Annotated in this window: 51 protein-coding genes, 1 tRNA gene and 1 riboswitch (1 of these 53 running past the window's edge); of the genes, 33 read left to right on the forward strand and 19 right to left on the reverse strand. The window is 64.2% G+C overall.

The annotated features are described in order from the left end of the window. A protein-coding gene (locus tag AWB78_RS05105) for an AAA family ATPase (protein WP_062602865.1) crosses the window boundary here: on the forward strand, positions 1 to 288 show its final stretch. It extends 1761 nt beyond the left edge of the window; only the last 288 of its 2049 coding nucleotides appear in the window; the start codon falls outside the window, past its left edge; it ends in the stop codon at positions 286 to 288. Positions 289 to 326: 38 nt separating this feature from the next. Further along, positions 327 to 740, forward strand: a complete 414-nt coding sequence (gene arfB, locus AWB78_RS05110; protein WP_062602866.1) for an alternative ribosome rescue aminoacyl-tRNA hydrolase ArfB — start codon at positions 327 to 329, stop codon at positions 738 to 740. Between the two features lie 30 nt (positions 741 to 770). On the opposite strand, the gene AWB78_RS05115 is transcribed toward arfB, so the two are convergent. The 7 genes from AWB78_RS05115 to thiC form a co-directional block, all read right to left on the reverse strand. After that, on the reverse strand, positions 771 to 1298 hold the full coding sequence (locus AWB78_RS05115; RefSeq protein WP_062602867.1) for a hypothetical protein: 528 nt from the start codon (positions 1296 to 1298) through the stop codon (positions 771 to 773). Positions 1299 to 1415: 117 nt separating this feature from the next. Continuing rightward, complete coding sequence (locus AWB78_RS05120; RefSeq protein ID WP_062602868.1) at positions 1416 to 2348, reverse strand: DMT family transporter; 933 nt, start codon at positions 2346 to 2348, stop codon at positions 1416 to 1418. 122 nt (positions 2349 to 2470) lie between these two features. Continuing rightward, positions 2471 to 4072, reverse strand: a complete 1602-nt coding sequence (locus AWB78_RS05125) for an L-lactate permease (protein ID WP_062602870.1) — start codon at positions 4070 to 4072, stop codon at positions 2471 to 2473. Positions 4073 to 4340: 268 nt separating this feature from the next. Continuing rightward, complete coding sequence (locus AWB78_RS49275; protein ID WP_269768916.1) at positions 4341 to 4469, reverse strand: hypothetical protein; 129 nt, start codon at positions 4467 to 4469, stop codon at positions 4341 to 4343. A 278-nt stretch (positions 4470 to 4747) separates the two neighbouring features. Beyond that, positions 4748 to 5260 (reverse strand): hypothetical protein, encoded by a 513-nt coding sequence (locus AWB78_RS05130; RefSeq protein WP_062602871.1) that lies wholly within the window; start codon positions 5258 to 5260, stop codon positions 4748 to 4750. A gap of 210 nt (positions 5261 to 5470) precedes the next feature. After that, positions 5471 to 5650: a YMGG-like glycine zipper-containing protein gene (locus AWB78_RS05135; RefSeq protein WP_374729448.1), complete on the reverse strand. Its 180-nt coding sequence runs from the start codon at positions 5648 to 5650 to the stop codon at positions 5471 to 5473. 294 nt (positions 5651 to 5944) lie between these two features. Next, the gene (thiC, locus tag AWB78_RS05140) at positions 5945 to 7876 is read right to left on the reverse strand and encodes a phosphomethylpyrimidine synthase ThiC (protein WP_062602875.1); all 1932 of its coding nucleotides are present in this window, start codon (positions 7874 to 7876) and stop codon (positions 5945 to 5947) included. A 155-nt stretch (positions 7877 to 8031) separates the two neighbouring features. Beyond that, a riboswitch (TPP riboswitch) is annotated at positions 8032 to 8173 on the reverse strand. A 245-nt stretch (positions 8174 to 8418) separates the two neighbouring features. Between thiC and AWB78_RS05145 the strand changes: the two genes are divergently transcribed. From AWB78_RS05145 to AWB78_RS05170, 7 genes are all read left to right on the forward strand, one after another. After that, positions 8419 to 9360, forward strand: coding sequence for an EamA family transporter (locus AWB78_RS05145; protein WP_062602876.1), 942 nt, complete (start codon positions 8419 to 8421; stop codon positions 9358 to 9360). 343 nt (positions 9361 to 9703) lie between these two features. Further along, positions 9704 to 10486: a DUF4397 domain-containing protein gene (locus AWB78_RS05150; protein ID WP_062602877.1), complete on the forward strand. Its 783-nt coding sequence runs from the start codon at positions 9704 to 9706 to the stop codon at positions 10484 to 10486. 1391 nt (positions 10487 to 11877) lie between these two features. Continuing rightward, entirely contained in the window at positions 11878 to 12441 is a 564-nt protein-coding gene (locus AWB78_RS05155) for a lipid-binding SYLF domain-containing protein (protein WP_063958934.1), read from the forward strand. A gap of 27 nt (positions 12442 to 12468) precedes the next feature. Beyond that, positions 12469 to 12798 carry a hypothetical protein gene (locus AWB78_RS48180; RefSeq protein ID WP_074173381.1) on the forward strand — a complete coding sequence of 110 codons (330 nt, stop codon included), beginning with the start codon at positions 12469 to 12471 and terminating at the stop codon, positions 12796 to 12798. Between the two features lie 75 nt (positions 12799 to 12873). Then, on the forward strand, positions 12874 to 13461 hold the full coding sequence (locus AWB78_RS05160) for a hypothetical protein (protein ID WP_062602881.1): 588 nt from the start codon (positions 12874 to 12876) through the stop codon (positions 13459 to 13461). Between the two features lie 124 nt (positions 13462 to 13585). Continuing rightward, positions 13586 to 14707, forward strand: a complete 1122-nt coding sequence (locus AWB78_RS05165; protein WP_062602984.1) for an AI-2E family transporter — start codon at positions 13586 to 13588, stop codon at positions 14705 to 14707. A 49-nt stretch (positions 14708 to 14756) separates the two neighbouring features. Further along, complete coding sequence (locus tag AWB78_RS05170) at positions 14757 to 16046, forward strand: LssY C-terminal domain-containing protein (protein ID WP_062602883.1); 1290 nt, start codon at positions 14757 to 14759, stop codon at positions 16044 to 16046. Positions 16047 to 16065: 19 nt separating this feature from the next. Here AWB78_RS05170 and AWB78_RS48185 read toward each other — a convergent pair whose 3' ends face one another. Continuing rightward, on the reverse strand, positions 16066 to 16239 hold the full coding sequence (locus AWB78_RS48185) for a hypothetical protein (protein WP_232477609.1): 174 nt from the start codon (positions 16237 to 16239) through the stop codon (positions 16066 to 16068). Here AWB78_RS48185 and AWB78_RS05175 point away from each other — a divergent pair. Together AWB78_RS05175 and AWB78_RS48190 are read left to right on the forward strand one after the other, a co-directional pair. Beyond that, positions 16238 to 17287: an LssY C-terminal domain-containing protein gene (locus AWB78_RS05175; RefSeq protein ID WP_232477610.1), complete on the forward strand. Its 1050-nt coding sequence runs from the start codon at positions 16238 to 16240 to the stop codon at positions 17285 to 17287. The genes AWB78_RS48185 and AWB78_RS05175 overlap by 2 nt on opposite strands. Before the next feature lie 73 nt (positions 17288 to 17360). Next, positions 17361 to 18422 (forward strand): hypothetical protein, encoded by a 1062-nt coding sequence (locus AWB78_RS48190; protein ID WP_062602889.1) that lies wholly within the window; start codon positions 17361 to 17363, stop codon positions 18420 to 18422. 153 nt (positions 18423 to 18575) lie between these two features. Here AWB78_RS48190 and AWB78_RS05185 read toward each other — a convergent pair whose 3' ends face one another. Together AWB78_RS05185 and AWB78_RS05190 are read right to left on the reverse strand one after the other, a co-directional pair. After that, positions 18576 to 18710 carry an entericidin A/B family lipoprotein gene (locus tag AWB78_RS05185; RefSeq protein ID WP_050334179.1) on the reverse strand — a complete coding sequence of 45 codons (135 nt, stop codon included), beginning with the start codon at positions 18708 to 18710 and terminating at the stop codon, positions 18576 to 18578. Positions 18711 to 18885: 175 nt separating this feature from the next. Further along, on the reverse strand, positions 18886 to 20391 hold the full coding sequence (locus tag AWB78_RS05190) for a sensor histidine kinase (RefSeq protein WP_062602890.1): 1506 nt from the start codon (positions 20389 to 20391) through the stop codon (positions 18886 to 18888). A gap of 149 nt (positions 20392 to 20540) precedes the next feature. Between AWB78_RS05190 and AWB78_RS43240 the strand changes: the two genes are divergently transcribed. From AWB78_RS43240 to AWB78_RS05205, 5 genes are all read left to right on the forward strand, one after another. Then, positions 20541 to 20717, forward strand: a complete 177-nt coding sequence (locus AWB78_RS43240) for a DUF1328 domain-containing protein (RefSeq protein WP_074173382.1) — start codon at positions 20541 to 20543, stop codon at positions 20715 to 20717. Positions 20718 to 20773: 56 nt separating this feature from the next. After that, positions 20774 to 20935, forward strand: coding sequence for a DUF1328 family protein (locus tag AWB78_RS43130; RefSeq protein ID WP_008350559.1), 162 nt, complete (start codon positions 20774 to 20776; stop codon positions 20933 to 20935). Positions 20936 to 21130: 195 nt separating this feature from the next. Next, positions 21131 to 21706, forward strand: a complete 576-nt coding sequence (locus AWB78_RS05195; RefSeq protein WP_062602892.1) for a ferritin-like domain-containing protein — start codon at positions 21131 to 21133, stop codon at positions 21704 to 21706. Between the two features lie 95 nt (positions 21707 to 21801). Next, positions 21802 to 22434 (forward strand): response regulator, encoded by a 633-nt coding sequence (locus AWB78_RS05200; RefSeq protein WP_041730251.1) that lies wholly within the window; start codon positions 21802 to 21804, stop codon positions 22432 to 22434. A 62-nt stretch (positions 22435 to 22496) separates the two neighbouring features. Next, entirely contained in the window at positions 22497 to 22937 is a 441-nt protein-coding gene (locus tag AWB78_RS05205; protein WP_062602893.1) for a response regulator, read from the forward strand. 21 nt (positions 22938 to 22958) lie between these two features. On the opposite strand, the gene AWB78_RS05210 is transcribed toward AWB78_RS05205, so the two are convergent. The 3 genes from AWB78_RS05210 to AWB78_RS05220 form a co-directional block, all read right to left on the reverse strand. Beyond that, on the reverse strand, positions 22959 to 24155 hold the full coding sequence (locus tag AWB78_RS05210; protein ID WP_062602895.1) for an MFS transporter: 1197 nt from the start codon (positions 24153 to 24155) through the stop codon (positions 22959 to 22961). A 62-nt stretch (positions 24156 to 24217) separates the two neighbouring features. Beyond that, positions 24218 to 25021, reverse strand: coding sequence for a phosphodiesterase (locus tag AWB78_RS05215; protein WP_062602897.1), 804 nt, complete (start codon positions 25019 to 25021; stop codon positions 24218 to 24220). 36 nt (positions 25022 to 25057) lie between these two features. Beyond that, complete coding sequence (locus AWB78_RS05220; protein WP_062602899.1) at positions 25058 to 25411, reverse strand: hypothetical protein; 354 nt, start codon at positions 25409 to 25411, stop codon at positions 25058 to 25060. Between the two features lie 211 nt (positions 25412 to 25622). Between AWB78_RS05220 and AWB78_RS05225 the strand changes: the two genes are divergently transcribed. Together AWB78_RS05225 and AWB78_RS05230 are read left to right on the forward strand one after the other, a co-directional pair. After that, the gene (locus AWB78_RS05225) at positions 25623 to 25919 is read left to right on the forward strand and encodes a hypothetical protein (protein ID WP_062602901.1); all 297 of its coding nucleotides are present in this window, start codon (positions 25623 to 25625) and stop codon (positions 25917 to 25919) included. A 109-nt stretch (positions 25920 to 26028) separates the two neighbouring features. Then, the gene (locus AWB78_RS05230; RefSeq protein ID WP_062602902.1) at positions 26029 to 26241 is read left to right on the forward strand and encodes a hypothetical protein; all 213 of its coding nucleotides are present in this window, start codon (positions 26029 to 26031) and stop codon (positions 26239 to 26241) included. Between the two features lie 67 nt (positions 26242 to 26308). Here AWB78_RS05230 and AWB78_RS05235 read toward each other — a convergent pair. Beyond that, positions 26309 to 26393: transfer RNA gene (locus AWB78_RS05235), tRNA-Leu, on the reverse strand. Positions 26394 to 26587: 194 nt separating this feature from the next. Between AWB78_RS05235 and AWB78_RS05240 the strand changes: the two genes are divergently transcribed. After that, entirely contained in the window at positions 26588 to 27040 is a 453-nt protein-coding gene (locus AWB78_RS05240) for a metallophosphoesterase family protein (protein ID WP_062602904.1), read from the forward strand. 53 nt (positions 27041 to 27093) lie between these two features. On the opposite strand, the gene proP is transcribed toward AWB78_RS05240, so the two are convergent. The 3 genes from proP to argA all read right to left on the reverse strand — a co-directional run bounded on the left by proP (position 27094) and on the right by argA (position 30958). Beyond that, positions 27094 to 28569: a glycine betaine/L-proline transporter ProP gene (gene proP / locus AWB78_RS05245; RefSeq protein ID WP_062602906.1), complete on the reverse strand. Its 1476-nt coding sequence runs from the start codon at positions 28567 to 28569 to the stop codon at positions 27094 to 27096. Between the two features lie 675 nt (positions 28570 to 29244). After that, positions 29245 to 29517, reverse strand: coding sequence for an oxidative damage protection protein (locus AWB78_RS05250; protein ID WP_008350541.1), 273 nt, complete (start codon positions 29515 to 29517; stop codon positions 29245 to 29247). Positions 29518 to 29575: 58 nt separating this feature from the next. Continuing rightward, on the reverse strand, positions 29576 to 30958 hold the full coding sequence (argA, locus tag AWB78_RS05255; protein WP_062602908.1) for an amino-acid N-acetyltransferase: 1383 nt from the start codon (positions 30956 to 30958) through the stop codon (positions 29576 to 29578). A 22-nt stretch (positions 30959 to 30980) separates the two neighbouring features. On the opposite strand from argA, the gene hrpA reads away from it, so the two are divergent. The 6 genes from hrpA to AWB78_RS05285 all read left to right on the forward strand — a co-directional run bounded on the left by hrpA (position 30981) and on the right by AWB78_RS05285 (position 40603). Then, a complete protein-coding gene (hrpA, locus tag AWB78_RS05260; protein WP_062602910.1) occupies positions 30981 to 35876 on the forward strand; it encodes an ATP-dependent RNA helicase HrpA in 4896 nt (1631 codons plus the stop codon). A 152-nt stretch (positions 35877 to 36028) separates the two neighbouring features. Further along, the gene (locus AWB78_RS05265; protein ID WP_062602912.1) at positions 36029 to 37042 is read left to right on the forward strand and encodes a YVTN family beta-propeller repeat protein; all 1014 of its coding nucleotides are present in this window, start codon (positions 36029 to 36031) and stop codon (positions 37040 to 37042) included. Between the two features lie 87 nt (positions 37043 to 37129). Then, on the forward strand, positions 37130 to 38149 hold the full coding sequence (locus tag AWB78_RS05270) for a sterol desaturase family protein (protein WP_062602914.1): 1020 nt from the start codon (positions 37130 to 37132) through the stop codon (positions 38147 to 38149). Positions 38150 to 38225: 76 nt separating this feature from the next. Then, on the forward strand, positions 38226 to 39062 hold the full coding sequence (locus AWB78_RS05275) for an EI24 domain-containing protein (RefSeq protein WP_062602916.1): 837 nt from the start codon (positions 38226 to 38228) through the stop codon (positions 39060 to 39062). A 30-nt stretch (positions 39063 to 39092) separates the two neighbouring features. Then, entirely contained in the window at positions 39093 to 39911 is an 819-nt protein-coding gene (locus AWB78_RS05280; RefSeq protein ID WP_062602918.1) for a competence/damage-inducible protein A, read from the forward strand. Beyond that, positions 39908 to 40603, forward strand: a complete 696-nt coding sequence (locus AWB78_RS05285; protein ID WP_062602919.1) for a copper homeostasis protein CutC — start codon at positions 39908 to 39910, stop codon at positions 40601 to 40603. The genes AWB78_RS05280 and AWB78_RS05285 overlap by 4 nt, the downstream gene beginning before the upstream one ends. Positions 40604 to 40607: 4 nt before the next feature. On the opposite strand, the gene AWB78_RS05290 is transcribed toward AWB78_RS05285, so the two are convergent. Continuing rightward, positions 40608 to 41072 carry a rhodanese-like domain-containing protein gene (locus AWB78_RS05290; protein WP_062602922.1) on the reverse strand — a complete coding sequence of 155 codons (465 nt, stop codon included), beginning with the start codon at positions 41070 to 41072 and terminating at the stop codon, positions 40608 to 40610. A gap of 362 nt (positions 41073 to 41434) precedes the next feature. Between AWB78_RS05290 and glnA the strand changes: the two genes are divergently transcribed. The 3 genes from glnA to ntrC all read left to right on the forward strand — a co-directional run bounded on the left by glnA (position 41435) and on the right by ntrC (position 45757). Beyond that, a complete protein-coding gene (glnA, locus tag AWB78_RS05295) occupies positions 41435 to 42850 on the forward strand; it encodes a type I glutamate--ammonia ligase (RefSeq protein WP_062602924.1) in 1416 nt (471 codons plus the stop codon). A 176-nt stretch (positions 42851 to 43026) separates the two neighbouring features. Further along, the gene (gene glnL, locus AWB78_RS05300; RefSeq protein ID WP_062602986.1) at positions 43027 to 44169 is read left to right on the forward strand and encodes a nitrogen regulation protein NR(II); all 1143 of its coding nucleotides are present in this window, start codon (positions 43027 to 43029) and stop codon (positions 44167 to 44169) included. Between the two features lie 100 nt (positions 44170 to 44269). Continuing rightward, on the forward strand, positions 44270 to 45757 hold the full coding sequence (gene ntrC / locus AWB78_RS05305) for a nitrogen regulation protein NR(I) (protein ID WP_062602926.1): 1488 nt from the start codon (positions 44270 to 44272) through the stop codon (positions 45755 to 45757). 18 nt (positions 45758 to 45775) lie between these two features. Here ntrC and xth read toward each other — a convergent pair whose 3' ends face one another. Continuing rightward, positions 45776 to 46558, reverse strand: a complete 783-nt coding sequence (gene xth, locus AWB78_RS05310) for an exodeoxyribonuclease III (protein ID WP_062602928.1) — start codon at positions 46556 to 46558, stop codon at positions 45776 to 45778. Positions 46559 to 46755: 197 nt separating this feature from the next. Between xth and AWB78_RS47550 the strand changes: the two genes are divergently transcribed. The 5 genes from AWB78_RS47550 to kdpC all read left to right on the forward strand — a co-directional run bounded on the left by AWB78_RS47550 (position 46756) and on the right by kdpC (position 51505). Next, a complete protein-coding gene (locus tag AWB78_RS47550; protein WP_198399210.1) occupies positions 46756 to 46863 on the forward strand; it encodes a potassium ABC transporter ATPase in 108 nt (35 codons plus the stop codon). Continuing rightward, a complete protein-coding gene (kdpF, locus tag AWB78_RS05315; RefSeq protein ID WP_062602930.1) occupies positions 46860 to 46955 on the forward strand; it encodes a K(+)-transporting ATPase subunit F in 96 nt (31 codons plus the stop codon). The genes AWB78_RS47550 and kdpF overlap by 4 nt, the downstream gene beginning before the upstream one ends. Further along, on the forward strand, positions 46952 to 48736 hold the full coding sequence (gene kdpA / locus AWB78_RS05320; RefSeq protein ID WP_062602932.1) for a potassium-transporting ATPase subunit KdpA: 1785 nt from the start codon (positions 46952 to 46954) through the stop codon (positions 48734 to 48736). The genes kdpF and kdpA overlap by 4 nt, the downstream gene beginning before the upstream one ends. 86 nt (positions 48737 to 48822) lie before the next feature. After that, positions 48823 to 50880 carry a potassium-transporting ATPase subunit KdpB gene (gene kdpB, locus AWB78_RS05325; RefSeq protein WP_062602988.1) on the forward strand — a complete coding sequence of 686 codons (2058 nt, stop codon included), beginning with the start codon at positions 48823 to 48825 and terminating at the stop codon, positions 50878 to 50880. 31 nt (positions 50881 to 50911) lie between these two features. Continuing rightward, positions 50912 to 51505, forward strand: a complete 594-nt coding sequence (kdpC, locus tag AWB78_RS05330) for a potassium-transporting ATPase subunit KdpC (protein ID WP_062602990.1) — start codon at positions 50912 to 50914, stop codon at positions 51503 to 51505. Positions 51506 to 51623: the final 118 nt, after the last annotated feature.

Genomic DNA, 51623 nt, shown 5'->3' on the forward strand with positions numbered 1-51623 from the left:
ATGGCCGATGGCTCGCTGCGCTACGTGTCGCCCGCCGCGCTGCCGCCGCACGACACCGCGTTCGCGCTGACCGTGCACAAGTCGCAGGGCTCGGAGTTCGAGCACGCGGCGCTGGTGCTGCCCGGCGCGTTCGTGCGCGTGCTCTCGCGCGAACTCGTCTACACGGCGATCACGCGGGCGAAGCGCAGGGTCGAAGTGATCGGTTCGGCGGCGATTTTCGCGCAGGCCGTCAGGGAGCCGACGCGGCGCGATTCCGGGCTCGCCGCGAGAATGCGCCGTCTGGCATGAACCGGGCTTGCGCAGTCAAATAAAGAAGGAGACGACCGATGACGATAACCGATAGCCTCGCCGTGCCGCCGAACGAAATCGAGCTGACGGCCGTTCGCGCGCAAGGCGCGGGCGGTCAGAACGTCAACAAGGTGTCGAGCGCGATCCATCTGCGCTTCGACATCCGCGCGTCGTCGCTGCCGGAGCACATCAAGGCGCGCCTGCTCGCGCTGGCGGACAGCCGCGTCACGCGCGAAGGCGTGATCGTCATCAAGGCGCAGGAGCATCGCACGCAGGACATGAACCGCGCCGCCGCGCTCGCGCGGCTCGACGAGCTGATCCACAGCGTCTCCGTGACGCGGCGCAAGCGCATCGCGACGAAGCCGACGCGCGCGTCGCAGTTGCGCCGTGTCGAAGGCAAGGTGAAACGCGGCGCCATCAAGGCGGGAAGAGGGCCGGTGCGCGGCGAATAGCCGTTCGTCGAAACCGGACTGTGAGAAGCGTCAGCCTTTCTGCCACTTCGGCGGCACGTCGACGCGCGGACCGAAGAAATACGACTTCAGCACGTCGCGCCCGATCACGCGGCCGAGTTCGGCGAACGCGCAGTAGTTGCCGATCATCAGGAAAAGAAGGATCTGGATGGCCCAGAATTGCGGCCAGTTGCTGTGCGTGAGCAGTTCATGCTGCGCCGCGGCCACGTTGTGCGTCTCTTTCCAGAACTCGGACAGACGTTCGAGATAGTGAAGAATGCCGGCCACGATCGTGTAGATGAGTGTTTTCCATCCCGCATTCCAGATGAGCGGACGATCCGGATAGCGATTGATGAACGGCAGCATGTTGGCGATCAGCACGGCCTTGCCCAAAATCAGCGACGAGACGATCACCGAGACCGAAGTCGGCAGCGAGATGCCGGTGCCTTTCACCATCAGCGCGCGAATGATGACCACGGCATGCAGCAGGATGAAGAAGAAAACGGTGGGCGGCACCATCTTCATCAACTCGTGCTTGAGCTTGGCGAACGAAACTCCCATATCGACTCCCGGCGCAAAAACGCGAAGGATGACGCGGCCTCGCGAGACGCGCAACGCGCATCCAAACAATTTAACGAATGCGCGCGGCGCCGGCGGTCTTGTCGCAGGAAGTCTAGTTTACGGCGCGAGCTTGCGCCGTCCGAAGAAGGGCACGCGTTTCACCGCGCCCGTCGCGAGCGCCGTGCCCGCGAGCACGATCGCGCAGCCCGTCACCATTGCGGGCGATACGTGTTCGCCCAGAAAGAGCGCGCCCCACAGGATGCCGAAGAGCGGGATGACGAAGGTCACGGTCATCGCGCGCGCCGGGCCGGCAACCGCGACCAGATGGAAATAGATGAAGTACGCAATGCCTGTGCAGGCGATGCCGAGCGCGAGCACCGCGCCCCACGCGTGCGCCGAAACGGGCGCGGCGGGCCACGTGAGGAAGGCGATCGGCGCGAGCGTCAGCGTCGCGCCGATCATGCTGCCGGCGGCGTTGGTCATCGCGTCGACGTCCATCAGATACTTCTTCGCGAAATTGCCCGCGACGCCGTAGAGCGCCGACGCCGCGAGCGCCGCGGCCGCCGCGAGCAGGCCTTGCACGGGCAGCGCGGCGTCGTGTCCCGCGTGATCCGGCGCGATCTGGTTCCACACGAGCACGAGCACGCCCGCGAAGCCGATCGCCATGCCGATCGTGCGCGTGGCCGTCAGGCGATCGCGCAGCCACAAATAGGCGACGAGCGCGCCGAAGAGCGGCGTCGTCGCGTTGATGACGGACGTTGCGCCGGCCGAAAGCGTCAGCTCGGCGTAGGCGAACAGGCAGAACGGCGCGGCCGAATTCAGGATACCGACGACGAGCAGTTGCGGCCAGCGCGCGCGCAGCGTCGCGGCGGTGGCGGCGAGCGAGCGGCGCGCGAGCAGCATCGCGACGAGAAACACGGCGCCGATGCCCACGCGCAAGGCCATCAGCGGCGCGACGCCGAACTCGGCGACGCCTACGCGGATGAAGAGAAACGACGCGCCCCACAGGGCGGCGAGCACGATCAGTTGCAGCAGGTTGGCGGGCGACATGGCGAGCGGATTTCGGGATGCTGATGAAAAGTCCGCGCATGTTAGCACCGCGCGCGTATCGAAAATACGCCTGCCGAACGAAAGCGCAAGAAGCGGGAGAAAGGCGGGAGAAGAGCGGACGATCAATGCGGCGGGATCACCCACGTCAGGACGTTCTGCTGCAGCCACACGAGCACGCCGAGCAGGACCGTGAGGAAGATCGAATGCCAGAACGTGCGCGCGAAGACGAGGCCTTCCTTGCCCTTGAGTTCGGTCGTCGCCACGCCGGTCGAGATGTTCTGCGGCGAGATCATCTTGCCCATCACGCCGCCGGAGGAATTGGTCGCCGCCATCAGCACCGGGTTGAGGTTGAGCTGGTTCGCGGCGACCACCTGCAGATTGCCGAAGAGCGCGTTGCCCGATGTATCGCTGCCGGAGAGGAACACCGCCACCCAGCCGAGGAACGCGGAGACGAGCGGGAAGAACGCGCCGACCGACGCGACGCCGAGACCGAGCGTGTAGTTCATGCCCGAGTAGTTCATCAGGTACGCGAGGCCGACGATCGTCGCGACCGTCAGAATGGCGATGCGCGTCTGCACCCACGTATCGACGATTGCGGCGCCATAGTCGCGCGCGGGCAGCTTCACCATGAGCGCGGTGACGATCGACGCGACCAGGATCGCGGTGCCGGTCGCGAGCGGCTGGAAGTCCCAGATCGCGCCGTAGGGCTGGTTGTACAGCGTGATGTACACGGCCTTGTCGAGGCCCGGCCACGCGACCTTGACGTCGCCGATCATGAAGATCTTGAGCACGGTCCACACGATCACGACCACCGATACGACGATCCACGGCAGCCAGCCCTGGCCGCCGGGAATCGCCGAGTGGGTGTCGCCGAGGCGCTCGACGTTCACCGCGAAGCGCTCGTCCGTGACGGGCTTCCACACGCGCAGGAACGCGATCGTCAGGATCAGCGAGACGAGCGACGAGAGCACGTCGGTCAGCGCATAGCTGATGAAATTCGACGTCACGAACTGCGTGAGCGCGAAGGCGCCGCCCGACACGAGCAGCACCGGCCAGATGCGCATCATGTTGCGAAAGCCCGCATAGATGCCGATCACGTAGAACGGCAGGAAAAACGCGAAGAGCGGCAGTTGGCGTCCGACCATTTTGGCGAGGGCGTCGGTCGGCAGGTGCGTGACGGCGCCGAGCACGGTGATCGGCACGCCGAGCGCGCCGAACGCGACCGGCGCCGTGTTGAAGATCAGCGTGAAGGTGAGCGCTTCCAGCGTCGGGAAGCCGAGCAGGATCAGAAGCGAGCTCGTGATCGCGATCGGCGTGCCGAAGCCCGAGATGCCTTCCAGCAGCGCGCCGAACGAGAAGCCGATCACGACGAGCACGATGCGCCGGTCGTTCGGCAGGTTGTCGACCATCCACAGGCGAAACGCTTCGAAGCGCCCCGAGCGTTGCGCGACGTTGTAGAGCAGGATCGCGGCGAACACGATCCACATCACCGGCCACAACGCGAAGACGGCGCCGGCCGCGACGGAATCGAGCGCGAGCCCGACCGGAAAATGCCAGCCCGCCACTGCGATGATCAGCGCGAGGACCAAGCCTGCGAGCGACGCCTGCCACGCGGGGCGGCGCGCCCAGCCGAGCAGCACGAGCACGAGGACGATCGGCAGCGCGGCGACGATGAAGGACACGAACAGGGAATGGGCGATCGGCGTGAGCAACTGGTGGAACATCGCAGCTCCTTTCGGATGTCATGAGCGGGAGCGGCGATGCATGACGCCGCGGTGCGCGCAGAGTTCGATGTTCGGCAGCCGGCGGCCGCAAACTTAAGCAAACGCATAACGCGCACACTAAGAATAGGGCGCGAACGGCTTGCGTCAAGGCGCGAATGCCCGTTCATTGCGGGCACGCGCGTAGCGAAGGGATGCGACCCGACGCGACGCGACGCGACGCGCCAGGCGTGGCGCGTCGTCGATGGAGATAGGGAAAAAGCCGGCTGCTTCAGCCTTCGGCGACGGCTCCCGGCGTCGTGTCTTCGCGGCCGGCGGGCGGCGTCTGGCGGAAAACCCACACGGTGAGCAGGCCGAGCGAGGCGAGCATCCACAGCAGGAAAAACACGAAGGCCATCATGTCCGAATCCCCCGATACGGAAAGTGCGCGGAAGGTCCGCGCGAAGCTCGCAACCTGGTTGCCGCTGCGAGCGGTAATGGGGGAAGCATGTAGCCAGAATTGTGCCAATCGTCTGGCGAAATGTGCCGAGGCCTTGTCGGAAAAGGAAAGTGTCCGGGCGCACAATTGCGTTTCCGCGAACGAAGGGCCGCACAGCGCAGAAAATGTTGCAGCAGTGTTACGCGACCGCGCTTGAAACCCGTTTTTGTCTCCTCCGATGTAACGCGGCGGCGCCCCTTTCAGTGCCCGTGACCGCCTCCGCCATGCCAACCGCCACCGCCGCCTTGCCAGCTGCTGCCGCCGCCGTGCCATCCGCCGCCGCCATGCCAGTTGCCGCCGTGACCATGCCAGCCGTGTCCCCAGCAGCAGCCGCTGCCGCCCCAGTACCCGAAGCTGAACGAAACCGCCGGATAGCCATAGCCATAACCGTAATACGGGTAGCCGTAATAAGCCGGGTAAGCGCCGTAGGGCGCGTAATACGGATAAGGATACGGATACGTCTGGTAATAGCTGGTGTAAGGCGAGCCGACGGCGTATTCGTACTGGGGCGGAAGCGTTGCGGGCGACGTGGCGACGGGCGCGCCACCCGATGCGGGCACCGTGAATTCCCGTTGTGTGTACGTCGTATCGACGACCGGATAAGGCGGATAGGCCGGATAGCCGTAGGGGTAGTAGCACCCGCTGAGAAGAAGTCCGGCGGCGAGCGCGATGGCGGCCGTTGCGGGTCCAGGGATACTGCGGGCGGAAATCATGATGCTGCTCCTTGCGCTACGGCTGGCCGGACTCTTGGATCGGATGAGGCGAGAGCGGGTCCGTTAAGAGCAGCTTAGTCGAACGGTGGGACGCATTCACCGTGGGTCATGTGACAAAGCATCGATATCGCGGCTTTATGTTACAAATTTGAAACAGTGGGCGGGCGGCGCGGCGAAGCGCGTCGGCTTCGCCGCCCGAAAGCGGGTTCGCTACTTGCCGATCTGATTGCCGATGACGCCGCCCACCGCCGCGCCGCCCAGGGTCGAGAGCGCGCTGCCGCCGATCGCGGCTCCGCCCGCCGCGCCCACGCCGGCGCCGATGGCCGTATCCCGTTGACGCGTGGTCATGTCGCCGCAAGCGGTCAGTCCTCCCAGGAACGCAACGACCATTGCGGCGGCGCCGATCTGTTTGATGTTTTTCATGTCGACTCTCCAATTCGATGATGAGATGAATCGGCTGCGGTTCGACCGCGGCTGCCAAAGGCGCGGTGCGACCGTTTCGGCGTTGACCAACAGGGGCGCCACGTTTTCGCCGGTTCATTCACATCGTCAGCAGAAAGAGTGCCTAAATCGTCCGATAAGCGCGCTCCGCCAGCGCCGACAAGGCTTTGCGCCCGATCGGGACGAAAAAAACGGCCTGCCGCACGCACCGTGCGACAGGCCGTTGTCAGTCAAAGGCAAGCCTTAAGTCGGCTGATAGATTTCCGCGCCTTTCTTCACGAATTCGATCGCTTTCGTCTCCATGCCCTTCGCAAGCGCCTCGTTTTCGCTGACGCCCTGCTTCGCCGCGAAGTCGCGCACGTCCTGCGTGATCTTCATCGAACAGAAGTGCGGGCCGCACATCGAGCAGAAATGGGCGACCTTGGCGGAATCCTTCGGCAGCGTTTCGTCGTGGAATTCGCGCGCCTTGTCCGGATCGAGGCCGAGATTGAACTGGTCTTCCCAGCGGAACTCGAAACGCGCCTTGGAAAGCGCGTTGTCGCGCACCTGCGCGCCCGGATGACCCTTCGCCAGATCGGCCGCGTGCGCCGCGAGCTTGTACGTGATGATGCCGGTCTTGACGTCGTCCTTGTTCGGCAGGCCGAGGTGCTCCTTCGGCGTCACGTAGCAGAGCATCGCGGTGCCGAACCAGCCGATCATCGCAGCGCCGATGCCCGACGTGATGTGGTCGTAACCCGGCGCGATATCGGTCGTCAGCGGCCCGAGCGTGTAGAAGGGCGCTTCGTCGCACCATTCCAGCTGCAGGTCCATGTTCTCCTTGATGAGCTGCATCGGCACGTGGCCAGGGCCTTCGATCATCACCTGCACGTCGTGCTTCCACGCAATCTGCGTGAGTTCGCCGAGCGTCTTCAGCTCGCCGAGCTGCGCTTCGTCGTTGGCGTCGTAGATGGAGCCGGGGCGCAGGCCATCGCCGAGCGAGAACGAGACATCGTATTGCTTCATGATTTCGCAGATGTCTTCGAAGTGCTCGTAGATGAAGCTTTCCTTGTGATGCGCGAGGCACCACTTCGCCATGATCGAGCCGCCGCGCGACACGATGCCCGTCATGCGGTTCGCCGTCAGCGGCACGTATTGCAGGCGCACGCCCGCGTGGATCGTGAAGTAGTCGACGCCTTGCTCCGCCTGCTCGATGAGCGTGTCGCGGAAGATTTCCCACGTCAGGTCTTCGGCCTTGCCGTTGACCTTTTCGAGTGCCTGATAGATCGGCACGGTTCCGATCGGCACCGGCGAATTGCGGATGATCCACTCACGCGTTTCGTGGATGTGCTTGCCGGTGGAGAGATCCATCACCGTGTCGCCGCCCCAGCGGATCGCCCAGGTCATCTTGTCGACTTCCTCGCCGATGGACGACGTCACCGCCGAATTGCCGATGTTCGCGTTGATCTTCACGAGGAAGTTGCGGCCGATGATCATCGGCTCGCTTTCCGGGTGATTGATGTTCGCGGGGATGATCGCACGGCCGCGCGCCACTTCCTCGCGCACGAACTCGGGCGTGATTTCCTTCAGCGCGTCCTTGCCGAACGCCGCCGCGCCGAACGCCTGGCCGGGATGCTGGCGGCCCATCATCGCCGCGAGCTTTTCGCCGTTCGGGCCGCTCTGCTTCAGGCTTTCGAGGTATTCGGCGCGACGCTGGTTCTCGCGGATCGCGATGTACTCCATTTCCGGCGTGATGATGCCTTGCCGCGCGTAGTGCATCTGCGAGACGTTCTTGCCCGCGATCGCGCGGCGCGGCTTGCGATGCAGGCCGGGAAAGCGCAGTTCGGCGGTCTTCGCGTCGGCGGCGCGCTCGCGGCCGAATTCGCTGGACAGACCCGCGAGTTCCTCCGTGTCGCCGCGCTTCTCGATCCACGCGCCGCGCAGCGCCGGAAGGCCCGAGCGGATGTCGATCTTCGCATCCGGGTCCGTGTACGGGCCGGACGTGTCGTAGACATAGACGGGCGGATTCTTCTCGGCGCCGAAGCCGTCGGGCGTATCGGATTGCGTGATTTCGCGCATCGGCACGCGGATGTCGGGCGTCGAGCCTTCGACATAGACCTTGCGCGAATTCGGCAGCGGCGCAATGGCGGCGGCGTCGACAACGGCGTTCTCGGACAGGAACTTCGGGTTGGCATTCATGGGCTGTCTCTCCTGTGTCGACATACAAAGTAGTGGGGACGGTTATATCCGGACCCGACGCGGACGAACGTCGTCGAGCTCGGCTGATTCAGGAGCTAAACAGGGAGGAACGAGAGGAAAGGTACGGGTTCTGAGAAGTGGTCGGATGCTGCAAACCGTGGAACCCGAACGCTTCCCTGCGCTGGCATTATCCAGATCAGGTTCAAAGGGTATTTCTCACCCACGCCACACGAAGCGATCCAGTTCGATGAAGCCGATTGGATCGCGATGTGCAACGCAGGACCCCCGCGTTAGCAGCCGCCACATTACACCGCGGCGTGGTGTCTTGGCAACCATTCGCGAAATCCTTCGATCGTGCATAGGCGCTTACTGCATAATGTCGGGCGCCGCGGCCTTCGGGGTTTTCCCCGAGAGAGTGCGCGGTCCATCCTCGCGCAATCGCACTTCTCCGTTCCGCCATGTCGTTCAGTCTGGTATCTGCCGCAGCGTATTTCCCGGTCCCTCCTGCAGTCGTCCGGCGCGCAGCCGTCGCGGAGTAATGCATGTCCGCTCTTCCGCCGCCGCGTCTGCCGTTCAGCTTTCCCGACCGTTTTCCGTTTCGCGCGCCGCGCTCCTTCAAAGGGCAGGTCGCGCTTGCGCTGGCGGTCGTTTATCTCGTGTGGGGATCGACATATCTCGGCATCCATTTGTCGCTCGAGTCGTTTCCGCCGCTGATGCTCGGCGGCCTGCGCAACCTGTTCGCGGGCATCGGGCTGTTCGCGATCGCCGTGCATCGCAAGGCGGTGTGGCCGAGCGCGCGGGAAGTGCGCAATGCGGCCATCGTCGGCACGCTGCTGGAGGGCCTGTCGAGCGGGATGATGGCTTACGGCATGCGCACGGTCGGAACCGGCACGGCCGCCGTGATGGTGGCGACCGTTCCGCTCTTCGCGACGATCTTCACCGCGCTCGCGGGGCGCAGCGTCGCGAAGGGCGAGTGGTTCGCGGTGGCGCTGGGCCTCGTCGGCATCGTGCTGCTGAATCACGGCGATCCTTCGCCGAGCTCCACCTTCGGCACGCTCGCCATCCTGTGCGCCGCGATCTTCTGGGCGGGCGGCGCGCATCTCGCGACGCGTCTGCCGCAGCCTTCCGATCTGCTGATGTCGACGTCGCTGCAGATCGGGCTCGGCGGCCTGATCGCGACGGGCATCGCGCTGTTGTCGGGCGAGCGGCTCACGCAGGTGAGCGCGGGAGCGGGGCTGTCGTTCGTGTATCTCGTGGTGATCGGTTCGATGGCCGCCTATGTCGCCTATAACTTCCTGATCCGCAACACGAGCACGATCGTCGCGACGAGCTGCCTTTACGTGAATCCGGTCGTCGCGGTGCTGCTCGGCGCGGCCCTGCTCGGCGAAGTCATCACGCAATGGACCGTCATCGCGACGCTCGTCATTCTGCTTTCCGTCGGACTTTCCTTCTGGTTCGACTATCGGCGGCGCGGGCTCGCCTGAGTTCGTCCTTCTTGTAAGAACCGCCTCCGCCTGAAGGCGGCCTGCATCGTTCGATGCAGCGCCGCCGGGCGCGTTTCGCGCGTCCCGAGCAATTCCTCTAACGAATTCCAGAGCCTTGTCACGCAGGGCCCGGCGGCACGCGCGCGGGGTCACCGGAAGATATTGGGGCACGGTCATTGCTGAACGCAGGCACCCGTATCGGTGGCGCGTGAGCGTCGGTCGATCGGGCAAGAAAGAAAAAGAACCAGGGTCGGCGAACGACGCGCGCGCGAAGCGATGCGGACGACAGGTCGTCCGGACCCGGATAACGAGGTGTCGATCCAAAACCAAGGAAGGTGGAATCATGAAGCTCATCCGCACCGCTGCCGCGCTCGCCGCTGTCGCCTCTTTGCTCTCCGCTTGCGGCGGGAGCTCCGATGACGTCGGCAAGGAAATCGGCGTCACTCAGCCGCAGGTCCATTTCATTCACGCGATCCCGAGCGGCCCGAACGTCGACTTCTACGACAACGGCAAGATCCTGCAGCCGAATCTCGCCTACAAGACGGTGACCAACTTCGCGAACATCGACACCGGCCAGCACAACTTCTCCTACGCGGCCATCAACACGACGACGCAGCTCGCCACCGACACGAGCATCAACAACGCGGCGAAGGGGCATGAGTACACGGTGATCGCGCTGCCGGACGCGGGCTTCGTGCCGTCGATCGCGGTGATCGACGATCCGTTCGACAAGGGGTTGCTGTCGGGCAGTGCGCGGGTGCGGGCGTTCAATGCGTCGACGAACGCGCCGAATCTCGACATCTATCTCGTCGCGCCGGGGACGAACATCGCGGGCGTCAGCCCGACCATGGCGGGCGTCGCCTACAAGAACGCGGTGCCCGCGACGACGCAGGATTCGATCTATGTTTCGGGCGGCACGTATCAGCTGATCGCGACGCTGCCGGGCTCGAAGACGCCGGTGTACAGGTCGGCGTCGTTCGATCTCGTCAACAACGCGGACTGGCTCGTGACGACGTTGCCTTCGGGGAATGCGGTTTCGCAACTCGTGCCGGAGAAGATCCGCGTGCTGGTGGCGCAGGGCGGCAATACGCAGCAGCCGGCGCTGGAGTTGCCCGACACGCAGTGAAGGGAGAGCGGCCTATGAAGTGAAATCCGGCCGTTGCTCCGGCCGGATTTTTTTGGCTTCGCGTTTTTTTTCGATCGGCATGGCACCCAGGAGTCCCAGGGCTGGGAGATGATTAAACGTATTAAGGATGTCATAAGATCGAAACTCGAGCTTCCAAAAGCATTCGGCCGTATGCCAGTGGCGGGCCGTCCGTTCAAATCTATAGCCGTGAAGCTTTGGTTACTGACAGCGAAGGGGCGCCCACGATTTCCGAATTAATAAGTACGATGCCTTCGACAGGCGCATTCGCCGGTGGCTGTATCGAGGAGCTCCCGCAAGCAGCCCGAACGACCCCGCCGTCGTGCTGCAATAGCCGGCAGTAGTCCCACACAGGCGCAAGGCGCCATCACCGTAGTGGCCGCCGACAATCAGCCCCGCCTCGACCACGGAAGGAAAGACGAGCACGCCCTTTGCCTTTTGCGACAGCTCACGCGAACCAGGCGCCGTCGAATACAGTTTCGTCAGTGTCGTCGACTTACGCTTCGCCGTATCGGGTTCACCGCTGGTTGAACAACATGCAAGAGTGAAGCCGCACAACGCATCACAGCGGACGCACGAACAAAGCGTCTTTTTGCATGTTGCTCTCCATACTGCCTGCTCGCGCGGTCTTGCCTGGATAGCTTTGAAATGCGCCCGGGCCCTTCATGAAGAGGGTGTATGCACCGACAAGGACATACGCAAGCTAAAGCGCGGAAAGCACCTTGAGTTTCGCGTTCGATGAAAGCACCTATGCATATGCGATTTGCACGATGAATAAGATAACTTTCCCTATCCGCCTATCGATAACTCGAGAGCCGAAGAAGGCAATCACTTCGATGCGTTTCTTCACGGAGAAAACAGAAACGCGCCAACATCGGGTCCGGGTTGCTTAATCCTTTACGGAGTTCATGCCGGCAGGCCGTCACCAAATGGCTCGAGAGCCTTTTCGATTTACGGTCAGCAAAGCCTATAAGAATGACCGTGCATCATAGTGGTTCGTCCGTGCCAATACATCGTGGAAAATCACGCGTTTACTGCCTATATTCCTAACGAAGCCGAACGGCTGCTTGCCGCCCTGCACGAGTCGTGGACTTGTTTGTTTCGACGCCAATGTGCAGGGGCAGATTTCCGAGTAGAAATCCGATCGTCCGCACTCCATGAACGCACAAGCAGCACAGTGACGATCTCACCAAGCACGACAGACCGAGTTCCAGGCCGGTGAAGTAGCGGTTCATCCAGCGATCACATGAGCTGCGCGCGCTATGGCTCCATCGCATGTTCGAGATTGTCTAAGACGGGTTCGCGAACTAGTTGCTTAGAAAATTCCAGTTGAGGATGTATCTCCGGGGCGCAGCTTCGCAAAGGAGCCGATCATGAATCGCCGCATGGTGTTAGTGACATTGACCACTACACTTGTCTCGCCTCGTCTCGCCTTCGCTGCGAGCAAGAAGGAGGAGCAGGCCGAGGTGAAGGCTGCGGCGAGGAGTGCGCTGGATGCGCTATTCAAGGCGCAACCGTCGGCCCGCAAGGCGGTGCAGTCAGCGGCAGGCTACGCCGCGTTCAGCAACTTCGGAATGAAGATTCTGTTGGCTGGCAGCGGCACGGGCAAGGGCATCGCCGTCAATAACAAAACCAAGGCGGTGACCTACATGAAGATGGCTGAAGTTCAGGCTGGCCTGGGCATCGGCGTCAAGAAGTTCCGGCAGGTCTGGGTGTTCGAAAACAGCGGCGCGCTGAACGATTTCATCGCGTCCGGCTGGACCTTCGGCGGACAGGCCACCGCAGCGGCAAAAGCCAGCGAAAAAGGCAGTTCGTACGAAGGGGCGATAGCCGTTGGACCGGGTGTGTGGCTCTATCAGCTTACCGATAAAGGTCTGGCGGTGGAACTCACCGCGAAAGGAACCAAGTACTACAAGGACGATGAGCTGAATGGCTGAACCAAACCAGAGGAGGTTAATACCAACATGAAGTATCCATTAGTCGCATCCGTGCTTGCACTTGCCGCCTGCGCGGCACCCCCAGCGGGAAATGTTCAATCCGTCGGTCAGAGTCAGAATTCGCCGAGTGCGGTAGCGCGATGCATCGCAACGAAGTGGGCGAACGCGTCTGGTCAGACCGTCTATATGCAACACGAAATTGCCGGCGATCGCGCGTTCAACGTGTTCGTACCGGGCCAGCAACCACCGAACGGCGCGGCGGCCCTGGTGCGCCCGGCCACGGGCGGACCAGGTTCATCGGTTAGTTTCCGGGGCGATGGCGGAAGCGCCGCAAGCTCCGTGAGCACCTGCCTGTAAATCGGTTGCCGAAGTCAGTGGCAGGCAGTGCATTTCGCGAACCGCCTACACGCGATCTTTTTCAGGAGCGCGGACATGAACGTCAAGCCTTTGCTCGCTGCCGTTGTCGTCTTGACGATGGCCAGCCCTGCATTGTCTCAGCCCCAGACCTCGGTGGAGGTCACAAAGGGAACCGGTAAAGCTGCGGTGGTCGGAACGACCAAGTTCACGGCCACGATCGTTGCCATTGACCCGGCCACCCGAACCGTTACGCTCAAAGACAAACGAGGAAAGGTCGTGGAGCTGGAGGTCGGGGAAGAAGCGCGCAACTTCGATCAGCTCAAGGTGGGTGACGTGGTCGCCACCGAATACAAGGAAGCGATGTCGCTGAGCCTCTCGAAAACCAGCGGCCCGCGTTCCGCCTCGCAGCGTCAGATAGAACAGCGGGCTGCTCCGGGCGCCAAACCCGGAGGGACGATCGGACGTGAGATCACCATCATGGCCGACGTCGTCAACGTCGATGCGAAAGCGCAGACTGTCACGTTGAAGGGTCCGCAAGGTAACAAGGTCGATGTGATCGTCGAAGACCCCGCGCAACTGAAGAATATCCACAAGGGAGATCAGGTCGAGGTCGTGTACACGGAAGCGCTCGCCATTTCTGTCACGCCCGGCGCGACCCAGTAGAACGAGCTGCCATGCGCCAGGTCCGGCAGTTTCTCGCCGATGCCTGGCATCGCGCTTCCTTTTGCGACGACTCCGGCTCTCATCGTGATGAGGCAAGTATCGGCTACCTGTGAGGAGACGGATGATGCTGCTCACACCGATTACCCAGCGAACGCTATCGCGCGAACTGCTCGACGTCTTGATCCGCGCCGGGCTCATCGCCGTGCTGGCCGTATTCTGCTTTCGCATCGTTGTACCGTTTCTCAGCCTGATGGTCTGGGCGTTGATCCTGGCGGTCACGCTCTATCCGCTGCAGGTGAGGCTCAGACGCCGGCTCTCCAACAAGGACGGGCTCGCCGCAACGTTGATCATCCTCATTGCCTTCGCGATCATTCTCGTGCCGACGTATCTGCTTGGCGTCGCGCTCGCCGACTCCGCGGCGCACATCGTGACCGTATTGAGAGGCGGAACCTTCCGCATTCCGGCGCCGGCGGAATCGGTGGCCGGATGGCCGCTCGTCGGCCAGCGAGTCTATGACTTCTGGCTGCAGGCCTCCAACGACCTGACCGGGTTGTTGCAACGATTTGCGCCGCAGTTCAAGGAGACGGGCCTCGCACTGATCGGGACGATCACCGGCCTCGGTGCTGCGATGCTGATTTTCTTCATCGCATTGATCGTCGCAGGCATTTTCATGGCGTACGGAGAGAAGGGATACCAAAGCGCCGTACAGATTGCATCGCGGATCTCGGGCCCGGAGAACGGTCGACAGATTGCGGACCTGTGTACCGCCACCATTCGAGCGGTGGCTCAGGGCGTGGTCGGGATCGCGTTCATTCAGATGCTGCTGATCGGTATCGGCTTCGTTGTGATGGGCATTCCCGGTGCCGGATTGCTCGCGCTCGCCGTGCTGTTGTTGGGCATCATGCAATTGCCGGCCACGCTGATCACGATCCCGGTCATCATTTTCGTCATTGCCAACGAGGGTGTCAGTACGGCGACGATCGTTTTCTCGGTCTATGTCTTCGTTGCAGGTCTGGCCGATAACGTCCTCAAGCCGTTGATGCTAGGGCGTGGCGTCGCCGTGCCGATGCCTGTCGTGCTGATCGGTGCGCTCGGCGGGATGGTCTCGGGTGGCGTCATTGGCTTGTTCATCGGCCCCGTGATGCTTGCGGTGGGTTATCAACTGTTCTGGCGATGGGTGCGAGAGCAACCGGGACAGCGTGACACAGGGACGGAAAAGCCGCATGCCGCGGGTGTTCGCCGATAACCCGCGTCCTTGCGCTTTTCCCTGGTCATCCGAGGGACGCGCATCAGCGATGAAAGCAATCTTCGCCCGGCCGCTTGCTGCAATTGCATTCGCCTGCACGCTCGCGGCGTGTGCCGCGCCCTCATCGACGACTTCCACACTCGGCTACAAGGAACGCGCCGTCACACGCAGCGAGGATCTGTTGCGAGTGTCGGCGGCGGCGCTTTCGTGGGACGAAAGTACTGCGGTATATGGCGTTGCACTCGCCTCGGAGGGGGTTCAGCCGGTCTGGATCGAGGTCGAGAACAAGAGCGACCACAGCTATTACCTGCTCTCGCCCGGCGTTGACCCGAACTTTTTCCCGGCATCCGAAGTTGCGGAGGCCTTCGTCCAGGCCAACGCACGCGGCGTCCCCGCCGAGCTGGACCGGCGCTTTCGCGAGCTTGCGTTTCGCAACCCGGTGTTGCCCGGACGGACGACCTCCGGTTTCGTGCTGACCAATCTTCAGGAAGGCGTGAAGTTCGTGCAGGTGGACCTGGTTGCCAGCCGGCGGGCGGCGACATTCTCGCTCTTCGTTCCTGTTCCGGGCTTCCAGGCCGACTATAAAACCAGCGAAGTCTTCATGCGCGACATGTACCCGCGCGAAGCGGTCACGAACTACACGGACGACAATGCCTTTCGCGCCGCCATCGAAGCTCTGCCATGCTGTGCGACCAACGAGGACGGCACGAAAAACGGCGACCCGATCAATCTCGTGATAGTGGGCGGGCTGGACGACGCCTTTCCCGCGCTCGTTCGGCGCGGATGGACGCCCACGGAAACAAAATGGTCGGGCGCCATCATGAAGCTGATCACCGCGGCTTTGGCCGGCGAACGATACGTCAATGCGCCGGTGAGCAATCTTTATCTGTTTGGCCGGCCGCAAGACCTGGCATTGCAGAAAGCACGCGACACGATCCACGAACGTAACCACCTGCGGCTCTGGTTGAGCCCGATGCGCTATGACGACAAGCCTGTCTGGGTCGGCCAGATCAGTCGCGATATCGGCGTTCGGCTCACGATTCACTCACCGACGCTCACCACGCACAAGATCGATCCTGATGTCGACGAGGCGCGCAGCGCGCTGAGCGAAGACATGGCTTACTCGCAAAGCCTGAAAAAGCTCGGTCTGGTGAAAGGCAGTGACGCTGCTCCGCAAGGCGCCCCGCGAAAGAACCTCACGTTGGACCCTTACTACACCGATGGTTATCGCGTCGTGCTGTTGTTCGACCGGAAGCCGACATCCCTTTCGGAGATCAGTTTCTTTCCTTGGCATAACCCAGGCGATCGCCAGCAAGACGATTCCGGAGCCGGACGATGAACCGGCGTCGGTGGTTGCGTCATGGGCTCGGTTTCCTTTGCTTCGCTTTGATTTTCGCGGTTGCAAGCTGCGCAACCTGGCAAACGCCGACGAACACCGATGACTCGGACATTCGCGCGCGCGCGGTGACAGAAACGGGACGCGGTGTAAAGGTCAGCGCGGCGGTGCTGAGCGCAGCCGACAGCAAGCGCATGTTCGGCGCCGATCTCAATGCCGCGCATGTACAGCCGGTCTGGATCGAGATCACGAACGGGACGACCCAACCCTTGCGGTTGTTGCGATCGGGAACCGATCCGAAATACTTTTCTCCGCGCGAAGTGGCGTGGTCGATGCATACGCTGCTCGATGGTTCGACGAACGCGCGGATCGATGACCACTTCGACAATCTGGGGTTCAAGAACCCGATTCCGCCCGGCGCCACTCACACGGGGATGCTCTTCACCAACGAGGACCGGGGCACGAAGCTTTGCAACATCGATCTGTTTGCGGACCGCACGCTGATTCCGTTCTCGCTTTTTCTTCCGGTGCCCGACGCCGGAGATCCTCGCTTCGAGGACACCTTCTTCCACTATCCCGAAGCGGAAGTCACCGACTATGACGATCTCTCGTCTCTGAGAGCGGCACTGGAACGGATGCCATGCTGCGCGACGGATGCCAGCGGGGCCGGGCAGGGCGATCCGCTCAACGGCGTGTTCATCGGCAGCCTCGACAACCTCGGCGCGGCCGCCGTCCGTCGCGGCTACCATGGAATCAAGCGCGAATCGGACCTTGCACAGCGACTGTACGGCCGCGCCCCCGACTTCGTCCTGCGCAAGCAGGCGTCCGCCGATGCCCCGTCGACGTGGATACGGGCGTGGCTTGCGCCCATCCGGTTCCGGCACCAGGCCGTCTTCGTGGCGCAGATCGGCCGGCCGGTCGCGGGGCGCTTCGCGCTTAAACGGCAAGCGGGCGTCACGCTTCAGGCAGACGTCGACGAAGCCAGAAATCTGCTGCTTCAGGACTTGACCTATTCGGGCGGACTGGAGAGCGTGGGATTCGTGTACGGCGTCGGGCCGGCGCCCCTGTCGCAGCCACGCACGACGCTCGACGGCGCCCCGTATCACACCGACGGACTGCGCGCGGTGCTGTTCTTCGCGACCCGTCCATTGAGTCTGTCGGACATCCAGTTTGTCGACTGGGTGCCGTATCTGCAGCCTGACAGCGCAGGCAATGTCGAGACGAGAAGCGATGGCCGCAACTAGAAGACGCTCCGAACGGGGAATCGGCTGGCTCGCAAAGGCGGCCTCATTTCGCACTCTGCGCGATGTCGTCACCATGGTCGCGCCGTTATCGATTTGCCTTGCACTCGGCGCCTGCGCGTCGAAGCCGCTGATCCCGTACTCGACCGATACACCGCCGCTTGCTCTGGTGCCGGCGTCATATGCAGGCGTGGAAGACAGACGAGGCCGTTTCCGCGAGATCTATTGCGCGGTGCTGGAAGCAGGCGGATCGCAATTACCCGACTACCGCCCCTGCAGCGATGCGCTGACGCGCGTCGGCACCGAACCGGGCGGCACCGGCAAGCCGATCGATCTCGGACCATCGAGGCGGCACCTCGTCGCGGCGATCGTGGCGGGTATCGGCTACGACTGTTTCAAACAGTGGTTGAACCCGCCCCGCACCGTCGCGAGCCACGTACGCCAGTTCGGCTACGACGCGATGCTCCTGCCGGTCGATGCGCTATCGGGCTCCGCCCGAAACGCTCGCCAGATTCGCGACGCGATCATGGCCATGCCTTCGGAGGCGGGTGCGCCGCGCCTCGTGCTGATGGGCTACTCCAAGGGCGCGCCCGATATCCTGGAAGCGCTCGTCGACTATCCGGAAATCCGCAGCCATGTCGCGGCGATGGTCAGCGTGGCCGGAGCGATTGGTGGCTCGCCACTGGCCAACGACGTCGAGCAATACCACGCCGAGCTGCTCCAGTATTTTCCGGGCGCCGAGTGCACGGAAGGGGACGGCGGCGGCGTGCAAAGCCTGAGACCCGCGTTTCGAAGGGCGTGGCTCGCGCAGCATCCGCTTCCCGATGGACCGCGCTATTACTCGGTCGTCACGTTTCCTTCACTGGCGCGCATCTCGTCGGTCCTCAAGTCGAGCTATGACAAGCTGGCCCTCATCGACCCGCGCAATGACAGTCAGGTCATCTTCTATGACCAGATCGTGCCCGGGAGCGCGTTGCTGGGTTATGTGAACGCGGATCACTGGGCCATCGCCGTGCCCATCGAGCGGTCGCATCCCACGGTGGGCTCGATCTTCGTCACGCAGAACGCCTATCCGCGCGAGGCACTGACGGAGGCGATCCTGCGTTTCGTCGAGGAAGACCTCGATTCACACCGCTGAGTCCCGACGCGAGCGCGCGCGCGTCCGGCGCCCACGAAAAAAATCCCGCCACCCAAAGGTGGCGGGAAGACAGGAACTACAGCAACGCTATGGAACAGCGGAACGGCGAACGCCGCATCGAATGCGGCGTTCGCGTGAGTTCGTTCGCGTGAGTTACTTGTGCTCCTCAGCGGAGTTCGTGATGGCGTGACCGCCCTTCGAGATATCCTGGCCCGCGCCAGAGATCGTGTTGCAACCCGCGAGAGCCGCCGTGCCGGCGATCAGCAGCAAAGCGATAAGTCGAGTCATGTTTATTCCCCCTGGATTTGAAAAGTGCAACAGGAATCGCGTCGGCGCATCGGGTCGCCTTGTCGATGTCTGTCCACACCGGTGTAATCAATCTTAAAAAAGTGGGTCGGCTCTGACTGTAGGCACGCATGCGATTTTGTTGTCGGCAGCGTCCGCATTTCGTGTCGGCGTCGTCCTACGAGGAGGGCGCGGCGATGGACGCATCGGCGCTGCGTTCGCGCGGCATCGACACGCTGATCGCCGTGCCGTGCGGCATCGCGCGCTCGATCTCGAAGCGCCCGCCGCGCGCCGACACCCGCTGGCGCATGCCGACGAGCCCGTGCGTCTGCGTGCGCTTCAGATCCTGCGGCCGGATGCCGATGCCGTCGTCGGTGATCGAGAGCGACACGCTTTCTTCATCGACCGCGAGCGCCACACGGATGCGGCTCGCGCGCGCGTACTTCGCCGCGTTCGTGAGCGTCTCCTGCGCGACGCGAAAGAGCGCGATCTCGATCGCCTCGCCGAGCTTGACGTCCTCGCCCGGCAGATCGAACTCGACGCTCCAGCCGTTGCGTTGCGCGGCTTCGTCGGCGAGCGAGCGCAGCGCCGTCACGAGGCCGAAGTTGGCGAGCACGGTCGGGCGCATGTCCTCGATGATCCGGCGCTTCAGCGCGATGCCCTGATCGAGATTGCCGAGCGCGCGCGCGAGCTTCTCGGCCATTGCGGGCTCGGTGTCCCTGAGCTTGCCGCGCACCCACGCGACATCCATCTTGCTCGCGGTGAGGATCGAGCCGAGTTCGTCGTGCAGCTCGCGCGCGAGTTCTGTCTTTTCGTTCTCGCTCACCGATTGCAAATGCCATGCGAGTGCTTCGAGCTGCCGCGTGCGTGCGAACACGAGTTGATCGAGCTCCTCCTGCTGCGTGATGAGCGCTTTCTGCACGCGCGCCTGCTTGTCGAGCTGAATGCCCAGATTGCGGAACAGCAAAAGGAACAACACGATGTTGAGCGCGCACAACGCGGCGACGCACAGCGTCGAGATGCGCTGATCGGCGCGGCTCGCGTCGAGTGCGTGTTGCGCGCGCTGTTCCTCGTTCAGACGCAAAAGCGCCAGCGCCGCATCGAGTGTCGCGCTGGCGTCGGGCGGCGCGGGGGCGAGCGCGGGCGCGCGGGCATCCGCATCCTGTGACGAACCGTCGAGACGCGCCGTGCCTTGCGCGATTTCACCGTCGGCAGCGGCGCGGACCTGCGCGAAGCTCGCGAGCGCGGTGTCGTCGCCGATGCGCCGGTAATACGCATCGAGCGATGCGAGCGCGCGCCGAACGCGCGCGGCCGTCTCCCGGAAATGCGCCTGATATGCGGCGTCGGGCTGCAGTGCAAAGGCGCGTTCGTCGGCGGTGAGCGTGGCGATATCGGCGGCGAGCGTCGAGAGCTGCGCGGTTGCGCCTTTCGCGTCGAGCGCGGTTTCGTATTCGGACGCGATGCGCATGCGCCCCGATTCCAGAATCACGAGCCCGCCCACCGTGATGACGATCGCGACCGTCATCGCGACCGCCCAGCTATAGCGGCGCATCCATTCGTTGAAGCGGGCCGCGCGGCGCGCGATCCCGGCCGGCGCGGGCTGCGTGGCCGCTTTCGCCGCGGCGGGATCATCGGTCGCGAAGGAAGGCGCGTCGCCCGGAGGAATCGTCGGAACGTGGCTCATGGTGTCGGTGCAACGGCGTTTCACGTCGGGAAGCGGAATTGAAAGCAAGTGTCGGTGGATTCCCACAGCAAAAAAGGAGCCTGCCCGAATGCGCGGCGCAAAGCGCATGGCTAGCATGGATCCGTCATCCACTCATACGGGGAACGATCATGCTGAAGTGGGCGTTGTTTTTCGCGATCGTGGCCGTGATCGCGGGCGTGTTGGGCTTCACCGGCGTCGCCGCCGGGGCTGCCGCCATCGCCAAATTCCTGTTCGTGCTGTTCCTGATCCTGTGCGTCGTGTTCCTGGTGCTCGGCTTCATCGTCACGAAGAAAGCCATCGATTAGCGCCGGTTCCGTCAGCATCGCCGAACCATTCGAATAACCCATTGGAAGGAGGTCACATGCTTCACTACGCTGCAGTCTTCTTCGTCATCGCGCTCATCGCGGCCGTGTTCGGCTTCACCGGCATCGCGGCCGGCGCGGCGGAAATCGCGAAAATCCTTTTCTTCATTTTTCTCGTCGTGTTCGTGGTCACGCTGCTCCTGGGCGTGTTCCGAACGTGATGCCCTGATCCGGCGAAAGCCATGATCCACCGAGCCGCGCGCGGGATTCAAGACCGTTGCGCGGCCTTTTCGATGGACCAGGCATGGTGCATGCATCGGGGTCCCTGATTGGATAGCAGGGCTCTATGCGGGCGGCGCCTGCAAGCGTCTGCTCCAGCGACCGAAATCTCATTCCATTACAGAGGAGCGAATCAAATGTCCAAATCGTCTGCTGTAAAAGCCGCGCCGGGCCAGTCCTCGGACGCCTTCGTCCTCGACGTCGAAAAGATTCGCGCCGACGCGCGCCAGCACATGGACGAAGGCGCGGTGACCACGGGTTACGGTGCCGACCGCGAAACCGTGCTGAAGCTGCTCAACGACTCGCTTGCCACGGAAATCGTCTGCACGCTGCGCTACAAGCGTCACTACTTCATGGCGAAGGGCATTCACTCGGAAGCCGTCGCGCAGGAGTTTCTCGAGCACGCGAACGAGGAGCAGCAGCACGCGGATACGCTTGCCGAGCGCATCGTGCAGCTCGGCGGCGCGCCCAATTTCGCGCCCGACGGCCTCTCGTCGCGCTCGCATTCCGAGTACAACGAAGGCAAGGATCTGATCGACATGATCCGCGAGAACCTGATCGCCGAGCGCATCGCGATCGATACGTATCGCGAGATCATTCGCTATCTCGGCGACAAGGACGTCACGACGCGACGCATCTTCGAGGAGATCCTGGCCGTCGAGGAAGAGCACGCCGACGACATGGCGGATCTGCTGGAAGGCCGCAACGGCTAAGGGCAATGCCGGATGCGCGCGAAAGCGCATCCGGCGCTCTGCATGACATGTCCGATCAACTTCTGGAAGAACGTCCGGCAGCGCGGACGACGCGAATGATTCGAGTCTTGATAGCCGACGACCACGCGATCGTGCGCAGCGGGTTCAGGCAGTTCGTCGCCGACGAGCCCGACATGGAAGTCGCCGCCGAAGCCGCGACCGGCGACGAAGCCATCGCGCGCGTGCGCGAGCAGGCGTTCGACGTGGTGCTGCTCGATATCGCGATGCCGGACAAGAACGGCGTCGATACCTTGCGCGTGATCAAGCAGATCCGGCCGGAGCAGGGCGTGCTGATGCTCTCGGGCTTTCCGGAGAGCCAGTACGCGATCAACCTGCTGAAAGCGGGCGCGAACGGCTATCTGAACAAGGACGCCGCGCCCGATGAAATCGTGCGCGCGATCCGCACGGTGGCGCGCGGGCATCGCTATCTGTCGGAGTTCATCGCCGATGCGCTCGCCGACAAGCTCGACAAGCCCGCCGCCGAGCGCCCGCACGAACTTTTGTCGGAGCGCGAGTTCCAGATCTTCTGCAAGCTCGCGGGCGGCCAGATTCCGACGGAAATCGCGCAGGAGCTGCATCTGTCCGTGAAGACGGTGAGCACGTATCGCGCGCGCGTGCTCGAGAAAATGCGGCTGGCCAATAACGCCGATCTCACCTATTACGCGATCAAGAACGGCCTGATCGAGTAGCGGCGCGCCGCTCGAATTCCGCGCCGCTCGTTCGGGCGCAGCACAGCCGGAGGGCGCCCGCCGTGGGCAATCACATCACCACCGACGACGGAGCAGGGCAAGCGGACGCGCGGCGCGCGCCGCTCGCGGTGCTGCTGATCGAGGACTCCCCGCTCATCCGCCGCAGCCTGACCGAAGCCATCGACGCGCTCGGGCCGTGGCGCGTGACCGCGTTCGCCGACGCGCCGGACGACGCCATCGCGCTGTTGTCGTCGCAGGCGTTCGACGCGGTGATCGTCGATCTGCAGCTCAGGCGCGGCTCGGGCATCGACGTGCTCGCGTGGCTCGAAGCGAGCGGTGCGGCCCGCTCGCGCGGCGCGTTCGTCGCGGTGCTGACCAATCACGCGCTGCCGACGTATCGCGAGCGTTGCCTGCAATACGGCGTGCGCCACTTCTTCGACAAGTCGCTCGAATTCGACCGCGTGCTCGACGCGCTCTGCGACTACGCGCGCGAGCGGGCCTGAGCGCCGTATTGCCTGACAGCCTTAGCGCCGCTCGCGACCGCGCCAGTGGCTGAAGCCGGCGAGGCCCGTCGCCGCGAGGCCCGCGAGACAGACGCCCGTCCAGCCCATCGCGCCCCACGCAAGCGACGCGATCGCCGACCCTGCCGCCCCGCCGATGAAATACGCCACCATGTAGACCGTGTTCACGCGGCTGCGCGCTTCGGGTTTGAGCGCGTAGATGCGCGACTGGTTCGAGATCTGCGCGGCCTGCACGCCGACATCGAGCACGATCACGCCGACGACGAGCCCCGCGATGCTTTTCGCCGAGAGCGCGAAGATGACGAACGACAGCGCCACGAGCCCGATGCACAGCGCGATGACGGCGCGCGGCCCGCGTCTGTCGGCGGATTTGCCCGCGAGCGGCGCCGCGAGCGCGCCTGCCGCGCCGACGATCCCGAACAGCCCGGCTGCCTGCGGCCCCATGTGAAACGGCTCGCCCGCGAGCAGCAGCGTGAGCACCGACCAGAAGATGCTGAACGCGGCGAAGAGCGCGCCGCCGGTCAGCGCCGCCTCGCGCAGCACCGCGTTCTCCACCGCGAGATGCCACATGGAGCCGAGCAGCTTGCCGTAGGGCAGCGTCGACGTGGGCCGGCTCTTCGGCAGCCGTGCGATCACGACGGCCGCGAGCACGATGGTCGCGAGCACCGACGCGCCGAACACCGCGCGCCAGCCGAAATACTCCGCGACGAACCCGGACACCGTGCGCGCGAGCAGGATGCCGAGCAGAAGCCCGCTCATCACGGTCCCGACGGCGTGACCGCGCTCGGCGGCGGGCGCGAGCTCGGCGGAGAACGGCACGGCCTGCTGCGCGATCGTCGCTACGACGCCGATCGCGAGGCTCGCCGCGATCAGGACCGCGAGCGTCGGCGCGCTCGCCGCGGCCACGAGCGATGCGCCGAGCGCCGCCAGTTGCAGCAGGATCAGAAGACGCCGGTCGAAGCGGTCGCCGAGCGGCGCGAGCAGGAGCATGCCGAGCGCGTAGCCGAGCTGCGTCGACGCGGGCACGGCGCCGATCAGCCACGCGCTTTCGGGAAAGCTCGCGCGGAAGTCGCCGAGCAGCGGCTGGTTGAAGTAGATGTTCGCAACGGAGACGCCCGCGATGGTCGCGAGCAGCCACAGCGTGGCGCGCGAATAGTGCGGATGTCGTTCCGGCGGATGCGGTTGAGGCGAAGTGGGCATGGATCGAAGGCGATGACGGCGAGCCGCCGATCATACTGAAGACGCGCGAGCGCTGCTGAACCTCACTCGAAGGGCTGTGGTCCGCCGCCTTGCTCGACGCTCATGCAGTGCGTGACGAGGCCGAGACCGGCGCGCCACAGATGCAGCCCGAATCCGGGCGGCTCCATCACGAAGGCTTCCGGGCCGTCGGGTTTCAGTTGCAGCGCGACCTGATGCGCGGTCGACGGCGCGCACCACACGATCGTGCCGCCGAACCGTGCGCTGATCGCGCGATGCACGTGACCGCACACGATCCGCTCGACGTTCGGATGACGCCGCACGAGGGCGTCGAGCGCGCGGCTGTCGTCGGGGGCGAGGCGGATGTCGTCCATGAAGCCGATGCCGCACGCGAAGGGCGGATGATGCATGCCGATCAGCACGGGCCGCTCGCGGCACGCGTCGAGCTGCGCTTCGAGCCACGCAAGGCGCGTCGCGCACAGGCGGCCCGCGCCCGAGCCGGGGTCGAGCGTGTCGAGCGCGATCACGCGCAGCTCGCCGACATCGAATGCGTAGTGCACGAAGCCGTCGTCGCTCGCGAGCTCGGGGCGGTCGCCGAACACCGCGCGCAGGGCGGCGCGGTCGTCGTGATTGCCGACGAGCAGGCGCCACGGCATCGCGAGCCGGTCGAGCAGCGTGCGCAGATGCCGGTATTCGTCGATGCCGCCCGCATCGACGAGATCGCCCGTGATGAGCGCGGCGTCGGGGCGCGGGTCGAGCGCATTGAGCGCATCGATGGCGCGGGCGAGGAAGGCGGCCGTATCGACGCGGCCGTAGGCGAGCGTGCCCGGCGGCGTGATGTGCAAATCGCTGATCTGGGCGAGCAGCATGCGCGTATCTCTCCTCGTCGCGGGCGGATTGCCGGCTTAATCGTCGGATGCGGCGACCGGCGGCTTCGGCGCGAGCTTCGCGGGCACGAGCCACTGGAAGCCGGTCATCGATGTCTCGCTGAACGTGCATTCCGCGGCCGCGGCCACCGACACCGGTTTGGTGGCCGGCGGCTTCGGCGGATTCTGGATCGTGCCGTGCACGACGACCCGCGAACCATGATAACTCGCGCCGGAACCGGTGATTTTGAGGGGCGCGCTCGCGGCGTCGGGATAATCGGCGCGCGCCTTCTCCTTGCAGGCCTCGACGTTCTTGTAATACGACGTGCAGCCGGCGAGGAACGCGAGCGGAATCGGGAGCAGGGCGAGCAGGTGGCGGGAGCGAAGATTCATCGATGAAATCGGTCGATGCCCGATGCCGCGGGGGGGCGTCGGAGCGGGATGGATTCGGGGCGAAGCTTTATAACACGCGCGCGGCCGTGCATCACTGTAGTGCATTGCGGCAAGGCGCGCGCGGGGCGCGGATGCTTGTTTTATCGCGCACAGCGGTAGCACAATCGGCACTGTCACTCGACGAGCACGTTCCTCACCCATGGAGACCGCCATGCAGAAGGACATTGAAGTAGGCGATTATCTGCTCGCCATGCAGGCCGTGGCGAGGCCGCTCGAGACCGATGCCGACGCCGACGCCGACGCCGACGCGGCCCCGTCCGAGGGCTACGCGATCCGCGTGCGCGTGACGCGGCTCGACCGGAAGCCGGTGCACAGTTCGACGCTCGCCGACGATTCCGGCGAGATGCTGGGCGACCATGGCCCGTTCGAGACCGTCGCGGAGGCCATCGCGCACGGCGAGGCGTGGGGACGCCATTACGTCGCGCGCGTGCTGGGGCATTCGGTGTAGCGGAGGCGTCCGCGAAAGAGGGGAGCGTTCCCCGCGACAGGCGGGTGCCGGGCGAAACGGCGCGTCGCTAGACTCTGGCTCATCGACCGGACCATCGCCGGAGGTTGCCATGACGCCCGTCGCCCTTTACATCACGCCCCATTACATCGCTTCGGTGCGCAGAGGCAAGGCGCGCGACTGCTTCGGCGGGACGGTGCGCTTCGTCGGCGTGGACGCGCTGCCGTTCGATATCGAGCACGTGTGCCTGCTCGATCGCGATACGGCGATCGAGGCGCTCTTCGATGCGGTGCGGGATGCGGAGCGGTTGTTGAATGCGGTGTGAGAACTGCGTTCAACGGCGTGATGGTGGATCGGAGTGCCACCGCGATTCGAACGGTGCAGTGATTGCCTGGTGCCGGGGACCGGACTCGAACCGGCAAGCCGTGAGGCGGCGGATTTTAAGTCCGCTATGTTTACCAATTTCATCACCCCGGCAGGGCGGACGCGATTCTACCATTGCGCCGCATCGCGCCAAAACCGCGCCCGCGCGTTCCGGCGTCGATGGCCGGGTCGTTCGACAAGCCTACGCACGTCTCGCATAATCGGCGACGGACCCTTCGGCCCCGCATGAAACGACGCGAGGCCGAAGGACTGGCGAAACCAGCACGGCGCGAGGACAGCGAAACGTGATGCGCATCGGCGTCATCTCCGACACCCACAACCTCGTGCGCCCCGAGGCGCTCGACGCATTGCGCGGCTGCGCGCACATCATCCACGCGGGCGACATCTGCAAACGCGAGGTACTCGATACGCTCGCGCCACTCGCGCCGCTCACGGTCGTGCGCGGCAACAACGATATCGGCGATGACGTCGCGCGCTTGCCCGCGCATGCACGCATCGAGCTCGGCGGCGCGACGTTCCACGTCGTGCACGATATCGCCGATGTGCCGAAGCCGCTCGACGGCATCGACATCGTCGTGACCGGGCACTCGCACAAGCCGCTCATCGAGCGACGCGGCGAGGTGCTCTTCGTGAATCCGGGCAGCGCGGGCCCGCGTCGTTTCAGACTGCCGATCACGCTCGCGCTCATCGATATCGACGCAGGCGGGATCGACGCGCGCATCGTTGCCCTCGTCGAATGAAAAAAAAGGCCGGCGCGCAGCGCCGGCCCTTCCATCCGATCAAACCTGAACGCTTACGCGCGCACCGTGCCTTCCGGGAACGCATCGTCCATCTCGGCGGCCTGGCGATGGCCGCGCAGAATCGCATGCGCTTCCGATTTCGACGCCACGGCCGGCGGCGAGCCCTTCAGCGGCTTCTTCGCCGTCTCGTGCAGCGCGAGCACCGACACGATACCGATCAGCGACGCGCCCATCAGATAGTACGCGGGCATCATCAGGTTGCCGGTCTTGTCGACGAGCCACGCCGTCACGAGCGGCGTCGTGCCGCCGAACAGCGACACCGACACATTGAAGCCGATCGCGAGCGCGCCGTAGCGGATCTTCGTCGGGAAGAGCGCCGGCAGCGAGGACGGCATCACGCCCGTGAACGTCGACAGCAACGCGCCGAGAATCATCATGCCCGCAAAGATCGACGGGACCGTGCCCATGCGGATCAGCGAGAGCGACGGAATCGACAGCACCAGCAGGCCGATACAGCCCGCGAGCATCACCGGCTTGCGGCCGATCGCATCCGAAAGGCGTCCCGCGAGAAGCGTCAGCGGCATCATCAGCACCATCACGATCAGCACGATGAAGAGGCCGTGCGTCTCGTTGAACTTGAGCGTCGCCGACAGATAGCTCGGCAGATACGACAGCGCCATGTAGTCGGTCACGTTGAAGATCAGCACGAGGCCCACGCACTGCAAGAGCGGCTTCCATTGCTGGAGGAGCGTCTCGCGGAACTGCTCCCTGGTCGTTTCGTGCGACACCGCTTCCGCCTTCTCGGCTTCGCGCTGGAACGCGGGCGTCTCTTCGAGCTTCATCCGGATATAGAGTCCGATGAGACCGAGCGGACCCGCGATCATGAACGGAATGCGCCAGCCCCACGAAAGCAGCGCGCTTTCCGACATCACCGCCGTCATCACCGCGACCACGCCCGCGCCGAGCACATAGCCGACGAGCGTGCCGAATTCGAGGAAGCTCGACATGAAGCCGCGCTTCTTGTCCGGCGAGAACTCGGCGATGAAGGTCGCCGCGCCGCCGTATTCGCCGCCCGTCGAGAAGCCCTGCACGAGACGCGCGACGAGCAGCAGCACCGGCGCCATGACGCCGATCGTCTCGTAGCTCGGAATGATGCCGATACAGAACGTGCCGACGGCCATCATGATCATCGTCATCGCGAGTACGCGCTTGCGGCCGATGCGGTCGCCGAGCGGGCCGAACACCATGCCGCCGATCGGGCGCACGAGGAACGCGGCCGCGAACGTGCCGAAGGTCGCGAGCAACTGCGCGGCCGGGCTGCTCGACGGGAAGAACACCTTGCCGAGCGTCACGGCGATGTAGCTGTACACGCCGAAGTCGAACCATTCCATCGCGTTACCGATGGCCATGGCGCCGACGGCGCGCTTCAGCAGGGATTGATCGACGATGGTGATGTCGTCGAGGGTGAGATCGGACTTCTGACTCGATGAATCGCGTGTGCGCCAAAGGCCCTCGTGAAGAGAAGACATAGTTCGAAAAACTCCGTATTCGATCCCGAGAACTCGCGAGAGCTTCGGGCGCGTCGTCGAAAAAAACGACGGCGCGTATTGCCGGGACAGTGCAGTTTCGCGACGGCGCCGCCTGTTCTCGGGACAGCGGAAAACGATCGCCAATGGCTCCGCTCGGCGTCTTGCAGGGAGCAGATGCCGAAAAATGAAAATCGAACGCGGTGCCGATGCTTCGCGGTGGGTCGCGAAATTGCACTCGGGGTGAAACAAACGAATTTGACGTGCGGACGGCGAACCGAGCGGTGAACTCGAATTGCCGCGGGTGGGCCGCGACGTCGGCGAAAAAACTGCTTGAGACGAAAAAGGCCGGCGTTGTTGCTGGAAACCGACGCGCCTCTTTGTATAAAAACTGTCACTACCGCGCGATGATCCGAAGCGTGGCTCGGAAACATTGAGGCGTGAATGATGGTGAATTGCTGTTGATAACGAGCAAGATAATAACACGATGACAGACGATGTGCAAACCGCCCGATGCGAGGGCATTTGCCCGCGGCGCCCAAAGCCTTATCCCGCTTAGGATTGCGCCGAATCAGTCTTATTTGTCTGATGTACTAAACAGGACATTTTTGCCGGTTCGCGGGCAATAAAAAACCGGCCGCGAGGGCCGGTTTTTTCAGCGCGCTTCGAACGCGGTTTTCAGCTTTGCGGCGGCACGTAGCCCGAAGCCGTATCGGCGCCTTCGCCGAAGAAGTATTTCTCGGTCTGCTTGATGAGGTACTGGCGGGCGCGCGGATCGGCCATGTTCAGGCGATTCTCGTTGATGAGCATCGTCTGCTGCTTGAGCCAGCCTTGCCAGGCTTCCTTCGAGATCGTTTCGTAGATGCGCTTGCCGAGCTCGCCCGGCAGCGGCGGAAAGTCCAGTCCTTCGGCTTCCTTGCCGAGCTTCGCGCATTGAACCATTCGGGCCATTGTGAGTTTCTCCTCTGTATCGGGGGAAAAGCGCGGTGTCGCGCTTTTCAAATCGTGTTCAAAGCTGTTTCATCAGGACGAGCGACTTGCGCTGCCAGTTGTAGAGGCGCCGGCGGTCCTCGGGGAGATCGTCGACCGTCACCTTCACGAAGCCGCGTTTCAGGAACCAGTGCTCGGTGCGCGTCGTCAGCACGAAGATGCGCGTGAGGCCGCGCGCGCGGGCACGCTGCTCGATGCGCTTCAGGAGCCGCTCGCCGTCGCCCGAGCCTTGCGCTTCCGGCGCGACCGTGAGGCACGCCATCTCGCCGATGCGCTCCTGCGTGTACGGATAGAGCGCGGCGCAGCCGAACAGCACGCCGTCGTGCTCGATGACCGAGAAATGGTCGATGTCGCGCTCGATCTGATGCCGCCCGCGCCGCACGAGCGTGCCATCCGTTTCCAGCGGCTCGATCAGCGTGAGAATGCCGCCGACGTCGTCGGGCGTGGCTTCGCGCAGGCTTTCGAGGTTCTCGTACGAGATCATCGTGCCGACGCCGTCGTGCAGGAAGAGTTCGAGCAGCACGCTGCCGTCGAGGCGGTACGGAATGATGTGGCCGCGCGCCACGCCGCCGCGGCACGCGCGCACCGTATGCTTCAGATAGAACGCCGTGTCGCCCTGCAGCTCGCCGCTTTCCTGCAGGCGGTACGCGTCGTCGAGCGACATTTCGCGGATCAGTCCGCCTTCCGTGTCGACCAGCCCGTCGATTTCGGTGACGAAAATGATCTTGTCGGCGCGCAGCGCGATGGCGGCGGCGGACGCGACATCTTCCATCGACAGATTGAACGCCTCGCCGGTCGGCGAGAAGCCGAGCGAGGACAGCAGCACGAGCTTGTTCGACGCGAGCGACTGGCGGATCGAATCGCCGTCGATCTTGCGCACGACGCCCGTGTGCTGGAAATCGACGCCATCCAGAATGCCGACCGGCCGCGCGGTCACGAAATTGCCCGACACGACGCTGATGTGCGCGTGCGCCATCGGCGTGTTCGGCAAGCCCTGGCTGATCGCGGCCTCGATGTCGAGGCGCACTTCGCCGGCGGCTTCCTTCGCGGATTCGAGCGCGCGGGCATCGGTTATGCGCAGTCCGTGCGAGAACGACGATTCGACGCCGTGCAGACTCAGCTGCTCGTCGAGCTGCGGGCGCGAGCCGTGCACGAGCACGACGTGGATGCCCATCGCGTGCAGCAGGCCGACGTCCTGCACGAGCGCGTTCAGGCGTCCTTCCTGCACCAGCTCGCCGCCGAACGCGACGACGAAGGTCTTGTTCCGGAACGCGTGGATATACGGCGCGACGGAGCGCATCCAGTCGACGAACTGGGCGAGGGGATTGGGCGCTTCGGGCTCTGTTTCAGCCGGCTGCGATGCCGCCTGTGTGCTCATCGTGAGGTCGGTTTGGGAATTCATCCCGGGATTATAATGCGACGCTATGCCGAATGTTTCCCGACCCGCACGCCCTAACCAGCCGGGCAAGCCGCAACCCGCCGACAAACCCCTCGATACTCAGGAGCAGTTGCGACAACTGCGCGAAAATCTGCTGCGCGAAGCGCGGGAGGGAACGGGCGCGTCCGGCGATTCCGGCGCGTTGAGCAAGAAGGAACTCGCCGCGCGGCGGTTCGCGGGAGCGGCGCAGCAGACGGGCGATACGGCGGGCAAGCAGGGCGCGTCGACATCGACGGCGCGGCAGGCGCAATCGGCGCAATCGGCGCAATCCGTGCAGAAACCGCGCGACCCCGCGCAGGCGAAACCGGTGGCGTCGAAGACGGCTTCCGCTCCGGTGCGCGAGCCGCGCGCCGAAGCCGGGCGATCCGTGCCTGCAAATGCGAAACGCGACGATGCGCGGCGCGAGCAAATCGAACGTCCGCAGCGAAACGCGCAGGCGAAACCGGCCGAAGCGCGCAACGATGAAGCGCAGCGCGCGGAACGTCGCAACGAGCGGCCTGCGCCTGAAGCGCGTCAAAAACAGCCGCGCGAGCAGCACAAGCCTGAAGCGCGACACGCGGAACGTCAGAAAGAGCGGCCTGCGCCCGAAGCGCGTCAACACGCGCCACGCGAGCAGCACAGATCCGAAGCGCGACAAGCGGAGCGTCGAAACGAGCGTCTTGCGCCTGAAGCGCGTCAAAGCCAGCCGGGCGAGCAGCACAAGCCTGAAGCGCAAAGCACGGAACGTCGAAACGAGCGCCCAGCGCCTGAAGCGCGTGAGCAGCTGCCACGCGAGCAGCGCAGACCTGAAGCGCAGCAAGCGGAGCGTCGAAACGATCGGCCCGCGCCTGAAGCGCGTCAAAACCAGCCGCGCGAGCAGCACAAGCCCGAAGCGCAACACGCGGAACGTCGGAAAGATCGTCCTGCGCCTGAAGCGCATCAAACCCAGCCGCGCGAGCCACACAACGCCGAACCGCAACGCCCCGAACGTGCGCCGGAAGCACGCGCCCCTCGCGAGCAACGCCCGCCGCGTGCCCCTCGCGAACCACGCATCGTCACGCCGAACCCCGTTCCTCCGATCACGTTCCCCGAAGCGCTGCCCGTTTCCGGCCGTCGCGACGAAATCGCGCGCGCGATCGAAGCGAATCAGGTCGTGATCGTCAGCGGCGAAACCGGCTCGGGCAAGACCACGCAGCTCCCGAAAATCTGCCTCGCGCTCGGACGCGGTCTCGGCGCGGGCGGCAGCGGGCTGATCGGCCACACGCAGCCGCGCCGCATCGCCGCTTCGGCGACCGGACGGCGCATCGCGGAGGAGCTCGGCACGCCGTTCGGCGAAGTCGTCGGTTACAAGGTGCGCTTCACGGACAACCTCGCGCCGGGCGCGTCCGTCAAGCTGATGACGGACGGCATTCTGCTCGCGGAAACGCAGACCGATCCGCTGCTCAAAGCCTACGACACGATCATCATCGACGAGGCGCACGAGCGCAGCCTCAACATCGACTTTCTGCTCGGCTATCTGAAGGAAATCCTGCCGAAGCGCCCGGACCTGAAGCTGATCGTCACGTCGGCGACGATCGACGCCGAGCGTTTCGCGCGCCATTTCGGCAGCGACGAGAAGCCCGCGCCGGTGATCGAGGTGAGCGGGCGTCTGTATCCGGTCGAGGTGCGCTATCGCCCGATCGAGGAAGAGAGCGAGGCGATAAAGAACGCGCAGGGCACGGCGACCCGGCGCAACGACCGCAAGACCGACCGCGATCTGATGGAAGCCATCGTCGATGCCGTCGATGAGCTGTGCCGCGTCGGCCCCGGCGACGTGCTCGTGTTTCTGCCCGGCGAGCGCGAAATCCGCGACGCCGCCGAAGCGCTCAGAAAACACCATCCGCCGCACACGGAAATCCTGCCGCTCTTCGCGCGCCTCTCCGCGCAGGAGCAGGAGCGCGTGTTCCGGCCGTCGAACGCGCGGCGCATCGTGCTCGCGACCAACGTCGCGGAGACGTCGCTGACGGTGCCGGGCATCCGTTACGTGGTCGATACCGGCATGGCGCGCGTGAAGCGCTATTCGTATCGCAACAAGGTCGAGCAATTGCAGATCGAGGCGGTGTCGCAGGCGGCGGCGAATCAGCGCGCGGGCCGCTGCGGGCGTGTCGCGGACGGCGTGTGCATCCGTCTCTACGACGAAACGGAGTTTCAGGCGCGGCCGCGCTTCACCGATCCGGAAATCCTGCGCTCGTCGCTCGCGGCGGTCATTCTGCGGATGAAGTCGCTGCATCTGACGGCGATCGAAACCTTTCCGTTCATCGAACCGCCGCCGGGCCGCGCGATCGCGGACGGCTATCAACTGCTGAACGAACTCGGCGCCGTCGATGACGACAACGCGCTCACGCCGCTCGGCCGCGAACTCGCGCGCCTGCCGCTCGATCCGCGCGTCGGCCGCATGATTCTCGCCGCGCGCGATCATCATGCGCTGAAGGAAGTGCTGGTCATCGCGTCGGCCCTCTCGGTGCAGGATCCGCGCGACCGGCCGATCGAGGCGCAGGAACAGGCGGATCAGGCGCATCGGCAGTTCGTCGACGAGCGTTCCGAATTCCTGCAATGGACGCGCATCTGGAAATGGTTCGAGGACGCCGTCGCGCACAAGAAATCGAACAAGCAGCTCGCCGACGCGTGCCGCGCGAATTTCCTGTCGCATCTGCGTCTGCGCGAATGGCGCGACGTGCATTCGCAATTGCTGACCGTCGTGCGCGAGCACGGCTGGCGTCTGAACGAATCGGACGCGACGTTCGAGCAGGTGCATCTGTCGCTGCTGACCGGCCTGCTCGGCAACGTCGGTTTGAAAGCCGATGACGAGCCGCATTATCTCGGCGCGCGTGGCATCAAGTTTCATCTGTGGCCGGGCTCCGCGCTGTTGAAGAAAGCGGGGCGCTGGGTGATGGCGGGCGAGCTCGTCGAAACGAGCCGGCTGTATGCGCGCACGATCGCGAAGATCGAGCCGGAATGGCTCGAAACCGTGGGCGCGCATCTGCTGAAGACGTCGCTTTCCGATGCCCATTGGGAGAAGAAGGCCGCGCAGGTCGTTGCGTTCGAACGCGCGACGCTTTACGGCCTGACCGTGTACGCGCGCCGGCGCGTGAGCTTCGGCAGGCAGGACCCGAAATATGCGCGCGAATTGTTTATCCGCGGCGCGCTCGTCGAAGGCGAGTTCGACACGCGCCTGCCGTTCTTCGCGCACAACCGCAAGCTGGTCGCCGACATCGAGCAACTGGAGCACAAGTCGCGCCGCCAGGACGTGCTCGTCGACGATGAACTGATCTACGGCTTCTACGATTCGCTGATTCCCGAAGGCATGTGGACGGGCGCGGCGTTCGAGCGCTGGTATCGCGACGAGCAGAAGAAAGAGGGCAACGAGAAGCTGCTCTTCCTGTCGCGCGACGACCTGATGCGCCACGAAGCCGCCGGCGTCACGACCGACCTGTTCCCGAAGCGCATGACGATGTCGGGCATCGAGATGTCGCTCACGTATCACTTCGAGCCGGGTTCGCCGCGCGACGGCGTCACGTTGCAGGTGCCGCTCTACGGGCTGAATCAGGTGGACGCGCGTCGCGTCGAATGGCTCGTGCCGGGCATGATCAAGGAGAAGACGCAACTGCTGCTGAAGTCGCTGCCGCAGAAGTTGCGCCGTCATGTCGTGCCGCTGCCGGAGTACGCGGCGGGTTTCGCCGAGCGTCATGCGGGGCCGAAATTCGGCGCGGGCGCGCTCGTCGATTGTTTGATCGCGGATATTCGCGAGCAGACGCAAATCGCCGTGAAGAGCGCGGATTTCAAGCTCGAAACGCTGCCGGCGCACCTGTTCATGAACTTCAAGGTCATCGACGAGCACGGCCGCCAGCTCGCGATGGGCCGCAATCTCGCGCAATTGCGCGCGGAACTCGGCGGTCAGGCGCAGCAGCAATTCCAGAAGCTCACCGCGACGGCCGCGCTCGATGCGCTTTCCGGCGACGGCGGCGCGCAGCCCGCGCCGCAAGCGCAGCCGACGACCGGCGAAAGCACCGCGCTCTACGAGAACCTCACGACGTGGAACTTCGGCAAGCTGCCCGAGCTGCTGGAAATCCGCCGTCGCGGGCACACCCTGTTCGGTTATCCGGCGCTCGTCGATCGTGTCACGCACTGCGACGTCGAAGTGTTCGATTCGCCCGAGGAAGCGGCGCGCATTCATCGCGCGGGCCTGCGGCGGCTGTTCGCGCTGCAATTGCGCGAGCCGATCCGCTATCTGGAAAAGAACCTGCCGGGCCTGCGCGAAATGTCGATGCAATACATGGCGCTCGGCACCGCCGACGAATTGCGCGATCAGATCGTCGAGACGGCGCTCGATCGCGCGTGCCTGCAGGATCCGCTTCCCGACGACGACGCCAGCTTCCACGCCCGCCGCGATGCCGCGAAAGGGCGCCTGACGCTGCTCGCGCAGGAAATCGCGCGGCTCGTGGGCGCGATTCTGGCCGAGTATGCGGCGCTCGCGAAAAAGCTCGCGCAGGCGAAGCCGTTCACGTCGGCCTACGCCGATATGCAAACGCAGTTGAACGGGCTCATCGGCAAGCGCTTCGTGATCGACACGCCGTATGCGCAGCTCGCGCATTTTCCGCGCTATCTGAAGGGCATTGGTCTGCGCATCGACAAGCTCAAGGGCGATCCCGCCCGCGACGCGCGGTTGCTCGCCGAGCTGCAACCGCTCGCGCAGCATTATCAGCGCGCGTTGTCGCAGCGCGGCGGTGTCGCGGATGCGCGGCTGTCCGAGTATCGCTGGCTGCTGGAAGAACTGCGCGTGTCGCTGTTCGCGCAGGAATTGCGCACGCCGATGCCGGTTTCGGTGAAGCGCCTCCACAAGGTCTGGGAATCGATGCAGCGTTGAAAGGCCGGCGCGAAAGCGAGGCCGAAACCGAGCCCCGAAGGCGCCATTTCTTGCGCCGACTCAGTGTATTGCGCAAAAAGCCGCATTCGGGTCAACGCGCCGCGCCGGGCAAACGTTCTACAATGACGCCTGCCTCCCGAAGCCTACTTTTCATGCGCAATATTTTCCGTTCCGGCCGCCTCCGCGCGGCTGCCACGCGCGCCGCGCTCGCAACCGGCGCGGCGCTCGTCGCCACTGCGGCGTTCGCCAACAATGTCATCGTGCTCAATTCGGCGGAAGCCACGCTGAGCCTCATCGACGAAAACACGCATCAGGTCGTCGGCACCGTGCCGACCGGCAAGGAGCCGCACCACCTGATGCCGCTGCCTGACAACTCTTCGCTGATCGTCGCGAATTCGGTGTCGAACAATCTGATGTTCGTCGATCCGAAAACCGGCGGGCTGCAGCGCTGGGTGCAGGACATCGAGGATCCGTACCAGATCGGCTTTTCGCCGGACAAAAAGTGGTTCGTGTCCACGGGTCTGCGCCTCGACCGCCTCGACATCTATCATTTCGACGGCAAGAACCTCTCTGTCGCGAAGCGCCTGCCGCTCGCGACGATGCCGAGCCACATCGCGTTCACCAACGACAGCACCACGGCGTTCATCTCGCTGCAGGTGTCGGGCGAAATCGCCGCGATCGACCTGCCGACGCAGACGGTGAAATGGAAGATGAAGGTCGGCAAGGTGCCGGCGGGCGTGTGGCTCACGCCGGGCGATAAATATCTGCTCGTCGGCATGACGGGCGCGGATTACGTCGCCGTGGTCGACTGGCGCAACCAGAAGGTCGTCAAGACCATCACGACAGGCAAGGGCGCGCACAACTTCCGCTCGATGGTCGATGGCAAGCACGTGCTGGTGTCGAATCGCGTGGCGAACACGATCAGCATCATCGACGAGGATTCGCTCACGAATGTCGGCGACATCACCGGCCTGTTGCCCGGCCCGGACGACATGGAACTTTCCGCCGACAAGAAGTATCTGTGGGTAACGTTCCGCTTCGCGAAGCATGTCGGCGTGATCGACCTTGCGAATCGTAAGCTCATCGAGACGATCAAGGTGGGCCGTTCGCCGCACGGCATCTACTTCTACAATCGCGCGCCGGTGATGGCGCCGAACGGAGCGTAATCAGATCGCACGGGCGCCGCGCCGCGCCCTGTACTACGATTGAGACAGGGCCGGCGCACCGGACGGCCGAACGCATCACGGAGCACCATGTTTCATTCCATTCTTTCGTCCCTCGACAGTCTCGTTTCCTGGCTGCAGACGCTTCTCTATGTCGACGTCGTCCAGCCGACGCTGTTCAAGATCGGCATGATGGACTACGACGAAGACACCTACGACGCGCTCTACTGGGTGATCGTCGGCGTGCTGGAAGTGCTCGCGATGTACGCGATCCTGCGCCCGCTCGAAGCGTTTCGCCCCGCGGAAACGTGGAAGGATCGCAAGGGCGTGCGCGTGGACGTGCTCTATACGTGGATCGTCAAGCTCGGCATCCTCAATCTGTTTTTCTTCTTCACGTTCCAGCCGCTCTTCGATTCGCTGCAGAGCTGGCTGCGCATCCATAGCATCCCGAATCTCGAGATCGACAATCTCTGGCCGGGCGTGACCACCGAGCCGCTCGTCACGTTCGTCATCTATCTGCTGATTCTCGATTTCGCGGGCTACTGGTATCACCGTCTGGAGCACCGGTTCGGCATCTGGTGGGAACTGCACGCGGTGCATCACAGCCAGCGGAAGATGTCGCTCTGGACGGACGACCGCAACCATCTGCTCGACGACATCCTGCAGGCGAGCTTTTTCGCGTGCGTCGCGCTCGTGATCGGCGTGGAGCCGTCGCAGTTCGTCGTGCTCGTCGCCACCACCAATTTCATGCAGAGCCTGCAGCACGCGAACATCCGCCTGCACTACGGCTGGCTCGGCGAGCGGATCATCGTGAGTCCGGCGTTCCATCGCCGTCATCACGCGATCGGCTTCGGCCACGAAGGCACCAGTTACGGCTGCAACTTCGGCGTGCTGTTCTCGTTCTGGGACATCCTGTTCCGCTCGGCTTCGTTCGACCGCACCGTCGAGCCCACCGGCATCCGCGACCAGCTCGGCGCGCCGGGCGTGGCGCCCGTCCATTACGGCGACGGCTTCATCGAGCAGCACTGGCTCGCGTTCCGGCGCATCGCCGCGCGTCTCTCGGCGCGTCGCGCGGGCGCGCCCGCCTCCGACAACTCGGCGGCCGTCTGAGCTTTCCTCGCAAGACCAGCGCCTGCGCGCGGCGCTGGTTTATGCTGTCGTTTCCTCTTTCTTCTTCGAATCACGCATGAGTGACTTGCTGCGTTCGTTCGTGCGCGCGCTTGCGAACGTCTTTCATCCGCGCATGCTCTGGCTGACCCTGATGCCGTTCGGCGTCGCCACGGTGGTCTGGGGCGCGCTCCTCTGGTTCTTCTGGCAGACGCTCACGGGCGCCGCGAACAGCTGGCTCGACGGCTGGTCCCTCACGTCCGCGATGTACCGCCTCTTCGACACGGTCGGGTTTTCGTCGCTGCACGCGGTGATCGCGCCGTTTCTCGTCGTCATCATGACGGTGCCGCTGATCGTAGTCACGGTGCTGCTGCTGATCGCCACGCTCTCGATGCCCGGCGTCATCAAGCTGCTCACGCGGCGCCCGAAGGGGCATTACGCTTCGCTGGAAGAGCGGCGGGGCGGGTCGTGGTACGGCAGCCTCGGGCATTCGGTCGTGACGACCGTCGTGTGCCTGGTCGCGCTCGTCGTCACGCTGCCTTTGTGGCTGATTCCGCCGTTCTTCGCCCTGATTCCGCCCTTGCTGTGGGGCTGGCTCACGTATCGCGTGATGACCTACGACGCGCTCGCATTGCATGCCACCGTGGAAGAGCGCCGCGCGATCGTGCGCGATGCGCGCTGGCCCCTGCTCGGCATCGGCATCATCAGCGGCCTGTTGAGTTCCGTGCCGACGATGCTCTGGGCATGGTCCGTGTGGCTCCTGCCGCTGTTCCCGGTCGTCGCCGCCGTGACGATCTGGGCGTACGCATTCATCCTCGTGTTTTCCGCGCTTTGGTTCGCGCATTACTGTCTGCACGCGCTCGAGCGCCTGCGCGCGAACGAAGCTCACTATCCGGCGATCACGGTCGAATCCTGATCCCGGCGATCGAACGATAAAGGGGCATTCATGGGCATTGGCGTCATCATCGTCGGCGACGAAATTCTGTCCGGCCGCCGCACCGACAAGCATCTGCCGAAAATCATCGAGTTGCTGAGCGCGCGCGGCCTGTCGCTCGACTGGGCGGAATACGTCGGCGACGATCCCGCGCGCATCACCGCGACGCTCGCGCGCACGTTCGCGTCGGGGGACATCGTGTTCTCGACGGGCGGCATCGGCGCTACGCCGGACGACCACACGCGCCAGTGCGCGGCGAAGGCGCTCGGCGTGCCGCTGGAACTGCATCCGGAAGCCGCCGAGCTGATTCGCGCGCGCATCCGCGACACGGCGGCCCAGGCGGGCAAACCGGTCGAGCTGGACTCGCCCGAGAACCTGCATCGGCTGAACATGGGCACGTTTCCGCAGGGCGCGGCGATCATCCCGAACAGCTACAACAAGATTCCGGGTTTTTCCGTCGGCGATCATCACTTCGTGCCGGGCTTTCCGGTGATGGCCTGGCCGATGATCGAATGGGTGCTCGACACGAAGTACGCGCATCTGCATCACGCGACGCCGTATGTCGAACGGTCGCTGCTCGTCTTCGGCCTGCCGGAATCGCGCATCACGCCGCTGATGGTGGCGATCGAGCGCGATTTCGACGGCGTGCGCGCGTTCAGTCTGCCGAGCGTCGGCGATGCGGCGCGCGGCGCGCTTTATGCGCGCTCGCACATCGATCTCGGCGTGAAGGGCGATCCGGAGCAGGCGAACGCCGCGTTCGACGTGCTGCGCGAGGGCGTGATCGCGCTGGGCGGCGAGGTCGTCGAAGTGCCGCCGGAGGAAGCGAAGTGATCTTGCTGGAAGTCATCGCGACCACGGTCTCCGACGCGCGCGCGGCCGAGCGCGGCGGCGCGGACCGGCTGGAGCTCGTCACGGCGATGGGCGAGGGCGGGCTGACGCCGAGCATCGGCTTGATCGAATCGGTGGTCGATGCCGTGCGGATTCCGGTGAACGTGATCGTGCGGCCCCACAGCCGCGCGTTCGTCTACGATGCCGACGACTACGCCGTCATGCTGCGCGACGTACGCGCGATCGCGAAGACCGGCGCGAATGCGATCGTCGTGGGGATGCTGCGCGCGGATGGGTCCATCGACACGGATGGTCTCGCGCGCGTGATCGAAGCGGCGGATGGCGTGCAGCTCACCTTCCATCGCGCGTTCGACGAATCGCGTGATCTGCCCGCCGCGTTCGACACGCTACTGCGCTTCGATGCCGTCACGAACGTGCTGACGTCGGGCGGCAAGCCGTCGGTGCTGGAAGCGGAAGACACGATAGCGAAGCTCGTCGCCAGGGCGACGGGCACGCGCTGCACCGTGCTGGCGGGCGCGGGCCTCACCGTCGACGCGGTCGCGCCATTCGTCGCATCGACGCTCGTGCGCGCGGTGCATTTCGGCTCGGGCGTGAGAGTCGATGGAAAAGGGCTGGCGCCGGTTGACGAAGAGCGCGTCAGGCGCGTGCGGACATCGCTCGACGCGCCGGGCTAGGCCCTCAAGCCCCGATCCACGGCAGCCCGCGGAAGCACCATCCCGACACCGTCTTCCGATGCCCCTGCCCATCCTTGTCGCCTTCGAAGCCTTCGAGCAGATCGAACGCCTGCGCATAACCTTCCTTCTGCGCAGCAACCGCCGCGAGCTTCGAACGCGCCGCGCTGCGGCACAAAAACACGACCGGCGTATCCGGGGTGGCGACCTGTCGCAATTGTTCGATAAACTCGGCGTTCGGCACCGAGCCGGGATAGCGGATCCATTCGATATGCGCATACTGCGCGCCGTCGACCGCCGGGCGGCCGACCCAGTCGAGCTCGGCACGCGTGCGGACGTCGATCAGGCGGGCGCGCGGATCGAGCTGCAGCAATTCGAAGGCTTCGGCGGGCGAAAAGGCGCCGGCATACGTCAGCTTGCTGTCGGCGGCGCGCTGGCCCGCCTGGCTATACAGTTGTTCGATCGTGCTCATGGCGCATCGGTCTCCGTTCAAGGCGCAAAGAATCATTCTAGCGTCGCGCGCGGAGACAAAAGCCTTGGCCATTCAGCCGAGTGGCGAATGCTCTGAATTGGTGCAAAACTAAGCTGATGCACAAGCATAGTGCGGACAAGGAATTGAGCAGATGGCTGCGCACTAAATTGGTGCTATGCCTTTCGGGAGCCATCTGCTGAAGTGAAGTGGTTTCACCCAAAACGCGCGCTGCTTCAAGCGCTTAGCGCAAAGATGGTGCGCTTGGCACGGAAGCTGCTTTTCCATCCTCGATTGAATCGATGTACAGGATTGGTCGGGGCGGCGAAGCGATTCGCCGACTTTTGTTAATCAGGAGATAGGTAATGAGTAAATCCGTGGCCGACGTCATGCAACTCGTCAAGGACGAGGACGTCAAGTTCGTCGACTTCCGCTTCACCGACACGCGCGGCAAAGAACAACACGTTTCCGTGCCGGTTTCGCACTTCGACGAGGACAAGTTTGAAAGCGGCCACGCTTTCGACGGTTCGTCCATCGCTGGCTGGAAGGGCATCGAAGCGTCGGACATGCTGCTCGTTCCGGATGCGGACAGCGCGTTCATCGACCCGTTCTTCGAAGAGTCGACGCTCGTTCTGACCTGCGACGTGGTCGAGCCCGCCGATGGCAAGGGCTACGAGCGCGACCCGCGTTCGCTCGCGAAGCGCGCGGAAGCCTATCTCAAGAGCTCGGGCCTCGGCGACACCGCGTTCTTCGGTCCGGAACCCGAATTCTTCATTTTCGACTCGGTGCAGTGGAACACGGACCAGTCGGGCACGTTCGTGAAGATCGGCTCGGAAGAAGCGCCGTGGTCGTCGGGCAAGGAATTCGAAGGCGGCAACACCGGCCACCGTCCGGGCACGAAGGGCGGCTATTTCCCGGTCGCGCCGGTCGACACGTTCCAGGACATCCGCTCGGAAATGTGTCTGCTGCTCGAGCAGATCGGCATTCCGGTCGAAGTGCACCACCACGAAGTGGCGGGCCAGGGCCAGAACGAAATCGGCACCAAGTTCTCGACGCTGGTTCAGCGCGCGGACTGGCTGCAGCAGATGAAGTACATCATCCATAACGTGGCGCACACGTACGGCAAGACGGCGACCTTCATGCCGAAGCCGATCGTCGGCGACAACGGTTCGGGCATGCACGTTCACCAGTCGATCTGGAAGGACGGTCAGAACCTGTTCGCGGGCAACGGCTACGCCGGTCTGTCGGAATTCGCGCTGTTCTACATCGGCGGCATCATCAAGCATGCTCGCGCGCTGAACGCGATCACGAACCCGGGTACGAACTCGTACAAGCGTCTCGTGCCGCACTTCGAAGCGCCGGTGAAGCTGGCTTACTCGGCTCGCAACCGTTCGGCATCGATCCGTATTCCGCACGTGAGCAATCCGAAGGGTCGCCGTATCGAAACGCGCTTCCCGGATCCGCTGGCGAACCCGTACCTGTGCTTCTCCGCGCTGATGATGGCGGGTCTCGACGGCGTGCAGAACAAGATTCATCCGGGCGAAGCCGCGGACAAGAATCTGTACGACCTGCCGCCGGAAGAAGACAAGAAGATCCCGACCGTGTGCGCGGGCCTCGACCAGGCGCTCGACGCGCTCGACGCGGATCGCGAGTTCCTGACGCGCGGCGGCGTGTTCACGGATTCGATGCTCGACGCCTACATCGAACTGAAGACGCAAGAGCTGCAGCGTTATCGTCAGTCGGTGCATCCGATCGAGTTCGAAATGTACTACTCGCTGTAAGCAGCATGACCGGAACGCGTTTCATGATGAGCAGGTCCATGAGACGCGCGACACATGTGATGCGGTGACGAAAAAGGGACGGCGCGCCGTCCCTTTTTTAATCGCCGCCGTGTCACGCAACGATGTCACGCAACGAGAAGAAGATCGGTGTCACGAACGACCTCATTCATCGCACGATGGTGCTCAAGAATCTGATCAAGGCGCGCAAAGGCCACGCCGACGCGCTGTCCGACGACACGCAACTCGCCGCGACCGGCCTTTTGCCGGGACTCGAAGCGCTGCCCACGGTCGTGCTCGTGCTCGACATGCGCAATCTGAGGATCGCCTACGCGAACCCTTCGGCCGAATCCATGCTGGAGATGTCGCGCAAGCAATTGACGCAGATGAACTGGCCCGAGCTCTTCGCCAACGCGGAGGAGCTCGCGAGCACGGTGGCGTCGATCGCGGAGAACCGCTTCAACGCGACGCGCCTCGACGCCGTGCTCGAACGCCCGGGCCGCGAGCAGGTGCATGTGCATGCGATCGTCGCGTATCTGGAAGCGGCTGCCGACTACGTGCTGCTCGAACTCTTCGAGAACGAGCGTCATCTGCGCACCGATCGCGAAGAGCGCATCCACGATCTCACCGCGGTCAACAAGCAATTGATCCGCAACCTCGCGCACGAGATCAAGAATCCGCTCGGCGGCATTCGCGGCGCGGCGCAGTTGCTCGAATTCGAACTCGGCGCGCGTGAACGCGACGAGCTGCGCGAGTACACGCAGGTCATCATCAAGGAATCGGACCGGTTGCAGACGCTCGTCGATCGCTTGCTGGAGCCGCACCGGCATCCGCATATCGTCGGCGATGTGAACATCCACGAAGTGTGCGAGCGCGTGCGCGCGGTGATTCTCGCGGAGTTTCCGCGCGGCCTCACGATCGAGCGCGACTACGACGTGAGCGTGCCCGACTTGCGCGGCGACAAAGAGCAACTGATCCAGGCGCTGCTGAACATCGTGCGCAACGCGGCCGAAGCGCTGAAGGAACGCATTTCACAGGGCGATGCGAAGATCGAGCTGCGCACGCGCATCGCGCGCAAGGTGACGATCGGCAAGAAGCTGCACAAACTGGCATTGGACTTGCATATCACTGACAACGGTCCCGGCATCCCCGAAGAAATCCGCGACCGGATCTTCTTTCCGCTCGTGTCGGGCAGGGAAGACGGCAGCGGACTCGGTCTCACGCTCGCGCAATCGTTCGTGCATCAGCACGATGGCCTGATCGAAGTGGAGAGCAGGCCGGGCTGCACCGAGTTCGCCATTCTGCTGCCGTTTGAAAGTTGACCAGCGACTTCACGCCAAGGAACGCAGTGCATCCTGCTTTGACGCCAGACCGTTTCGACGGGCTCACACCGAACCATACGAAGACTTCTCGCCGAACGATATGAAGCCGATCTGGATAGTAGACGACGACCAATCCATCCGCTGGGTGCTGGAAAAGGCGCTCGCACGAGAAAACTTCACGACGCGTAGCTTCTCCGGCGTGCGCGACGCGCTCGCCGCGCTCGAAAGCGAAAGCCCGCAAGTGCTCGTGTCGGACATCCGCATGCCGGGCGGTTCCGGGCTCGAATTGCTGCAGACGGTGCGCGATCGCTTGCCCGGCCTGCCCGTCATCATCATGACGGCGTTCTCGGATCTCGACAGCGCCGTCGCCGCATTTCAGGGCGGCGCGTTCGAATACCTCGCCAAGCCGTTCGATGTCGACAAGGCGGTGGAGCTGATCCGCCGCGCCGTCGACGAAAGCATGCGCGGCGAGGCATCGGTCGACGAACGCGTGACGGAAACGCCCGAGATGCTCGGCCAGGCGCCCGCGATGCAGGACATGTTCCGCGCGATCGGCCGCTTGTCGCATTCGGCGGCGACCGTGCTCATCACGGGCGAATCAGGCACCGGAAAGGAGCTTGTCGCGCGCGCCTTGCACCGACATAGCCCACGCGCGAACGGACCCTTCATCGCGCTGAACACCGCGGCGATACCGAAGGATCTGCTGGAGTCCGAACTGTTCGGCCACGAGCGCGGCGCGTTCACCGGCGCGCAGGCGATGCGCCAGGGCCGCTTCGAGCAGGCGGAGAACGGCACGCTCTTTCTCGATGAAATCGGCGACATGCCGTTCGATTTGCAGACGCGCCTGTTGCGCGTGCTGTCGGACGGGCAGTTCTATCGCGTGGGCGGGCACAATCCGCTGCGCGCGAATGTCCGCGTGATCGCGGCGACGCACCAGAATCTCGAATCGCGCGTGCGCCAAGGGCTTTTTCGCGAGGACTTGTATCACCGGCTGAACGTGATTCGCCTGCGCCTGCCGGCGTTGCGCGAGCGCAGCGAGGACATCCCGCTGCTCACGCGCCATTTCCTGCAGAAGAGCGCGCGCGATCTGGGCGTGGAGCCCAAGCGCGTATCGGACGATGCGCTCGCGTATCTGGCGTCCCTGCCGTTTCCGGGCAATGTGCGTCAGCTCGAGAACCTGTGCAACTGGCTCACGGTGATGGCGCCCGCGCAGGTGATCGAGCAGAAGGACCTGCCGCCCGATCTCACGCAGCGTCAGGATGCTACGCCCGAGAGCATCGCGGTATCGACCGATGGCGCGGTTGCGGCGGCGCCCGTTGCGGTCAATGGCGCGGCGTCCGCGCCGGCGACGGCCACGGCGGGCGGTGCCGTGAGCGTATGGGAGAACGGCTTGCGCACGGAGGTCGCGCGTCTGCTGCGCGAAAATTCCGCCGACGTGATGGACGAGCTCGCGCGCCGCTTCGAAGCCGCGGTGATCCGCGAGGCGCTCGATTTCACGCGCGGGCGCAAGGTGGAGGCGGCGGAGCGGCTGGGCATCGGCCGCAATACGATCACGCGCAAGATCCAGGAGCTGCATCTCGACGCGTGAGCGTCGTTTGATGTGGGATCAGCCGATCGTCGCGATCACGGGCGCGTGGTCCGACGGCTGATCCCATTTGCGCGGCACTTTGTCCACTTCGCACGATGTGCAGCGCGCCGCGAGTTCCGCCGACAGCAAGATGTGATCGATGCGCAAGCCCGCGTTGCGGCGGAACGCGAGCATCCGGTAATCCCACCACGTGAAGAGCTTGTCGGGTTGCTCGAACTTGCGGAAGGCATCGGTGAGGCCGAGTTCGACCAGTTGCGCGAAGTGCGCGCGTTCTTCGGGCGACACGAGGTTCTGTCCTTCCCATGCCTTCGGATCGTGCACGTCGCGGTCTTCCGGCGCGATGTTGTAATCGCCCAGCAGCGCGAGCTGCGGGTGCCGCGCCATATCCTCGCGCAGCCATTCGCGCAGCGCATCGAGCCAACGCATCTTGTAGGCGAATTTCTCGGAGCCAGGCGCCTGTCCGTTGGGGAAGTACGCCGAGACGATCCGCACGCCGTCGATCGTCGCGGCGATCACGCGCTGCTGCAGATCCTCGAAGCCGGGAATGTTGCGCACGACGCTGATTTCATCGACTTCGAAGCCCGCATCGGCGCGCACCAGAATGCCGACGCCGTTATACGTCTTCTGTCCCGCGAACCAGCTTTTGTAACCGGCGGCTTCGAGCTCCGCGCGCGGGAATTTTTCGTCGGGGAGCTTCAGTTCCTGAAGGCACAGCACGTCGACGCCCGAGAGCGCGAGCCAGTCGATGACGTGCTGCTGGCGGACTTTGAGGGAGTTGACGTTCCAGGTGGCGATTTTCATGAATCCCTGTCTTCTTCGTAGAGCGCGGCCGTGCGCTGAAGGCTCGATTCTATCGGAGCGGCGCGCGTAGCCGCGACGCGCGGGCCGCATCGCGTTTACGACATTTTTACGCGCCACCCCCCACCTTTGTCCCGCCCTTTACGCCCATTTCCTTACGCTCGATCTTGTCCTGAACCGCACAAGGGGAGAACAAGACAATGGACCTGCTTTACCTCGCCGGCATCGTCCTTTTCTGGGGGCTTTGCGTGGCGCTCACGAGCGGCTGCGAGCACTTGCGCCGCCGCGCGCCGGGAGCCCGCTCATGAACGCCTGGATGATCTGGCTCGCCGCGGCCTCGACGCTGCTGCTCTTCGTGTACCTCGTGTACGCGCTGCTGCGCGCGGAGGATCTCGAATGAACGCGAATACGTTGATGCAGACGACGCTCTTCATCGTCGTGCTGATCGGTCTTGCGATTCCGCTCGGACGCTACATGGCGGGCGTGCTCGACGGCACGTCGGTCGTCGTGCGCAAGCTCGGGCGGCCGATCGAAGCGGTGCTGTATCGCATCGCGGGCGTCGATCCCGATGCCGAAATGTCCTGGAAGCATTACGCGCTCGCCGTGCTGCTCTTCAATGTGCTCGGCGCCTTCGTGTTGTACGCGCTGCTGCGCCTGCAGGACGTGTTGCCGCTGAATCCGCAATCCATGAGCGGCATGTCGCCCGATGCCGCGTTCAACACCGCCGTCAGCTTCGTGACCAACACGAACTGGCAGGACTACGGCGGCGAGAGCACGCTCGGCTATCTCGCGCAGATGCTCGGCCTCACCGTGCAGAACTTTCTGTCGGCGGCGACGGGCATCGCGGTCGTCGTCGCATTGATTCGCGGGTTCAAGCGGCATTCCGCGCAGACCATCGGCAATTTCTGGGTCGATCTGACGCGCACGACGCTGTACATCCTCGCGCCGCTCGCCGTCGTCTTCGCGCTCGTCTTCGTGAGCCAGGGCGCGATCCAGAACTTCAAGGCGTATCAGGACGTGCCGACGCTGCAAGTCACGACGTATCAAACCCAATCGACGGACGCGCAAGGCAAGCCCGTCACGCAAACGCTCAAAGCCCAAACGCAGACGCTGCCGATGGGCCCGGTCGCCTCGCAGGAAGCGATCAAGATGCTCGGCACCAACGGCGGCGGGTTCTTCAACGCGAACTCGGCGCATCCGTACGAGAACCCGACGCCGTTCTCCAACTTCATGCAGATGCTCGCGATGCTGATCATTCCGGCGGCGCTGTGCGTGGTCTTCGGCCGCATGGTCGGCGACGGGCGGCAGGGCTACGCCGTGCTCGCCGCGATGACCATCGCGTTCGCCGCCGCGTGCGTCGGCGAGATCTCGGCGGAGCAGGCGGGCAATCCGCTCTATGCGTCGCTGCATGTCGATACGCAGGCGTCCGCGCTGCAGGCGGGCGGCAACATGGAAGGCAAGGAAACGCGCCTGGGCATCGCGCAATCGGGGCTCTTCACGGTCGCGACGACGGCCGCATCGTGCGGCGCGGTCGCGAACATGCACGATTCGCTGACGCCGCTCGGCGGCCTCGTGCCGATGCTGCTGATCCAGCTCGGCGAAGTGATCTTCGGCGGCGTCGGCTCGGGTCTCTACGGCATGCTCGTGTTCGCGCTGCTCGCGGTGTTCGTCGCCGGTCTCATGATCGGACGCACGCCCGAGTACGTCGGCAAGAAGATCGAATCGTTCGAGATGAAGATGGTGTCCGTCGCGATCCTGCTCACACCGCTGATCGTGCTCGTCGGCACGTCGATCGCCGTGCTCACGGCGTCGGGCACCGCGGGCATCGCGAATCCCGGCGCGCACGGCTTCTCCGAAATCCTCTATGCGTTCAGCTCCGCGGCCAACAACAACGGCAGCGCATTCGCGGGTCTTTCGGTGAACACGCCGTTCTACAACACGATGCTCGGCATCGCGATGTGGTTCGGCCGCTTCGGCTCCATCGTGCCGGTGCTCGCCATCGCGGGCTCGCTCGCGGCCAAGAAGCGGCTCACCGTGACCGCGGGCACGCTGCCGACGCACGGTCCGCTCTTCGTGGTGCTTTTGATCGGCACGCTCCTGCTCGTCGGCGCGCTCACGTATGTGCCCGCGCTCGCGCTCGGGCCGATCGTCGAGCATCTCGGCATGATCGCAGGCCACTGATTTTCGAGGACAGCATGACTCAACAGAATCAAACGCCGCTGCATCGCCCGGAGAATCTCGGGCAGGCGCGCACGGCGGCACGCTCGATGTTCGATCCGGCGCTCGTTACGCCCGCCATCGTCGATGCGTTCAGGAAGCTCGCGCCGCGCACGCAGTTGCGCAATCCGGTGATGTTCTGCGTCTACGTCGGCAGCATTCTGACGACGGTGTTGTGGATCGCCGCGCTCGCGGGACAGGCCGAAGCGCCCGCGGGCTTCATCCTCGCGATCGCGCTGTGGCTGTGGTTCACGGTGCTCTTCGCGAACTTCGCCGAGGCGCTCGCGGAAGGCCGCTCGAAGGCGCAGGCCGCGTCCTTGCGCCACGCGAAGCATAACGTGATGGCGAAGAAGCTCAACGAGCCCCATCCGAAGTCGCCGATCCGCATCACGACATCGACCGATCTGCGCCGTGGCGATGTCGTGCTCGTCGAAGCGGGCGATGTGATTCCCGCCGATGGCGACGTGATCGAAGGCGTCGCGTCCGTCGACGAATCCGCGATCACGGGCGAATCCGCGCCGGTGATCCGCGAGTCGGGCGGCGACTTCTCGTCGGTGACGGGCGGCACGCGCGTGCTGTCGGACTGGATCGTCGTGCGCGTGTCGGTGAATCCGGGCGAGGCGTTTCTCGACCGCATGATCGCGATGGTCGAGGGCGCGAAGCGTCAGAAGACGCCGAACGAGATCGCGCTGACGATTCTGCTCGTGGCGTTGACGCTCGTGCTGCTCTTCGCGACGGCCACGCTGCTGCCGTTCTCGATCTTCTCCGTCGAGGCGGCGAAAGCGGGTCATGTCGTGACGATCACCGTGCTCGTCGCGCTGCTCGTGTGCCTGATTCCGACGACCATCGGCGGACTGCTTTCGGCGATCGGCGTCGCGGGCATGAGCCGCATGATGCAGGCGAACGTGATCGCGACGTCGGGCCGCGCGGTCGAGGCGGCGGGCGATGTCGACGTGCTCCTGCTCGACAAGACCGGCACGATCACGCTCGGCAATCGTCAGGCGTCGTCGTTCGCGGCGGCGCCGGGGATCAACGAACGCGATCTCGCAGATGCCGCGCAACTCGCGTCGCTCGCGGACGAGACGCCGGAGGGCCGCAGCATCGTCGTGCTGGCGAAGCAGCGCTTCAACATCCGCGAGCGCGACATGGCCAGGCTGCACGCGAGCTTTCTGGCGTTCTCGGCGCAATCGCGCATGAGCGGCGTGGACTTGCCGGATCGCGAGATTCGCAAGGGCGCGGCGGACGCGGTGAAGCGCTACGTCGAGGAGCGCGGCGGGCGCTTTCCGCAGGAAGTGCAGCACGCCGTCGATGAGATCGCGCGTCGCGGCAGCACGCCTTTGGTCGTCGCCGAGCGTGTGAACGACGCGACGCGCGCGCTCGGTGTGATCGAGCTGAAGGACATCGTGAAGGGCGGCATACGCGAGCGTTTCGCGGAGTTGCGCAAGATGGGCATCAAGACGGTGATGGTGACGGGCGACAACCGCCTGACGGCCGCGGCGATCGCGGCGGAGGCGGGCGTCGACGACTTTCTTGCCGAAGCGACGCCCGAAGCGAAGCTCGCGACGATCCGCGAGCATCAGGCGCAGGGCCGTCTCGTCGCGATGACGGGCGACGGCACGAACGACGCGCCTGCGCTCGCGCAGGCGGACGTCGCGGTCGCGATGAACACGGGCACGCAGGCCGCGAAGGAAGCGGGCAATATGGTCGACCTCGATTCGAATCCGACGAAGCTGATCGAGATCGTGGAGATCGGCAAGCAGATGCTGATGACGCGCGGCTCGCTCACGACGTTTTCGATCGCCAACGATGTCGCGAAGTATTTCGCGATCATCCCGGCCGCGTTCGCGACCACTTATCCGCAGTTGCGCGTGCTGGACGTGATGCATCTCGCGTCGCCTTCGTCCGCGATTCTGTCGGCGGTGATTTTCAACGCGCTGATCATCGTGTTCTTGATTCCGCTGGCGCTGAAGGGCGTGAAGTATCGCGCTTTGGGCGCTGCGTCGTTATTGCGGCGCAATCTGCTGGTTTATGGATTGGGCGGCATTCTGTTGCCGTTTCCGTTCATCAAGTTGATCGATATGGCGATTGCCGCGCTTGGCTGGCGTTGATCTCGTTTCTTTTTTTCAGGGTATTTGGATCATGAAGAATCTGTTACGTCCCGTGGTGGTGATGTTCGTCGCGCTGACCGTCGTGACGGGTGTGGTGTATCCGGCGGTCGTTACCGCGATCGGACAGGTCGCGTTTTCGCATCAGGCAAATGGCAGTCTCATCGAGCGCGATGGCCGTGTGGTCGGCTCGGAGATCATCGGGCAGCAGTTCGATGCGCCACGTTATTTCTGGGGGCGCTTGTCGGCGACGACGCCGAATCCGTATAACGCGGGGAGTTCGAGTGGCTCGAATCTGGGGCCGACGAATCCCGCCCTCGGCGATGAGATCAAGGCTCGCGTCGCCGCGCTGCGTGAGTTTGATTCTGATAACGGCGCTGCCATTCCCGTCGATCTTGTGACTTCCTCCGGCAGTGGGCTCGATCCTGATATCAGTCCTGCTGCGGCGGCTTATCAGGTTTCGCGTGTGGCGAAAGCGCGGGGGATGTCGGCGGCGGCGGTCGAGGCGCTCGTCGCTCAGGCCACTAGCGGGCGGCAGTTTGGTTTGCTCGGAGAGCCCAGGGTTAATGTGCTTAAATTGAATCTTGCGTTGGATGGGGGGGATGGGGTGGGGGCGGCGGTGCGGTGACGGTTGCGCCGGATCCCATATTCGTGTCGGTTTATTAGCGTTGCCCCTGTGCGGGGCGGCAGTCACTTTCTTTGCTGCTGCAAAGAAAGTAACCAAAGAAACAGCTATCCCCAGCCTA

The organism is Caballeronia calidae, from assembly GCF_900044055.2.
Lineage (GTDB): Bacteria > Pseudomonadota > Gammaproteobacteria > Burkholderiales > Burkholderiaceae > Caballeronia > Caballeronia calidae.

Coding starts and splice junctions, on each gene's coding strand:
- arfB (WP_062602866.1), top strand. CDS start 327: ATGACGATAACCGATAGCCTCGCCGTGCCGCCGAACGAAATCGAGCTG.
- AWB78_RS05115 (WP_062602867.1), bottom strand. CDS start 1,298: ATGGGAGTTTCGTTCGCCAAGCTCAAGCACGAGTTGATGAAGATGGTG.
- AWB78_RS05120 (WP_062602868.1), bottom strand. CDS start 2,348: ATGTCGCCCGCCAACCTGCTGCAACTGATCGTGCTCGCCGCCCTGTGG.
- AWB78_RS05125 (WP_062602870.1), bottom strand. CDS start 4,072: ATGTTCCACCAGTTGCTCACGCCGATCGCCCATTCCCTGTTCGTGTCC.
- AWB78_RS49275 (WP_269768916.1), bottom strand. CDS start 4,469: ATGATGGCCTTCGTGTTTTTCCTGCTGTGGATGCTCGCCTCGCTCGGC.
- AWB78_RS05130 (WP_062602871.1), bottom strand. CDS start 5,260: ATGATTTCCGCCCGCAGTATCCCTGGACCCGCAACGGCCGCCATCGCG.
- AWB78_RS05135 (WP_374729448.1), bottom strand. CDS start 5,650: ATGGTCGTTGCGTTCCTGGGAGGACTGACCGCTTGCGGCGACATGACC.
- thiC (WP_062602875.1), bottom strand. CDS start 7,876: ATGAATGCCAACCCGAAGTTCCTGTCCGAGAACGCCGTTGTCGACGCC.
- AWB78_RS05145 (WP_062602876.1), top strand. CDS start 8,419: ATGTCCGCTCTTCCGCCGCCGCGTCTGCCGTTCAGCTTTCCCGACCGT.
- AWB78_RS05150 (WP_062602877.1), top strand. CDS start 9,704: ATGAAGCTCATCCGCACCGCTGCCGCGCTCGCCGCTGTCGCCTCTTTG.
- AWB78_RS05155 (WP_063958934.1), top strand. CDS start 11,878: ATGAATCGCCGCATGGTGTTAGTGACATTGACCACTACACTTGTCTCG.
- AWB78_RS48180 (WP_074173381.1), top strand. CDS start 12,469: ATGAAGTATCCATTAGTCGCATCCGTGCTTGCACTTGCCGCCTGCGCG.
- AWB78_RS05160 (WP_062602881.1), top strand. CDS start 12,874: ATGAACGTCAAGCCTTTGCTCGCTGCCGTTGTCGTCTTGACGATGGCC.
- AWB78_RS05165 (WP_062602984.1), top strand. CDS start 13,586: ATGCTGCTCACACCGATTACCCAGCGAACGCTATCGCGCGAACTGCTC.
- AWB78_RS05170 (WP_062602883.1), top strand. CDS start 14,757: ATGAAAGCAATCTTCGCCCGGCCGCTTGCTGCAATTGCATTCGCCTGC.
- AWB78_RS05175 (WP_232477610.1), top strand. CDS start 16,238: ATGTTCGGCGCCGATCTCAATGCCGCGCATGTACAGCCGGTCTGGATC.
- AWB78_RS48185 (WP_232477609.1), bottom strand. CDS start 16,239: ATGCGCTTGCTGTCGGCTGCGCTCAGCACCGCCGCGCTGACCTTTACA.
- AWB78_RS48190 (WP_062602889.1), top strand. CDS start 17,361: ATGGTCGCGCCGTTATCGATTTGCCTTGCACTCGGCGCCTGCGCGTCG.
- AWB78_RS05185 (WP_050334179.1), bottom strand. CDS start 18,710: ATGACTCGACTTATCGCTTTGCTGCTGATCGCCGGCACGGCGGCTCTC.
- AWB78_RS05190 (WP_062602890.1), bottom strand. CDS start 20,391: ATGAGCCACGTTCCGACGATTCCTCCGGGCGACGCGCCTTCCTTCGCG.
- AWB78_RS43240 (WP_074173382.1), top strand. CDS start 20,541: ATGCTGAAGTGGGCGTTGTTTTTCGCGATCGTGGCCGTGATCGCGGGC.
- AWB78_RS43130 (WP_008350559.1), top strand. CDS start 20,774: ATGCTTCACTACGCTGCAGTCTTCTTCGTCATCGCGCTCATCGCGGCC.
- AWB78_RS05195 (WP_062602892.1), top strand. CDS start 21,131: ATGTCCAAATCGTCTGCTGTAAAAGCCGCGCCGGGCCAGTCCTCGGAC.
- AWB78_RS05200 (WP_041730251.1), top strand. CDS start 21,802: ATGATTCGAGTCTTGATAGCCGACGACCACGCGATCGTGCGCAGCGGG.
- AWB78_RS05210 (WP_062602895.1), bottom strand. CDS start 24,155: ATGCCCACTTCGCCTCAACCGCATCCGCCGGAACGACATCCGCACTAT.
- AWB78_RS05215 (WP_062602897.1), bottom strand. CDS start 25,021: ATGCTGCTCGCCCAGATCAGCGATTTGCACATCACGCCGCCGGGCACG.
- AWB78_RS05220 (WP_062602899.1), bottom strand. CDS start 25,411: ATGAATCTTCGCTCCCGCCACCTGCTCGCCCTGCTCCCGATTCCGCTC.
- AWB78_RS05225 (WP_062602901.1), top strand. CDS start 25,623: ATGCAGAAGGACATTGAAGTAGGCGATTATCTGCTCGCCATGCAGGCC.
- AWB78_RS05230 (WP_062602902.1), top strand. CDS start 26,029: ATGACGCCCGTCGCCCTTTACATCACGCCCCATTACATCGCTTCGGTG.
- AWB78_RS05240 (WP_062602904.1), top strand. CDS start 26,588: ATGCGCATCGGCGTCATCTCCGACACCCACAACCTCGTGCGCCCCGAG.
- proP (WP_062602906.1), bottom strand. CDS start 28,569: ATGTCTTCTCTTCACGAGGGCCTTTGGCGCACACGCGATTCATCGAGT.
- AWB78_RS05250 (WP_008350541.1), bottom strand. CDS start 29,517: ATGGCCCGAATGGTTCAATGCGCGAAGCTCGGCAAGGAAGCCGAAGGA.
- argA (WP_062602908.1), bottom strand. CDS start 30,958: ATGAATTCCCAAACCGACCTCACGATGAGCACACAGGCGGCATCGCAG.
- hrpA (WP_062602910.1), top strand. CDS start 30,981: ATGCCGAATGTTTCCCGACCCGCACGCCCTAACCAGCCGGGCAAGCCG.
- AWB78_RS05265 (WP_062602912.1), top strand. CDS start 36,029: ATGCGCAATATTTTCCGTTCCGGCCGCCTCCGCGCGGCTGCCACGCGC.
- AWB78_RS05270 (WP_062602914.1), top strand. CDS start 37,130: ATGTTTCATTCCATTCTTTCGTCCCTCGACAGTCTCGTTTCCTGGCTG.
- AWB78_RS05275 (WP_062602916.1), top strand. CDS start 38,226: ATGAGTGACTTGCTGCGTTCGTTCGTGCGCGCGCTTGCGAACGTCTTT.
- AWB78_RS05280 (WP_062602918.1), top strand. CDS start 39,093: ATGGGCATTGGCGTCATCATCGTCGGCGACGAAATTCTGTCCGGCCGC.
- AWB78_RS05290 (WP_062602922.1), bottom strand. CDS start 41,072: ATGAGCACGATCGAACAACTGTATAGCCAGGCGGGCCAGCGCGCCGCC.
- glnA (WP_062602924.1), top strand. CDS start 41,435: ATGAGTAAATCCGTGGCCGACGTCATGCAACTCGTCAAGGACGAGGAC.
- glnL (WP_062602986.1), top strand. CDS start 43,027: ATGGTGCTCAAGAATCTGATCAAGGCGCGCAAAGGCCACGCCGACGCG.
- ntrC (WP_062602926.1), top strand. CDS start 44,270: ATGAAGCCGATCTGGATAGTAGACGACGACCAATCCATCCGCTGGGTG.
- xth (WP_062602928.1), bottom strand. CDS start 46,558: ATGAAAATCGCCACCTGGAACGTCAACTCCCTCAAAGTCCGCCAGCAG.
- AWB78_RS47550 (WP_198399210.1), top strand. CDS start 46,756: ATGGACCTGCTTTACCTCGCCGGCATCGTCCTTTTCTGGGGGCTTTGC.
- kdpF (WP_062602930.1), top strand. CDS start 46,860: ATGAACGCCTGGATGATCTGGCTCGCCGCGGCCTCGACGCTGCTGCTC.
- kdpA (WP_062602932.1), top strand. CDS start 46,952: ATGAACGCGAATACGTTGATGCAGACGACGCTCTTCATCGTCGTGCTG.
- kdpB (WP_062602988.1), top strand. CDS start 48,823: ATGTTCGATCCGGCGCTCGTTACGCCCGCCATCGTCGATGCGTTCAGG.
- kdpC (WP_062602990.1), top strand. CDS start 50,912: ATGAAGAATCTGTTACGTCCCGTGGTGGTGATGTTCGTCGCGCTGACC.